Annotated in this window: 51 protein-coding genes (2 of these 51 only partly in view); 23 read left to right on the top strand and 28 right to left on the bottom strand. The window is 52.2% G+C overall.

Annotated features, from left to right (window positions below; translation table 11 throughout):
- From zwf to EHT87_RS06820, 5 genes are all read left to right on the top strand, one after another.
- Positions 1 to 243: the end of a glucose-6-phosphate dehydrogenase gene (zwf, locus tag EHT87_RS06840; protein WP_124905122.1), read on the top strand. The gene continues 1,275 nt to the left of window position 1, outside the view; the window shows 243 of its 1,518 coding nt (coding positions 1,276–1,518); its start codon lies off the left edge, out of view; it ends in the stop codon at positions 241 to 243.
- Positions 240 to 974, top strand: coding sequence for a 6-phosphogluconolactonase (gene pgl / locus EHT87_RS06835; protein ID WP_124905120.1), 735 nt, complete (start codon positions 240 to 242; stop codon positions 972 to 974). The genes zwf and pgl overlap by 4 nt, the downstream gene beginning before the upstream one ends.
- A gap of 156 nt (positions 975 to 1,130) precedes the next feature.
- The gene (locus EHT87_RS06830; RefSeq protein ID WP_124905118.1) at positions 1,131 to 2,012 is read left to right on the top strand and encodes an oxidoreductase; all 882 of its coding nucleotides are present in this window, start codon (positions 1,131 to 1,133) and stop codon (positions 2,010 to 2,012) included.
- Positions 2,013 to 2,144: 132 nt separating this feature from the next.
- A complete protein-coding gene (locus EHT87_RS06825) occupies positions 2,145 to 2,957 on the top strand; it encodes an AraC family transcriptional regulator (RefSeq protein ID WP_124905116.1) in 813 nt (270 codons plus the stop codon).
- Positions 2,957 to 3,871, top strand: a complete 915-nt coding sequence (locus tag EHT87_RS06820; RefSeq protein ID WP_124905114.1) for an alpha/beta hydrolase — start codon at positions 2,957 to 2,959, stop codon at positions 3,869 to 3,871. The genes EHT87_RS06825 and EHT87_RS06820 overlap by 1 nt, the downstream gene beginning before the upstream one ends.
- Here the strand turns inward: EHT87_RS06820 and EHT87_RS06815 are convergent.
- The 7 genes from EHT87_RS06815 to EHT87_RS06780 all read right to left on the bottom strand — a co-directional run bounded on the left by EHT87_RS06815 (position 3,868) and on the right by EHT87_RS06780 (position 14,090).
- The gene (locus EHT87_RS06815; RefSeq protein ID WP_124905112.1) at positions 3,868 to 5,157 is read right to left on the bottom strand and encodes a polysaccharide pyruvyl transferase family protein; all 1,290 of its coding nucleotides are present in this window, start codon (positions 5,155 to 5,157) and stop codon (positions 3,868 to 3,870) included. The genes EHT87_RS06820 and EHT87_RS06815 overlap by 4 nt on opposite strands.
- Entirely contained in the window at positions 5,150 to 6,427 is a 1,278-nt protein-coding gene (locus EHT87_RS06810; protein ID WP_124905110.1) for a polysaccharide pyruvyl transferase family protein, read from the bottom strand. The genes EHT87_RS06815 and EHT87_RS06810 overlap by 8 nt, the downstream gene beginning before the upstream one ends.
- 72 nt (positions 6,428 to 6,499) lie before the next feature.
- Positions 6,500 to 7,942, bottom strand: coding sequence for a RagB/SusD family nutrient uptake outer membrane protein (locus EHT87_RS06805; protein WP_124905108.1), 1,443 nt, complete (start codon positions 7,940 to 7,942; stop codon positions 6,500 to 6,502).
- Between the two features lie 12 nt (positions 7,943 to 7,954).
- A complete protein-coding gene (locus tag EHT87_RS06800; protein ID WP_229320878.1) occupies positions 7,955 to 11,350 on the bottom strand; it encodes a SusC/RagA family TonB-linked outer membrane protein in 3,396 nt (1,131 codons plus the stop codon).
- Between the two features lie 108 nt (positions 11,351 to 11,458).
- On the bottom strand, positions 11,459 to 12,568 hold the full coding sequence (locus EHT87_RS06795; protein WP_124905106.1) for a FecR family protein: 1,110 nt from the start codon (positions 12,566 to 12,568) through the stop codon (positions 11,459 to 11,461).
- Between the two features lie 69 nt (positions 12,569 to 12,637).
- Entirely contained in the window at positions 12,638 to 13,249 is a 612-nt protein-coding gene (locus EHT87_RS06790) for an RNA polymerase sigma factor (protein WP_124905104.1), read from the bottom strand.
- 211 nt (positions 13,250 to 13,460) lie between these two features.
- On the bottom strand, positions 13,461 to 14,090 hold the full coding sequence (locus EHT87_RS06780; protein ID WP_124905102.1) for a pyridoxamine 5'-phosphate oxidase family protein: 630 nt from the start codon (positions 14,088 to 14,090) through the stop codon (positions 13,461 to 13,463).
- Positions 14,091 to 14,307: 217 nt separating this feature from the next.
- Between EHT87_RS06780 and EHT87_RS06775 the strand changes: the two genes are divergently transcribed.
- Entirely contained in the window at positions 14,308 to 15,780 is a 1,473-nt protein-coding gene (locus tag EHT87_RS06775; RefSeq protein ID WP_124905100.1) for an aminotransferase-like domain-containing protein, read from the top strand.
- 206 nt (positions 15,781 to 15,986) lie between these two features.
- Here EHT87_RS06775 and EHT87_RS06770 read toward each other — a convergent pair whose 3' ends face one another.
- Together EHT87_RS06770 and EHT87_RS06765 are read right to left on the bottom strand one after the other, a co-directional pair.
- Positions 15,987 to 16,508, bottom strand: coding sequence for a hypothetical protein (locus EHT87_RS06770; RefSeq protein WP_124905098.1), 522 nt, complete (start codon positions 16,506 to 16,508; stop codon positions 15,987 to 15,989).
- Between the two features lie 19 nt (positions 16,509 to 16,527).
- Complete coding sequence (locus EHT87_RS06765; protein ID WP_221621985.1) at positions 16,528 to 17,229, bottom strand: hypothetical protein; 702 nt, start codon at positions 17,227 to 17,229, stop codon at positions 16,528 to 16,530.
- A gap of 324 nt (positions 17,230 to 17,553) precedes the next feature.
- On the opposite strand from EHT87_RS06765, the gene EHT87_RS06760 reads away from it, so the two are divergent.
- On the top strand, positions 17,554 to 20,058 hold the full coding sequence (locus EHT87_RS06760; protein WP_124905094.1) for a cation-translocating P-type ATPase: 2,505 nt from the start codon (positions 17,554 to 17,556) through the stop codon (positions 20,056 to 20,058).
- Positions 20,059 to 20,134: 76 nt separating this feature from the next.
- Here the strand turns inward: EHT87_RS06760 and EHT87_RS06755 are convergent, their stop codons facing one another.
- Positions 20,135 to 20,896 carry a cupin domain-containing protein gene (locus tag EHT87_RS06755; protein ID WP_124905092.1) on the bottom strand — a complete coding sequence of 254 codons (762 nt, stop codon included), beginning with the start codon at positions 20,894 to 20,896 and terminating at the stop codon, positions 20,135 to 20,137.
- Between the two features lie 254 nt (positions 20,897 to 21,150).
- Between EHT87_RS06755 and EHT87_RS06750 the strand changes: the two genes are divergently transcribed.
- The gene (locus EHT87_RS06750) at positions 21,151 to 21,534 is read left to right on the top strand and encodes a DUF805 domain-containing protein (protein ID WP_124905090.1); all 384 of its coding nucleotides are present in this window, start codon (positions 21,151 to 21,153) and stop codon (positions 21,532 to 21,534) included.
- A 96-nt stretch (positions 21,535 to 21,630) separates the two neighbouring features.
- On the opposite strand, the gene EHT87_RS06745 is transcribed toward EHT87_RS06750, so the two are convergent.
- From EHT87_RS06745 to EHT87_RS31240, 4 genes are all read right to left on the bottom strand, one after another.
- Positions 21,631 to 22,890 (bottom strand): hypothetical protein, encoded by a 1,260-nt coding sequence (locus EHT87_RS06745; RefSeq protein WP_221621984.1) that lies wholly within the window; start codon positions 22,888 to 22,890, stop codon positions 21,631 to 21,633.
- 128 nt (positions 22,891 to 23,018) lie between these two features.
- Entirely contained in the window at positions 23,019 to 23,405 is a 387-nt protein-coding gene (locus tag EHT87_RS06740) for a hypothetical protein (protein WP_124905086.1), read from the bottom strand.
- Between the two features lie 107 nt (positions 23,406 to 23,512).
- Positions 23,513 to 24,013: a DUF6169 family protein gene (locus EHT87_RS06735; protein WP_124905084.1), complete on the bottom strand. Its 501-nt coding sequence runs from the start codon at positions 24,011 to 24,013 to the stop codon at positions 23,513 to 23,515.
- Positions 23,988 to 24,158, bottom strand: coding sequence for a hypothetical protein (locus EHT87_RS31240; protein WP_185716153.1), 171 nt, complete (start codon positions 24,156 to 24,158; stop codon positions 23,988 to 23,990). The genes EHT87_RS06735 and EHT87_RS31240 overlap by 26 nt, the downstream gene beginning before the upstream one ends.
- Positions 24,159 to 24,336: 178 nt before the next feature.
- On the opposite strand from EHT87_RS31240, the gene EHT87_RS06730 reads away from it, so the two are divergent.
- On the top strand, positions 24,337 to 25,053 hold the full coding sequence (locus tag EHT87_RS06730) for an SDR family oxidoreductase (protein ID WP_124905082.1): 717 nt from the start codon (positions 24,337 to 24,339) through the stop codon (positions 25,051 to 25,053).
- 65 nt (positions 25,054 to 25,118) lie between these two features.
- Here EHT87_RS06730 and EHT87_RS06725 read toward each other — a convergent pair whose 3' ends face one another.
- A complete protein-coding gene (locus EHT87_RS06725; RefSeq protein ID WP_124905080.1) occupies positions 25,119 to 25,514 on the bottom strand; it encodes a T9SS type A sorting domain-containing protein in 396 nt (131 codons plus the stop codon).
- Positions 25,515 to 25,721: 207 nt separating this feature from the next.
- Between EHT87_RS06725 and EHT87_RS06720 the strand changes: the two genes are divergently transcribed.
- Positions 25,722 to 27,290, top strand: coding sequence for a serine hydrolase (locus tag EHT87_RS06720; protein ID WP_124905078.1), 1,569 nt, complete (start codon positions 25,722 to 25,724; stop codon positions 27,288 to 27,290).
- A gap of 64 nt (positions 27,291 to 27,354) precedes the next feature.
- On the opposite strand, the gene EHT87_RS06715 is transcribed toward EHT87_RS06720, so the two are convergent.
- Complete coding sequence (locus tag EHT87_RS06715) at positions 27,355 to 28,677, bottom strand: DEAD/DEAH box helicase (RefSeq protein ID WP_124905076.1); 1,323 nt, start codon at positions 28,675 to 28,677, stop codon at positions 27,355 to 27,357.
- Between the two features lie 171 nt (positions 28,678 to 28,848).
- Between EHT87_RS06715 and EHT87_RS06710 the strand changes: the two genes are divergently transcribed.
- The 4 genes from EHT87_RS06710 to EHT87_RS06695 all read left to right on the top strand — a co-directional run bounded on the left by EHT87_RS06710 (position 28,849) and on the right by EHT87_RS06695 (position 35,691).
- Entirely contained in the window at positions 28,849 to 29,244 is a 396-nt protein-coding gene (locus tag EHT87_RS06710) for a Dabb family protein (protein ID WP_124905074.1), read from the top strand.
- 210 nt (positions 29,245 to 29,454) lie between these two features.
- A complete protein-coding gene (budA, locus tag EHT87_RS06705) occupies positions 29,455 to 30,231 on the top strand; it encodes an acetolactate decarboxylase (RefSeq protein WP_185716152.1) in 777 nt (258 codons plus the stop codon).
- A 159-nt stretch (positions 30,232 to 30,390) separates the two neighbouring features.
- On the top strand, positions 30,391 to 33,216 hold the full coding sequence (locus tag EHT87_RS06700) for a M14 family metallopeptidase (protein ID WP_124905070.1): 2,826 nt from the start codon (positions 30,391 to 30,393) through the stop codon (positions 33,214 to 33,216).
- Positions 33,217 to 33,684: 468 nt separating this feature from the next.
- The gene (locus EHT87_RS06695) at positions 33,685 to 35,691 is read left to right on the top strand and encodes a heavy metal translocating P-type ATPase (RefSeq protein WP_229320940.1); all 2,007 of its coding nucleotides are present in this window, start codon (positions 33,685 to 33,687) and stop codon (positions 35,689 to 35,691) included.
- 107 nt (positions 35,692 to 35,798) lie between these two features.
- Here the strand turns inward: EHT87_RS06695 and EHT87_RS06690 are convergent, their stop codons facing one another.
- The 4 genes from EHT87_RS06690 to EHT87_RS06670 all read right to left on the bottom strand — a co-directional run bounded on the left by EHT87_RS06690 (position 35,799) and on the right by EHT87_RS06670 (position 41,814).
- Positions 35,799 to 36,227, bottom strand: a complete 429-nt coding sequence (locus EHT87_RS06690; RefSeq protein ID WP_124905068.1) for a 5-fold beta-flower protein — start codon at positions 36,225 to 36,227, stop codon at positions 35,799 to 35,801.
- A gap of 292 nt (positions 36,228 to 36,519) precedes the next feature.
- Positions 36,520 to 38,886, bottom strand: a complete 2,367-nt coding sequence (locus EHT87_RS06680) for an ABC transporter permease (RefSeq protein WP_124905064.1) — start codon at positions 38,884 to 38,886, stop codon at positions 36,520 to 36,522.
- Between the two features lie 181 nt (positions 38,887 to 39,067).
- Positions 39,068 to 39,844 carry a M90 family metallopeptidase gene (locus EHT87_RS06675; protein WP_124905062.1) on the bottom strand — a complete coding sequence of 259 codons (777 nt, stop codon included), beginning with the start codon at positions 39,842 to 39,844 and terminating at the stop codon, positions 39,068 to 39,070.
- A 98-nt stretch (positions 39,845 to 39,942) separates the two neighbouring features.
- Entirely contained in the window at positions 39,943 to 41,814 is a 1,872-nt protein-coding gene (locus tag EHT87_RS06670) for a CocE/NonD family hydrolase (protein WP_124905060.1), read from the bottom strand.
- Between the two features lie 115 nt (positions 41,815 to 41,929).
- Here EHT87_RS06670 and EHT87_RS06665 point away from each other — a divergent pair, with 115 nt between their 5' ends.
- Complete coding sequence (locus tag EHT87_RS06665; RefSeq protein WP_124905058.1) at positions 41,930 to 42,799, top strand: alpha/beta hydrolase; 870 nt, start codon at positions 41,930 to 41,932, stop codon at positions 42,797 to 42,799.
- A 5-nt stretch (positions 42,800 to 42,804) separates the two neighbouring features.
- Here the strand turns inward: EHT87_RS06665 and EHT87_RS06660 are convergent, their stop codons facing one another.
- From EHT87_RS06660 to EHT87_RS06640, 5 genes are all read right to left on the bottom strand, one after another.
- Positions 42,805 to 44,190 carry a DUF4403 family protein gene (locus tag EHT87_RS06660; protein ID WP_124905056.1) on the bottom strand — a complete coding sequence of 462 codons (1,386 nt, stop codon included), beginning with the start codon at positions 44,188 to 44,190 and terminating at the stop codon, positions 42,805 to 42,807.
- A gap of 125 nt (positions 44,191 to 44,315) precedes the next feature.
- Positions 44,316 to 44,762: a hypothetical protein gene (locus tag EHT87_RS06655; protein ID WP_124905054.1), complete on the bottom strand. Its 447-nt coding sequence runs from the start codon at positions 44,760 to 44,762 to the stop codon at positions 44,316 to 44,318.
- 145 nt (positions 44,763 to 44,907) lie between these two features.
- On the bottom strand, positions 44,908 to 45,429 hold the full coding sequence (locus EHT87_RS06650) for a GreA/GreB family elongation factor (protein WP_124905052.1): 522 nt from the start codon (positions 45,427 to 45,429) through the stop codon (positions 44,908 to 44,910).
- A gap of 123 nt (positions 45,430 to 45,552) precedes the next feature.
- Positions 45,553 to 47,697, bottom strand: a complete 2,145-nt coding sequence (locus EHT87_RS06645) for a xanthine dehydrogenase family protein molybdopterin-binding subunit (protein WP_124905050.1) — start codon at positions 47,695 to 47,697, stop codon at positions 45,553 to 45,555.
- A gap of 123 nt (positions 47,698 to 47,820) precedes the next feature.
- A complete protein-coding gene (locus EHT87_RS06640; protein WP_124905048.1) occupies positions 47,821 to 48,279 on the bottom strand; it encodes a (2Fe-2S)-binding protein in 459 nt (152 codons plus the stop codon).
- A gap of 108 nt (positions 48,280 to 48,387) precedes the next feature.
- Here EHT87_RS06640 and EHT87_RS06635 point away from each other — a divergent pair, with 108 nt between their 5' ends.
- Positions 48,388 to 48,849, top strand: coding sequence for a GNAT family N-acetyltransferase (locus tag EHT87_RS06635; protein WP_229320876.1), 462 nt, complete (start codon positions 48,388 to 48,390; stop codon positions 48,847 to 48,849).
- 149 nt (positions 48,850 to 48,998) lie between these two features.
- On the opposite strand, the gene EHT87_RS06630 is transcribed toward EHT87_RS06635, so the two are convergent.
- From EHT87_RS06630 to EHT87_RS06620, 3 genes are read right to left on the bottom strand one after another with little or no spacing between them, the layout of a single operon-like run.
- Positions 48,999 to 50,240, bottom strand: coding sequence for an RNA polymerase sigma factor (locus EHT87_RS06630; protein WP_124905046.1), 1,242 nt, complete (start codon positions 50,238 to 50,240; stop codon positions 48,999 to 49,001).
- Between the two features lie 49 nt (positions 50,241 to 50,289).
- Positions 50,290 to 50,628 (bottom strand): YciI family protein, encoded by a 339-nt coding sequence (locus EHT87_RS06625; RefSeq protein WP_124905044.1) that lies wholly within the window; start codon positions 50,626 to 50,628, stop codon positions 50,290 to 50,292.
- Positions 50,629 to 50,684: 56 nt separating this feature from the next.
- A complete protein-coding gene (locus EHT87_RS06620; RefSeq protein WP_124905042.1) occupies positions 50,685 to 51,158 on the bottom strand; it encodes a carboxymuconolactone decarboxylase family protein in 474 nt (157 codons plus the stop codon).
- A 77-nt stretch (positions 51,159 to 51,235) separates the two neighbouring features.
- Between EHT87_RS06620 and EHT87_RS06615 the strand changes: the two genes are divergently transcribed.
- The 7 genes from EHT87_RS06615 to EHT87_RS06585 all read left to right on the top strand — a co-directional run.
- Entirely contained in the window at positions 51,236 to 52,234 is a 999-nt protein-coding gene (locus EHT87_RS06615; protein WP_310587516.1) for an oxygenase MpaB family protein, read from the top strand.
- 105 nt (positions 52,235 to 52,339) lie between these two features.
- Positions 52,340 to 53,266, top strand: a complete 927-nt coding sequence (locus tag EHT87_RS06610; protein ID WP_374756020.1) for a 3-keto-disaccharide hydrolase — start codon at positions 52,340 to 52,342, stop codon at positions 53,264 to 53,266.
- Between the two features lie 800 nt (positions 53,267 to 54,066).
- A complete protein-coding gene (locus EHT87_RS06605) occupies positions 54,067 to 54,843 on the top strand; it encodes an FHA domain-containing protein (RefSeq protein ID WP_124905038.1) in 777 nt (258 codons plus the stop codon).
- An 84-nt stretch (positions 54,844 to 54,927) separates the two neighbouring features.
- Positions 54,928 to 55,872 (top strand): hypothetical protein, encoded by a 945-nt coding sequence (locus EHT87_RS06600; protein ID WP_124905036.1) that lies wholly within the window; start codon positions 54,928 to 54,930, stop codon positions 55,870 to 55,872.
- 5 nt (positions 55,873 to 55,877) lie between these two features.
- Positions 55,878 to 56,480 (top strand): FHA domain-containing protein, encoded by a 603-nt coding sequence (locus EHT87_RS06595; RefSeq protein WP_124905034.1) that lies wholly within the window; start codon positions 55,878 to 55,880, stop codon positions 56,478 to 56,480.
- A 3-nt stretch (positions 56,481 to 56,483) separates the two neighbouring features.
- Positions 56,484 to 57,293: a PP2C family protein-serine/threonine phosphatase gene (locus tag EHT87_RS06590; RefSeq protein WP_124905032.1), complete on the top strand. Its 810-nt coding sequence runs from the start codon at positions 56,484 to 56,486 to the stop codon at positions 57,291 to 57,293.
- A gap of 5 nt (positions 57,294 to 57,298) precedes the next feature.
- Positions 57,299 to 57,671, top strand: the start of a protein-coding gene (locus EHT87_RS06585; protein ID WP_124905030.1) for a caspase family protein. 407 nt of this gene lie beyond the right edge of the window; the window shows 373 of its 780 coding nt (coding positions 1–373); its start codon is at positions 57,299 to 57,301; its stop codon lies off the right edge, out of view.

Genomic DNA, 57,671 nt, shown 5'->3' with positions numbered 1-57,671 from the left:
GAAGCCTACGAAACGCTGTTGCTCGACACAATGATGGGCGACCAGACGTTGTTCATGCGGAGCGATCAGGTCGAAGCCGCCTGGGAGCTGATTATGCCGATTTTACACGCCTGGGAAAGTAAAAAAAGTTTGAGTTTTCCGAATTATCCCGCCGGATCGTGGGGACCCGAAAATGCCGAAGCGCTCATTGCGCAGGACGGTTTTCACTGGTTCACCCTTCCGGTTAACGGCAAACACGGATGAGTCAGCCGATCTTGCATATCTCCGAAACCGCCGATGCGGTGGTTCTGGAACTGGCCGAATTTTTCATCCGGACGGCCAAAGAAACGATTGCCACTACCGGGCGGTTTTCGGTGGCGCTTTCGGGCGGTAGTTCGCCAAAAAAGCTGTATGAGTTGTTGGCAACCCCCGATTTCAGCAGCCAGCTGGACTGGGAAAAAGTCGATTTTTTCTTCGGCGACGAGCGCTATGTGCCCGCCGACGATCCGGACAGCAATGCGTTGATGGTCAAAAAAGCGTTGTTCGATCCGCTGCGAATTCCGGCTGCGAATATTTTTACGGTCGATACCAGCCTGCCACCGGACGAAGCGGCCCTGAAGTACACCCAGGCCATTCAGCACCGGTATCAGGCCGAACAGGTCCGGTTTGACCTGGTTTTGCTGGGCCTGGGCGATAATTCACACACGGCTTCGCTGTTTCCGCACACGCCGGTTTTGCACGACACGTCCGTTTCGGTCAAGGCGGTTTTTTTGCCCGATCAGAACGTATACCGCATTACGATGACCGCGCCCTTGATCAATCTGGCGCATCACCTGGCGTTTCTGGTGTATGGACAGGGCAAAGCCGAAGCGGTGAATTCGGTTCTGAATGGACCGGAAGATAGTGAAAACCACCCCGCCCAACTGATTCGGGCCGCCGAAGGAGACGTGCACTGGTTTCTGGACAAACCGGCAGCATCGAAGTTGATAAGTTAGTTTATAGTTTAGGGTTTAAAGTTCATAGTTAACATAAGTACTATAAACCCTAAACTATAAACTAATTTGACCTTTTCAACAAACCATCTTTGAGCGTTTCAACAAAGTTGTCCGCGGAAATTCGACCGACCTTTGTCAAAAATAAAAACAATGACAATGGCAAAAGTTTGGTTTATTACCGGAAGTTCCCGCGGACTGGGACGCAGCCTGACCGAAGCGGTTTTGGCAAAAGGGGATCGGGTGGCCGCAACGGCCCGGAATCCTGAAACGCTCAAGGACCTCCTTTCCCGGTACGAAGGTCAGATTTATCCCCTACAACTGGACGTGACGAAGCGCGACCAGATCGATCAGGCGGTAGCTGATGCGGTCGCGCATTTTGGCCGGATTGATGTATTGGTAAACAACGCCGGTTTCGGCATCATCGGCGCGGCTGAAGCTTTTACGGATGAACAGGTTAGGAGCCAGTTGGAAACCAACCTCTACGCACCCATCGAAATCACCCGCGCGGTGTTGCCCCACATGCGAAAACAACGCTCGGGCCGGATTCTGCAAATTAGTTCCGTTGGGGGGCGGGTTGGCAATGCCGGACTGACGATGTATCAGGCAGCCAAATTTGGAGTAGGTGGTTTCAGCGAAGCATTGGCAAAAGAAGTGGCTCCCCTTGGCATTCACGTTACCAGTGTGGAGCCCGGCGGTTTTCGAACCGACTGGGCCGGCGATTCCATGCGCTATGCTCCGCCGGTCGAAGGCTATGAAACGACGGTCGATCAGCGGGCCGAATACATCAAAAACGGCTCATTTGTTCCGATGGGTGACCCGGAAAAAGCCGCGAAGGTAATGGTCGATCTGGTGGAACATCCCGCACCGCCGGTACATTTGATTCTCGGAAGTGAAGCCGTTGCGCTTTTAAAACAGGCGGACGCAGCCCGCACTGCCGAACTTGAAAAATGGCTCCCGGTCAGCATTTCTACGGATCACGATAATGCCGAAGATTTTCTGCAAACGGACTATGGAAAATCATTTCGTACTGATAAGTGAATGGGATGGGAACACGGATTAAACGGATCAAAACGGATTTGCGCAGATTAACTAAAATCCCGTTTAATCCGTATTTCTATCCAGACGTTTCCCGACCGGATTAATCTGGAAAGGTGAAAAATTAGACGGTATATGGAAAGCCTGGAGCAAATTAAAAAACCGCAGATTGTTTATTCCTGCTACTTCACGAGAAGTCGGGAAGGGGAGCAATTTGTGCCCGAACATGTTTTAAGTTATCAGCTAGCGGGAACGCTCGTGATGAATACGGGCGACCAGGATTTTGTTTTTAAACCCGGCGATTTCAGATTTATCCGGCGCAACCAGCTGGTTAAATTCACCAAGTATCCACCGGAGCACGGTGAATTCAAGGCGGTATCGCTTTACCTTGATCAGGAAACCCTGCGCGCTTTTAGTTTTGAATATGGCTACAAAGCCAAAAAATGGCAGCATGATAAAACGGTTCTGACCCTCAATCCCAATCCGCTTTATAAAAGTTATATGGATTCGTTGGTGCCTTATTTGCAGGAGAATCAAACGATTAGTGCGAACCTGCAATCCATAAAGTTAAAAGAAGCCATTCTGATTTTATTGCAGGCTAACCCGGAATTAAAAGATATTCTGTTCGATTTTACGGAACCCGGTAAAATCGATCTGGAGGCTTTTATGAACAAGAATTTTCATTTTAATGTGGAATTAAAGCGGTTTGCCTACCTGACCGGCCGAAGTCTGGCAACATTTAAACGGGATTTTGAAAAGATATTTCACAACACGCCCAGCCGGTGGCTGCTGCAAAAAAGGCTCCAGGAAGCGCATTTCCTGATCAAAGAAAAAGGCAGAGCACCTTCGGATGTATACCTGGAATTGGGGTTCGAAGATCTGTCCCACTTTTCGTTTGCCTTCAAAAAAACGTACGGATTGGCCCCTTCAAAACTACTGCTCGCTTGATGGCCGGGTTCCGACTGCTCTGGCAAATCCCGGCGGCCCTGCTGGTCCTGATTTTCCTGCTGGTGTTTATCAATGAATTTGCCACCGCGCGGCCCAGCCAGCGGACCAAAGACATTCCGTACGTGACCGCCGATTCGCCGGATTTTGATGCGGACCGGCACGTGCTCGATGTGTATCAGCCCCGCCGGAAATCCGCTCAGCTTCGGCCTGTCGTGGTTTTTATCCACGGTGGAAACTGGGACAGCGGCAGCAAAAATCTCTATTCGTTCGTTGGTCGGCGACTGGCCAGACAGGAAGTCGTGGCGGTGATCATCAATTACCGGCTTTCGCCTGCGGTTCGGGTGCCCGGTATGGCCGACGACTGCGCCCGGGCCGTGCGCTGGACCTCGGAACATATTGCCGAATTCGGCGGTGATCCCAACCGGATTTTTGTCATGGGGCATTCGGCGGGTGGTGGACTGGCGGCTTTGCTGGCGGTTGATAATTCGGTTTTTGAGAAAAATGGCCTGGCCAGAAATCCCGTTAAAGGCGCTATTCTGGATGACCCGGCCGGACTGGATATGTTCGACTACCTGAAAAAAATGGCGTATCCCGGTGATAAGCAGTACCTTGTTCCCTTCGGGAAAGATACCGCCGTTTGGCGGGCGATGTCGGCATTGTATCAGGTCAACGCCCAAAGTCCGCCGATGTTGATTTACACCGGAAGCCGCACGTACCCAGGCATTGCCGGGAGTACGCAGAAATTCCATGAGCGGCTTCAGCAACTCGGTGTAAAACACGGCTACAAGGTTCTGGCAGGTAAAAAACACGTCGGAATGGTGACGCAATTGTACTGGAAAAACAATCTTATTTACCGGGAATTACGGGAATTTATCAAGGTAAAACCGGGCAGTGGTCCGGAAAAACGCGGCTAAACGCCAACATTTTTCCGGACTACCGCCATCGTTTCCCGCTGTCGTTTGGCCACAAATTGCTGCGCTTTTTTGACTTTCAAGTGCGCCGTTTGGGGATTTTTCGCCATTTCCAACACCGCCGGGACGATCCTGTCCACATCGTTGGGCGTATCCAGGTCAAACAGCCAGTCGCTCAGGCCAATATCCCGCCACATCGCACCTTTGCTGGTCTGCTCTTCAAACCGGCAAACCAGGGCCGGAATGCCCAGGGCAATGCACATGATGGGCGAGTGCATCTCGATCCCGAACAGGCCCGCCGACCGCGCATACGTGCTGACGGCTTCGTCGGTGAGCCAGTACCGATCGCGCCAAACGACCTTGGCTTTCACATCGTCCGGCAGCGGATCGTACAGCATTTCCTTCCCAATTCGAACCTGCGTTTCGTTTTCCGGAACGATCAGGATTTTCAGGGGCGTCTGGCGAACCACGGCCACGATGGCATCGCGAATCGGCTTATTGTCCTGTTCCTTCATCTGCTCGTTGCGGGCGTGTTTTTCGGGGTTAACCGACAGCTTTTTCTGCGGTAATTCCCACCAGGGCGAAAACCGTAACTGGGGTATGGCACACAGAAACCTGCCCGTTTCCAGGCCATGCTCTTTCAGAAAGGCGTCGGCGGCTTTGTCGTTGCGGATGTCTACGGCGAACGCTCCGTCGGGGCAAAACTCCATAATTGGACAGGCAACGCCCTTCGACTTCGCGAATTCCATCGAAACCGAATCCCGGAAATAGGCAAAACGGGCCTGGGTCAGCAACGCAACATCGGCCGGATTGAATTTCCAGCGGTCTTTTTCAAAACCATACACGCCGGGCCAGGTGATTCCATAGATACCGTACGGCTTTCCGGTTTCCCGCCATTGTTCAATTTCTTTCCGACCCACCAGCGAAGGCCCGGAGCCGTGCAGCAGGAACACGCAGTCGGCCAGGGCTGCGGTTTTTTCTTCCGCCGTTTTGAGAATGACCAGAGCCGGAAACCGCTTTTTCAGCAGTTCTTCCACACCGTTTCCGACGTTGGACGGCCACAGGCGAACCTCCACATCGGGCAAATAGTTCTCCAGCAACGTCAGCACGCCCGGCGTATGGGCAATATCGCCGATGTTTTCCGTTTGCCACGACGAGCGGAGGAGGATGGATTTTTTGGCGGAGAAACGGGTTCTGGCGAGGGCCGGAACAGACATCAGCAGGCCCAGGAGCGCTGGTGTTTGCTTCAGGAATTCCCGGCGGTTGGGCAGAGTGGATGGGTTAGGCATTCAGGTTTTTCTTTAAAATTTCCATGGTCTCGCGCTGACGCTCCCGGACGAACTGTTGTGCTTTTTTGATCTTCAGTTTGGCGGCTTTCGGGTCTTTGGCCATGGCCAGTACGGCGGGCACGATCCCGGCTACGTCTTTCTCATTATCCATATCGAAAAGCCAGTCGCCCAGGCCAATATCGCGCCACATGATGCCTTTGCTGGTTTGTTCGGAAAACCGGCAGACGATGGCCGGAACCCCGTTGCCAATGCACATGATGGGCGAGTGCATTTCAAGCCCGAACAAACCCGCCGACCGGACGTAGGTGCTGATGGCTTCGTCGGTGAGCCAGTAGCGATCCCGCAAGACCACTTTGGCTTTCACATCCTCCGGAAGCGGATCATACAGCATTGTTTTGCCGAGTTTTACCTGCGTTTCATCTTCCGGAACAATCAGGATCTTCATCGGCGTCTGCCGAACAACCGCCGTGATAGCTTCCCGAAGCGGGGCGATATCGTGTTCGCGCATTTCTTCGTTTCGCGCATTTCGTTGCGGGTCGAACGCCCGTTTTTTGGCGGGGATTTCCCAGTACGGCGTATACCGCTGGCGCGGAATCACGCACAGGAATTTGCCGTCTTCCAGGCTGTGTTCTTTCAGGAAATCCTTCGCTAGCGGATCATTATGGAGATCGACGGCAAAAGCACCATCGGGCCCGAATTCCATTACCGGGCACGTTACTCCATTCTGTTTGGCAACACCCAACGAAACCGTGTCGCGGAAAAATACAAACCGGGCGTTGCTTAAAATATCGATGTCGAGGGCCGACGCTTTGCTAAGGGCTTTCGAATCGTCGCCATCGCGCGTAACCGAAAACGTAATGCCGTAAATACCGTACGGTTTGCCCGTTTCTTTTCGCCACCGATCCACGTCTTTCCCCGCCACCAGCGAAGCGCCGGAACCGTGCAGCAAGAAGTCGCATTCGGCAAACGCCTGCTTCACTTCCTCGGGCGCTTTGGCGATGGTCAGTTTGGGAAACCGCTGCCGAATCAGCTCGTCGACACCGTCGCCCACGTCCGACGGCCACAGCCGGACGCTGGCAGTGGGGAGGTATTTTTCCAGCAGCGTCAGCACACCGGGCGTATGCCCAATGTCACCGATGTTGACGGTTTGCCAGGACGAGCGAAGAAGAATAACCGGCGCTTTTTTGGCCGAAAAGCCGTTCAGGGAGGCCAGGAGGGAAGCCGAAGCCAGCCCCGCACTTTTCAAAAAAGTCCTTCTGCTTGAGTTCATGGGATCAGGTATCATCCGTTTGCGGTATGGTTCTAAAATTGTTTCTGGTTCGAATGACTAGGGATAAGCCGCTTAGTAGCCGGGATTCTGGACCAAACCGGGGTTGGCATCCATGTCCGATTGCGGAATGGGCAGCAGGACGTGGAAAGGCTGAATGACCGGATTCCGGTTGAAGGTATTGTCCGCTTTTACGGCCTCCACTAATTTGCCCGTCCGGACGAGATCGAACCGGCGGCTGTTTTCAAACGCCAGTTCCAGCCGGCGTTCCAGCCAGACCGCTTCTTTAAACTGCTGGTAATTGAGGCCGGTCAAAGCCGTCAATCCGGCCCGGATGCGCACTTTGTTAATGGCGGTATAGGCGTCGGCAGTCGGACCGTTGTTGGCTTCATTGAGGGCTTCGGCCTGCATCAGCAGCACGTCGGCATACCGCAACACCGGGATGCTGGTGCCTTCACCACCGTTGGTTTTGGCCGATTTGTCCCATAACTTCTGGAATGAAACCGCTTTGGTTGGATCCGGATCGGTAATGGAAAGCGTCGTGGTGGCACCATTGTAGACGTAAGACGTGATGAACGTCACCGGTTTTCGTTTGTCAGCCGCCGTATAGGCGTTGAACAAACTGGCGCTCACCCGGGCAATCCCGGCTCCTCCGCTGGGATAGATCAGGGCCGCCCGCACGCCAAAACCCCGTCCAAGACTGTGTCCGCGCACATCGGTCAGGTACTGAACTTCAAAAATATTCTCTTTTCCACCCCGGGCCGTGAGGGCAAAGGCATCGGCAAAATTGTCGTACAGGTTGTAAACGGCCAGGTCGATCACCTCCTTCGCCTTGGCGGCAGCCTGCGCCCAGTAGGGTGATGCTGCCGTTGCACCGGCCCGGGTGAGATACACCTTGGCCAGTATTCCTTTGGCGGCCCCTTTGGTGGCCCGGCCGGATTCGCTGGCGGGATACGAAACGGGCAGGGTGCTTTCAGCTTCCTTTAAATCGGCTTCGATCAGGGCGTAGATATCCGCCACCGGCGACCGGGAAACTTCCAGCCCTTCGAGCGAGGTGGTTTCCTTCGTTACCAGCGGCACATCGCCGTAGAGCCGCACGAGGTTGAAGTAGTGCAAGGCACGAAGAAATTTCGCTTCGGCGATGTACCGCTTTTTCAGCGTTTCGTCCATGGCAATACCGGGCAAGCGATCGATGACAATATTGGAGCGGTTGATGCCACGGTAAGCCGGTGCATACAGACCAACGTAGGTGTTGGCCGGGGTAATGTCATAGCGCCACAGCAGTGGCCGGTTGGCATCACCGGTTAAAAACGGAATGGCGTCGTCGGTGGTGGTAATGTCCACATTCGGGTCCAGATTACCGATGGCGCTGTAACAGGCCCCCACAGCCGCCCGGGCATCATCGGCGGTTTTGTAGTAGGTGGCATTGGTTAAATTCGTAACGGGAGAGAGGTCGAGCTGGCTTTCGCAGGCGGTAGCCAACAGCAGAACGAGCCCCAGTAGTGGGTTGATTTTCATTAGCTTATCCGATTAAAATTTCAGGTTCAGTCCGAGTAAAACCGTTTTTGCCGCCGGGTAGCCGCCGTAGTCGATGCCCTGGCTCAGCGACGAACTGCCGTAGCGGTTTACCTCCGGGTCGTAGCCCGTATACGAGGTGAGGGTGACAAAATTCTGGGCCGTCACGTATACTTTCGCCGAACTGACCGACAGGCGGTTTACCAGGCTTTTCGGAAGATTATACCCCAGTGAAATGTTTTTAAACCGCAGATACGAACCATCTTCGACGTGCAGGGTAGACAGCAAACGGGAGCCGCCCCCGGCGTTGGCGCGCGGAATGGTGTTGCCCGGGTTCGCGGGCGTCCAGCGATCCAGCGCCCGGGCCGACTGGTTGTTGCCCCCTGTCAGGTTCAGCTGGTCGAAGGTGGCAAAATTCAGGATGTCATTTCCGGAGGAGCCCTGCACAAAAATATTTACATCGAAGCCCTTGAAAGAGAATGTGTTGTTCAATCCGCCGAAGAAATCCGGGTTGCCATTGCCAATGATATCCCGATCCGAATCATTGATGACACCATCGCCGTTTTTGTCGATGTACCGAAGATCACCGGGCTTGGCCGTTTTCTGGGCGGATCCATCAACTTCCGCCTGTGTTTGGAAAATACCATCGGTAACCAGCCCGAAGAAATTGCCGAGGGGGCTGCCTACCCGCAACAGAATGGGGTTTTGCGAGGTGTTGGAAACCGTAGCGTCGGAACCGGTTCGGAACTCCTTGCGGCCATCCAGAAACAGGATCTTGTTGCGGTTGAAGGAGATGTTGAATTCCGACGTCCAGCGAAAACCGCCGTGGTCGACATTGATGGTATTTACCGAAAATTCAAATCCTTTGTTGCGAACGCTCCCCAGATTTTTCAGCGTGGTGGAAAAACCGGACGATGTCGGCACGCCCACACTGAAAAGCAGATCGGATGTCTTCTTGATGTAGTAATCCGCCGAGACCTGAATGCGGTTGTTGAACATTCCCAGATCGAAACCGACGTCGAACTGGGCGTTTTTCTCCCAGCGCAAATCCGGATTGCCAATGCCCGCCGTGGCCGATCCGACGTTGAGCGCACCGCCAATGACGTAAGGGGCGGAACTGATGTTGGCCAGATACTGGTAATTGCCGATTTCCTGATTGCCCGAAAGACCGTAGCTGACCCGCACCTTGGCATCGGAAATAAAGGTCAGGTTTTTCATCCAGGCTTCATTGGCCAGCTTCCAGGCGAGGGCTCCCGAAGGGAAAAAACCGAATTTATTGTTGGGGCCAAACCGCGAAGACCCATCCCGCCGACCGGTAAGTGTCAGCAAAAACCGGTCGTTGTAGCCGTAATTAACCCGGGCGAGGTACGAAATGAGCCGCCACTCGCTGCTGCCCGAACTCGGGGCCACCAGCGAAGAACCCGCTCCCAGGTTATTATACAAGGCAAAATCGTCGGAAAACGTATTGGCATTGGCCCCGACGCTTTCCGTGGCTAGGCCCTGAATCGTGTACCCCAACACCGCATTCAGACTATGGCGGGCGCTGAGTTGCCGGGTATAATTGAGGATATTTTCGTTCAGCCAGTTGATACTTTGGGAGGCCGTAACGGAAGCGCTTCCGCCGACGCTAGCACCCAGCACCGCCAGACGGGTAATGTACGAGTTGTTTTTCGAGCTTTGCAAATCCGTGCCGAAACTGGTTCGAAAGCTCAGCCCATCCAGAATTTTGTAATCGAGATACGCATTGGCCAGCAGCCGGATCAGGGCGGTTTTGTCCGTAAATTCATTGGCCATCGCCAGCGGATTATCGGCACCGAGTCCGTTCAACGCACCCTGATTCTTGTAATAGCTACCATCCGCATTCGTGACGGGGAAGGTCGGTGAATAATTCAGGGCCGAGCTGATGATCCCATCCACGGCCCGGTTTCCGGCAATTTCCGTGCGGGGATTGTTGGTAATCGTATAGGCACCCTGCATGGTTAACCCAACTTTCAGGCGGGAATTCAGGTCGTTGTCGAGGTTAGCCCGGAGCGTATAGCGTTTGAAACCGGATTTGAGAATGATGCCTTCCTGGTCGTAATAGCCGAACGAAATTGCGTAGCGGGATTTTTCGGCCCCGCCCGAAACCGAAAGCTGGTGATTTTGAATGGGGGCATCCCGCAAAATGACATCCTGCCAGTCCGTGCCTTCGCCCAGGGTAGCGGGCAGCGGTCGATCGGCCGTGCTGCCGTCAAAATACGCCTTGCCGCCGTTGTTGATCTGGGCGTCGTTGACCAGTTCGGCAAACTGGCGGGCGTTCAGCATCGGGAGTTTGCGCCGGACGGATTGACTGCCGTAATACCCGTCGTAGCTGATGACGGTTTTGCCCGCTTTGCCGCGCTTGGTCGTAACCAGCACCACGCCGTTGGAACCCCGTGAGCCGTAAATGGCGGTGGCCGACGCATCTTTCAGGATTTCAATCGATTCAATATCGTCGGTGTTGATGGAATTGAGGTTTCCGGTCGGAAAACCGTCGATCACATACAGCGGATCATTGCCCGCATTGACGGAGCCCGAACCCCGGATCCGGATGGTGGAATTGCCCCCCGGCCGAGCCGAATTCGCCACCACCTGCACCCCGGCGGCCCGGCCCTGCATGGCGCGGTCGAGGGAGGCAATGGGCGTTGCCTTGATGCTGGATTCACCCACTTTAGCGACCGAACCGGTCAGATCCGATTTTTTCACCGTGCCGTAGCCCACCACGACGACCTCCTCCAGGCTCTTGTTGTCGGTTTTTAGCGAGACATTCAGGCTGGTGCGTTTATTGACGGCAATTTCCTCCGAAACAAACCCGACGAAGCTGAAAACCAGCACCGTAGCTTCATTGGGAACCGCAATCTGGTACTTCCCGTCTCCGTTGGTCGTCGTCCCGCGCGTGGTGCCCTTCACCAGCACACTGACACCCGGTAAGCCTTCGCCTTTTTCGTCGGTTACGGTTCCCGATACCGTCAGGTCGGCCAGTGCGTCGGTGGGATTTCCCGCATTCGGCATCGGCAGTTGCCCCGAGTTATCGGCTCTGAAAAGCGCAATTTGTTTGCCGGTCACTTCGTAGCGAAGGTGCAGGGGCGTCAGCAACTCCAAAAGTGCTTCTTTCAGCGTCACAAACCGGGCGTCGAGCGTCACCTTCCGGCTGGCCTGAATTTCTCGGGGGTTATAGACAAACAAAACATGGGCCGTGCGCTCGAGGGTGGAAAGAGCGGCTTTGAGCGTGGTGGTTTCCGTTTTTATCGTTATTCGCTGATCCAGCACTTCCTGTCCATGGGCATGGTGGGCATACGTCGCGCCCATAAACAGGAGGGTCATCAGAAGCTGAATAACCGAAAGTTTCATGAGGGTCGGAAAGGAGAAGTACTTTTGATAGAGTTGATCCATGAGCTTAGGCGTTTTGCTCATGGATAGCGACGAAACCGGTTAGATACTGCTTTCCGGTAATTTTTTTAGAAAAAATAGACCAGAAACTGCTAACCGGTTCAAATTTACCTACTTATTTTCACACCCCTTGCTGTGAATTACGATCTGGCCATCCACCATTTCGTACGAAGACCGGGTGATTTTGCAGATTAGATTCAGTTTTTCAAACAGCGATTCGCCGGCCAGATTGGCCGTCAGGTAGCATTCTTTCAAGTTCGAGGCATCATAAATGAAGGTGAGCCCGTAGGTTTTTTCCAGCAGCGAGAATACGTCCGTAACCGGTGTTTCCTCAAAAACGTAAGCATCCTGCCGAACTGGGTGAAGCGTGATGGGCTGTTCGACGACGGATTTCACCAGGCGCTTTTCGGTGGTCGAGAAAACCACCTGCTGATTGGGCGTGAGCACCATTCCCACCAGTTCGTTGTTGCGGGTGGTTTCTTCTTTCACCACATCTTTCCGCATATACACCGACACCCGTCCCGACCGAACCTCAACTTTGGCGTCGGTTTCTCCCGTTGTAATCAGAAAACTGGTGCCCAGAACCTGCGTCGAAATCTGATCGGTATAGACCCAGAACGGCATTTTTGGGTTTTTTTTGACGGAGAAAAACGCCCGCCCGCTCAAATAAACCTCCCGTTTGGTGGCCGCGAAATGATTCGGATACCGCAACCTCCCATTCGGATAAAGAACCACGGTGCTGCTGTCGTGGAGCAAAAACGTGCGCGGTTCGGCGCTTTCGTTGACGGTTTCGGTGTAGTCGCTGGTGAGGGCGGGGCTGAGGTCATCCAGCGACGCCATTCGGGAACCGACCGGTTGGCCCGCCCTGGATTTTGTCAGAAATGAATACGAGACGTAGCCCAATCCGATGAAAAGCAGGAGGGCAGCGGCTATCCGGAAAACCGTAGTTCGCCAGAAGGGAATTTCCTGGCGCTGACTGGAGTGGAGAATGTCGTTGAAAATCTGATCCAGTTCGGCCGGTTGCAGGGCGGTATTTTTCTCTTCGAGGGCTTGAAGAAACGCCCGGGCAACCTGCACTTTGTCGGTACAATCCGGATTTTCGGCCAGCCATTCCGACCAGAATGCGCCACTCTGCGAATCACGATCGATGACCCACTGGCGGAAATATTCGTCCCGTGTCAAGTCGTCGACGCTATAGTTTCGGTAATCGGGATGCCTCATTTTGGGTAGAATTCATGCTATGGACAGATGGCGGATTCGGTTTCGAAATACCCGCTCTGGTCCGTTTATTTAAAAAGAACCGGTTTTGATCAGCTCGACCAGGAGGAAAAAGCCCACCCAGTTGTCGCGGAACGTTTTGAAGGCCGCTTGCAGCAGATTCGATACCGATTGCGGATTGACGCCCATAATTTCGGCAATTTCGTCGCGTTCGAGGTTCTGGTAATACCGGAGATAAATCACCTCGCGCTGTCGCTTGGGCAACAGATTCAGCGAATCGGCAATGCGTCGGGTGGTTTCGGCCAGACTTTCCTGTTCGATAACCGACCATTCCGGTGAAAACTCCACAAAGTTCAGATCATTTTCTAGATCGGCGGGTTCGTCGTCCCGGTTGATTCGCTGGCGGTATCCTTCGCGCAAAACCCGTTTCCGAACCGAACTGAGCAGGTAGGCACGGACGCTTTCGGGAACCGCAACGCGTTCGCGCCGGTTCCAGATTTCAATAAACACCTCCTGAACACAGTCCTTGACGAAGTCTTCGTCCCGCAGAAATTTATAGCCGTAGTTCTGTAAGGCGTTGAAATACTTCTCGATCAGTTTTCGCAAACCGGCTTCATTTCCATTCTTTAGCTGTTGCCAGAACAGCAAATCCATACTGGCCGCAGCGTTTCCACTGGTTTTCATACAACAGAAGTCCGAACGAAAGCATCCGGACTTCTGGTAAACGTGAATGTTTCAAATTCCTACTCGTAAATCCGGTCAAAGTTCACGGATTAGGACGTCTCTTTGGTCCTAAAATCCCTTACCGAAGGGCCGGAATGCGGTTCGTCTGGCCGCTAAAAAGACCCTCCAAGGGTTTTTAATGAAAGTCCTGAAATGTTGGTAGTGTTGTTGTTTAGTCTGTCCGGAGGTAATGGGGCAGGGGTAATGCGGTGCTCGATGCATCGGGAATGGCCGCCAGCCGAACCGTTTCGAGGGGAATGACGCCCGACCAGATCGGCAGATTGGCATCTTCCGGTTCATCCTTGGGATCGCCCGTCCGGATTTTGGCGGAAGCTTCTTCCAGTGAAAAGGCTAAAACCGTTGTTTTACGAATCTCGCTTTCGGTTTCCTTCCGCAAATCCGGCCAGCGGTTGGGTATCAGTTTGTTGGTGATCAGCACTAAAGCGTTCACTTTCTCGTCATAGGCTTCCACTTTTTCGGCGGTTGCAAAAACAACGACGGACCGGTAATTGACCGAATGACTGAAACCGGATTTCGCCAGCACCAAACCGTCGAGCAGCGTAACGGAAATGCAAACCGGAATGCCTTTCTCCACTTCCCGGATAAAATGACTGCCGACCGAACCATGAATCAACAGCCGGTCATCTTCCCGCGCGAAGGCGGTTGGCAACGACCAGGGCTGCCCGTCGACGGCGTAACTGATGGTACAATAGAGCGCTTCATCCAGAATCGAATAAATCGTCTCGGCCTCATAATGAGCGCGTTTGGCCGAGCGGCTGGGTGTGGTACGTTGGGTTTGCATGGGTTAGACTGGTTTACGGTATTCAGTTTACGGTATTCGGTATTCAGTTTTCGGTGGCTGACGCATGCTTGCTTACGCGTCCTTATTGAATGCGTCAGCCGCCGTAAACTGTATACCGAATACCGTAAACCGGTTAATTGTTGCGAGTTGTCGTGCAAAACTGCATCTTTACCGGACTAGTTGAATCATCCAGTTTTTCAAAAACAGGTAGTCCGGTATGATCCCGTTTAAATCGCTGATTGAAATTGACAAAACCGCCGAAGTCTCGGTTTTCCTGCAACTGGCCGAACAGCTTCGGCGGCTGATCCGTGAGGGCGTTTTGAAAACCGGCCAAAAATTACCGGGAACGCGTCAGCTGGCCGATCTTCTTCAACTCCACCGCAAAACGGTCATTGCCGCCTACGACGAATTGCTGGCGGAAGGCTGGCTCGAATCGAAACCGGGCAGTGGAACGTTTGTGTCGGTTCAACTGCCGCTTGTTCTGCCGCAACCAATTGAAAGTCAAGGTATTAATCAGACAATCAATCAGGAGCCCGGATTCCGGTTGGTGTCCCGGCCCCACCTGATTCGCCCCCTGCTGCTGATGGGCGACGGCCTGCGTCTGGACGATGGTTTTCCGGATATCCGGCTGGCACCGATGGAGGAGCTGGCCCGCGCTTACCGGAGTTATTTTCGCTGGGGAAATCCGCAACACCATTTTGGGTATGGCGACCCGAAGGGCAATCGGTTGCTGCGCGAAGAATTGTCCGTTTTTCTGAACGAAACCCGGGCCTTGCGAACTACCGCAGACAACATTCTGATTTCGCGCGGCAGCATGATGGGCATCCATCTGGCCAGCACGGTTTTGCTGGAACCGGGTCAGACGGTGGTGGTTGGCGAAACCAACTGGTCGGGTGCCAACATGAATTTCCAGCAGGCCGGGGCGGAGGTGTTGACGGTTCCCGTCGATCAGCACGGCATTGATGTGGAGGCTCTGGCCGTTATCTGCGAGCGTTGCCCGGTCCGGCTGGTGTACGTGACTCCGCACCATCATTATCCGACTACGGTTACGTTGCCACCCGACCGGCGGCTCCGGTTGGTGCAGCTGAGTCGGCAACACGGGTTTGTGATTCTGGAAGATGATTACGATTACGAGTTTCATTACCTCCGCCGACCGGTTTTGCCGCTCGCGAGTGTCGATCAAAACGGCCTGGTGATTTACATCGGCTCGTTGTCGAAATCGGTGGCCCCGGCTTTTCGGATTGGCTACGTGGTGGCGTCGGAAACCGTGATCGATGAAATGGCCCGTTTGCGACGAATCATCGACCGGCAGGGCGATTCGATGCTGGAATTTGCGGTCGGGCAACTGTTCCGAAATGGCGACATGCGACGGCATTTGAAAAAAGCACACCGCACGTATGCCGCCCGTTGTGGATACTTTTGTTCGCTGTTAACCAGTGAGTTATCCGGTAGCATTGCGTTTGCTAAACCGGAAGGCGGTTTGGCGGTTTGGGCAACGTTTGATCCCCGGATCAATCTGCCGCAAGTCGCCCAGGCCGCCAAAACCGCAGGCCTGATTTTTTCTGACGGACTGGCCCATAATCCACCCGGGCAAGTGCTCAACAGTACCCGCCTGGGATTTGCTTCGAGTACTGAAACGGAACTGGAACAAAGTGTGGCGATTTTGCGAAATGTGCTAAAGGCAGGGTGACACGAACGAGGGAGTTTTGTTTTCAAAGCCATGCGTAAATTAACCAGTCCGTCTTCAAAACCCAACCGATCGTCAGTAGGCGATGCTATCGGTGCCACGACTCGAACTGAAAGGCAAAATGGGTAAACGATTTCTTACCGGCATTCAAAATACCGTAGGTAGGTGGGATGCTAGGAAGATGATGTCGCCCACTTTCGCCGACGGCATCAGGCCGTCGGTGCGATGGCTGGTTTTTTTCTACTTTTGGCCAGATGCTTTCTTGTTGGTTCCCAGAGATAGGTATTGTCATGAAACTTCTGCAAACGGTAAAAGGCGATAGCCATCAAAACCGTGGCCGGAAATGCGGCATACCAGCCCAGGGGAGCGATGGCTAAGCCGAAAATCAGACCATCCCAACAACCCAGTCGAAACAAATCGCCTTTGAGTACCATGGTTAATGCAATCAAAACCTGACAAGCGGAAATGACCAGAATCATGGGTTTGATGATGGTGACAAACGGGCCTAAAATGAACCATTTATACAACGGAGCAGCCGTGTCGGCGTAATCCTGATAAACCCAGGGAGCCTCCAAAACCGTTGACGCATTGAACCATGCCGCCCAGCTAAATAAGAGCAGGAAAAACAGGCGGGTCAGGCGGGGCCATTGTTTACTGCTCCAGATCGAGAAGAGAAAGAGCAGATTCACCACCGTGTAGGTGGTCCAGAAAAGCGTTAGCGAAAAAAACATGACGTGAAGCGTTTTAGGGTTATTGGCGCGATGAAGGAGAATATTGAAATCCACCCCCACCGATCGTTAGTGTAAAGTATAAGCCATTGAGAGCATATTCCGGTTTAAACTGGGTCGGTTGACCTTCCGGAATCTGCTGCCAGTGGGCGGATTTGGCACTGACTACATACCCTATACGCAAGCCCAGCCAAAGCCCCCGTACGGCGGTTGGTTCGGCAGACCGTTCCGACACCAATAACCGGTTCATGTGCAGTGACAGATCGGTCGAATGTGTGGGTAACATCCAGATAACCGGCTCCGAACCGTTCTGGTGGACCGTGATCAGGGAGGATGAAATTCCCCGGCCAACGGCTGAGTACAGCAGCCATCGGCGGTTATCAAAAAGTACATAGCTGATTTTCAACTGCCCCATCCCCGTTACGCGTTCCACGCGGGTTTGCTGGACAGAAACGCTGCGGGCGGTGAGAGCCGATGCGCTGAGCCCGGCCATAAACCGATTCCGGCGTAACCAGCCTTCGGCTCCGCTGTAGATAAAATGGTCGTTGAGATGAGGAAACCAGTCGGGCGCAAAGGTCTGGGCGACGGCCCCCGATTGTGGAGCGTTGAAATAACCCAATTGAAAGAAACCGAAGCTTCCCCGCACCGACTGAGCCCGGGCGGGGGAACTTCCTGACAGGGTGAACACTCCAATAACCAAGAGTAAAAGTGTTGATTTCATCATTATTTCCTGTTAATTGTCAGTCGTTTGGTAGGATCGCTACGCGATGATAAAACTGCCATTTAATCGGATCATGGGGTATGACAAATGCGCTTCAATCCGCTGATTGTCGTCAGATCGTGTTTACAATTCCGTGTTGATTTATCGAGTACAACGGCAGCCACGATGAACCCCGGCACCGAATTGTTTCATAAAGCCAATGTGAAACGATCAATCAAGTTTTCAACAAATAACTTGATTATAATCAGGCATTACCCTTACCGGAGTCAGTGCCATTCGCGACCCGGAGCGGTATTTTTGGGGTAATTTACCTTACCTCTGACCCGTATGACTGTTAGTCGGCTGAAAGCCAAATCAACTCCCCTCGTGGGCCTGACTTCCCATGAGGTTGACGAAGCCCGACGACGGTTTGGCCGGAATGAAGCCGCATCGGCTGCTACTACGTCCCTGGTAAAACTGGTGGCCGAGGTGGTTTCGGAACCCATGTTCATCCTGTTGGCGGTGGCGAGTCTGCTTTATGTTCTGCTGGGGCAATGGCAGGAAGGTCTGGTATTAGGGCTGGCGATGCTATTGGTTGCCGGAATCTCGCTGCTCCAGACCGTTCGAAGCAACCGGGCTTTGCAGGCGCTTCGGGCGTTGTCCCAACCGCAGGTTTCGGTACTCCGCAACGGGACACTTCTGCCGGTTGCCACGGAGGACGTGGTGGTTGGCGACCTGATCTGGTTATCAGAAGGTCAAACGGTTCCTGCCGACGGCATTCTGGTCAACGCCAACGATTGCTCCGTGGATGAGGCCATTCTGACGGGAGAATCGGTGCCGGTGGCCAAAACCGTTCCTGAGAGTGACCGGTTTCTGGCGGGTACGATGCTCACCTCCGGTAGTGCCTATGTGCGGGTGACGTCGGTGGGTGAGCAAACCGAGTTGGGTAAGTTAGGCCGTTCGCTGCAGTCTATCGAAGTGGAGAAAACACCTTTGCAACGTCAGATTAACCGGTTCGTGCAACGAATGGCCTGGGCCGGATTTGGCGCATTTGCTCTGGTATGGGGTATTAATTTTGCACATTCCGGTAACTGGACTACGTCACTCCTGTTGGGATTAACCATTGCCATGTCAGTATTGCCCGAAGAAATTCCCGTGGCCTTTAGCAGCTTCATGGCGCTGGGAGCCGCCCGAATGATTCGTCTGGGCGTGTTGACCCGGCAACCACAAACCGTAGAAAGCTTAGGGTCGGCTACGGTCATCTGCACCGATAAAACCGGCACCATCACCCAGGAAGGCATGACGGTGATTGCCCTTTACGATGGAATAGCCCACGAATTAGTGCCCCTGAATGGAAATCTGTCGGATTCGGCGAAGGATCTTCTGGTTTTTGCGCGCTGGGCCAGCGAACCAACCCCCTTCGACCCCATGGAGCGGGCCATCGAGTCGGCCTATAACACTCATTTTACCGCGGAAATTGCTCCGATCCAGTACGAATATCCACTGGAGGGAACGCCCCCCATGATGACCCACGTCTATGCTTCCGGCGTTGGCCTGGTTCGTGTAGCGGGGAAAGGAGCAATCGAACGGATTGTCAGGGTATGTCATTTGTCGGAGGCTGATGCGGCCGAGGTGCTTGAGCAGGCTACTAGCCTGGCCAGACAAGGGTACCGCGTGTTAGGCGTATCGGGCAGCGCCTGGCCAAACCCGGACTTTCCGGCCGATCAGGATGGTTTTTCGTGGGTGTTCAAAGGAATGATCGCCCTGGAAAATCCGCCCAAAAACAATGCCCGGGCGGTTCTCGACCAATTTCGTCAGGCCGGAATTGCCGTTAAAATGATCACCGGTGATTCCCCGGAAACGGCCCGGGCCATCGCCCGGCAGGTGGCATTGCCCAATGCCGGGCATTTCCTGACGGGTGAGCAGGTTATGGCATTGCCGGAGGCAGACCTGCAAGCGGAAGTGAAGCGGGTCACCATCTTTGCCCGCATGTTTCCCGAAGCCAAACTGAAGGTTATCCGGGCGCTAAAAGCCGACGGTGAGGTCGTGGCCATGACGGGTGACGGAGTCAACGATGCGCTTGCTCTTAAAGCCGCCCACATTGGCGTGGCAATGGGCCAGCGCGGAACCGAAGTGGCCAAGCAGGCTGCGGCACTGATTTTAGTGGATGACGATCTGGGCGGAATGGTCAGTGCCATCGCGCAGGGCCGGCGCATATACCAGAACCTGAAGCGCGCTGTTGGCTACATCGTCTCAATCCATATTCCCATTATCTTAACCGTCACGGTACCCTTGCTTTTTGGCTGGCGCTATATTAATCTCTTCAGCCCGATTCACGTTATTTTTCTGGAATTAGTCATGGGGCCAACCTGCTCCATTGCCTTCGAAAATGAACCGGCCGAATCCGGCCTGATGCAGCGGCCCCCCCGCCGGTTTACAGATACCTTTTTCACCGCCAGCGAGTTAGGTTTGAACGTTTTGCAGGGAATCGTAATCGCAGGGGTTGTTCTGGATGTCTACCATCAGACCATGCTAGCCGGTGAGGCCATCGATAAGGTACGAACTATGGCTTTCGTTACGCTGGTTCTGAGCAATACCTGGTTGACGCTCGTAAGCCGGTCGAATCGGGAATCGGTGGTGTCTACATTCCGCCGACCTAATTCGATGTTCTGGCTTATGCTCATACTGACTCTGGTCATGCTGATCAGTACACTCGTCGTTCCATCCGTGCGCAGCGTCGTTCAATTTACAGAACTGACTGAGAGTGAGATGCTCCGTTGCTTTTACGGGTCCTTCTTCGGTGTACTTTGGATTGAAGGGTATAAGTACTGGAAGCGTAAATCAACCCTCTGAGACTCGAACCGCAGATCAGTGGTTTCCGGCCTTGCCATTAACGGCTGAATTTTTCACTTAAGCGTTCATTCGAACCCTACTCGAACTGAAACGCAAAGTAGGTACACGATCCCTGACCGGTATTCAAAATACCGTGGGGCACGTTGGATTCCAGGAAGATGATGTCGCCCACTTTCGCCGACTGCATCCGGCCGTCGATACTTTCCTGGGCGGTATTTTCGGTCAGCATCAGGATTTCGGCGGCCCGGTGGGTGTGCGGTGGGTGGCTCCACAAACCCTCATTCAAGGTCGTGACGTGCATCTCGAAGCGTTTGCACATGACCGTCGCCCGGTCGAACATCGTTCGCCGACCGCCTTTGGCATTGGGCTGATAGGGGACATCTTTCCAGTCGATCCAGAACGACTGACCTTTCATCCGGTCCAGATCCAGATCCGGCACTTCTTTCGACGTATACCGCATGAGGTGAAAGGTTACGGGAGCCGCCCCTTTGTTTTCGAGCCGGTGCGCATCGCCCGGCATAATCAGAACGACGCTGCCGGGCCCCAGGGTTTTCAGGCGGCTTCCGAGTGAAACGGTCAGTTCACCGGTTTTGATGATGATCAGGGCTTCGTCTTCCAGCGTCTGGGCGGGTAGGGGCGTGTGGTTGGGCGGGAGAGTGATGCCGTGGACGGAGAAATTGTTAAAATCCCGCGTGGTGCCTTCCAGAAGGGTTCGATCCTCTACGCCGTCCTTCTTCACCACCGGTGCCTGGTCCCAGGAATAGACTTTAGAGGGAATGGTTTGGGCAATGACCGGAGAAACAACGCAAATCAACAGGATTAATACGACCAATTTCATGAGAAGGGCGACGGTTTAGGAAGCAGTCACGCCCAAAAATAACTAAAAATGGGAAACTAATTATTTCTGCCAGACCACCAGTTACCAGCTTTTCGCTACCAGTTACCATTCGGTGATTGTGGATTTTTGACCGGGCCGGTACTTTTGAATCATTAACTGGCTAACAGGGTATTCAAAACCAGCCTGTTAAGGTTCCTAAAAACGGGCAATCGCCCAATCAAACTACAAACAAATACTACTAAACACACACAACAATGAACACTTCCATTCCATCTTCCACCGGTTATTCGATTCTGGACAACTACGTAGCGGTCCTCAAAAAGTACAATGATTTCAACGGACGGTCCCGGCGCAGCGAGTACTGGTATTTTGTCCTGATTAACGTTTTGGTTTCTCAAGTTTTTAATTTTACGAATATATTGCTCTTCGACGGCCTGGTGCTGATTGGCTGGATCAACCTGCTGTTCAATCTGGTGATTCTGGTTCCATCGATTGCTGTCGCCGTTCGTCGGATGCACGATGTTGGCAAAAGCGGCTGGTACGCCCTGATTCCGGTCTACAACCTGATTCTGGCCTGCACCGAAGGCGTAACCGGACCCAATGAATATGGCAATAACCCCAAAACGAAGGCGGCTTGATCGTCCGGTTTTGCGAATACCCAAAATAAGCGTATAAAAAAGAGCCCAACCTAGATCGGTTGGGCTCTTTTTTGGTATGAATAGAACCGGTATACCTTACCGGTGCCGACCGCCAAAGCTACCACCCCGGAAACCGCCACCACCGTGGAAACCGCCACTGTAACCCCGACTTCCGCCGAAAGAACCCATACGACCGCCTGGGCTGTAGGACCGATTCAGGCCACCGACCGATGGAGAACGCATGCCCCCAAAGTTGCCCCGGCTACCCAGGTAAGGAGGTCTGGCCGTGCGGCCGTAGTTTCCATAGGTCCGGTAGGTCGGTACAAAACCATACCGCGGACCCACCGTTCGGTAATAGCCACCGAAGCGGTTGTACAAATGCGGGTAGGCATAATAGCCCCGGTTGATAAACCAGGAATTGAAGCCAAAAGCCGGAAAACCGTATAATCCAAAACCGCCCAGCCCGTAGGTCAGACTAAAACCTCCCCAGAACGCGCCCGGATACCAGAGGGGAGAGCCGTACCAGTACGGATAGCCAAACCAGTAGGAGTACGGATTGGCAAACATCATGCCGCCACCGTATCCCATCGTGGGCAGGATGTAGCCGTTGCTTTGGGCAAACGAACGGGCCGCCTGATTCAATTCCTGACCCGCCTGGGGATCGGCGTCGATTCGCTTTTTGTAGTCGGCTACTTCCCGGTCGTGCTGAACCGCCAGGTTGTCGTGCAAGGTTGCCAGCTGCTGATTCAAATCCGTGCCATTCGCGGCCACCTGCTGGCCTAATTCCGCCGTCAGTTCGATGTTATTGGTCAGCAGCACCAGTGCGTCCGGATAATTCAGCAATTGCCGGAAAGACGCCTGCGTCGACCCATCGAAGGGTCGAATCAACTGGTCGAATGAGCGACTGGCCTGTTGATTCAGGTTATCGGCCTGTACCAGATCGCTGGTGTGGTTGCGGTACAAATGCCAGGCCGCATCGTGAAGATTTTCGTCGGAATTGGGAACCAGCCGGTCGATGGCGTCGCGGTTCAGCCCGTTTGGTGACTGCGCCAGTGTATGCAACAGGTCCGGATACCGGGTTAATTCGTAAAACCACCCCTGTTTTTTTCGGTCGAAACCGTTGATGAGGTTTTCGAACGAGGAACGCGTATCGTCGCGAACCTGCTGTAACTGCGTCAGCACCTGCGGATATTGACTGGCCGTCAGAATCGACTGCCGAATGTCGGCATCGTACGGGGCAATGGCATTCAGTAACCCTTGCTGGGTTTCGAGTCGGCTGGACTGGCCAAAAACCGTAACACTCAACAGGAAAAATAAGATTGTCAACAGGTTGCTGCGGAATTCCCAACCTCCCATTGGGGTTTTCCGGGGAGCAATCCCATGAGCATGAAAATGCATTTTCATGGCTATGATTTTGAATAAATGAATACGAAGATGGTGATGCAATGAAGCGTAACGTTTCCTGCTTTCGCTACCGGCAGGGCTCAGTTTCGGGGTATTATTTTCCAGGTGTGGAACAGCACAAACAGAGGGATGGATTGCCGCGGTCTGGTTAATAATGACCTGGAAGTCAGACCAGAAGGTGTGACAAACCGGAAGCCTTCGCTAAAATTGAAAAGCGATTGGGAAGCAACACCGCAGTCATTGAGGTGGTCGTTTCCGAGCGAATTGTCGTCATTCGGCAGGATCCATTCCGCATTGGAATGGTAATCGGCAGGCTGGGTACACGCAACCGCAACGGGATTGGACAGGGCGGCAAATGAAGGGTGTGAGGGGCCTTTTTGGGGAATGGCAAGAGCCCGTGCCGATGGCATCAACGACCCCGCTCCCAAAAAAAGGAACCACCCAAGGATGACAACTAGCCTGTTCATATCCGCACCGATTAAAAATCGCCTACCGGTATTTTCTAAACGTACAGGGGGGCAAATTTGTTCTTCAGGCTAGCTTTATAAGCTTATTTTAAGTTCAGTCCGTTTGGCTATTTTTCTTCTTCACCTAACTCGAAAAAAGCGGCTGCAACCTGATTTCGGTAAGGATGCTGATCGTGTAGAATTATGGAGATAAAAGTGAATTTATCACCGTCAGGTATGATCTTGTTCAACTTAGCGAGGTGGACATGACTATAAGCATAAAACCAGGCATCGAATTTACGGGCTCGGGCCGATTGTCTTTTATCCGATGTGTCACACACATAAACGACAACTTGTTCATGAGTCTGAAAAAAGTCAAAGAAAATAGCTGCGATAGTAGATGGAATGAGTGAGTCCGCCGGAACCCGGCCTCCTGCCGGGTTTTCAGCCACGGAAATGCTTATTTCAAAAGCTTGTATCTGAAATGTGGGTTGAGAAGCAAAAAGGTAGTCTGATGGTACAAACTTGATCTGGTATGCCACTTCCCTGTCAGTTACAAAGAAATAAGCATTCTGGTCACCGCCTGCGTATAAGAACTCGTAGTTATTTTGTGGCGCGTCGCTGGGCATTTTTCTTTTTCAATTCTTCAAAGATAGCCCGGACTTTCGGATCATTGTGGTACGCTTCCTGAAAGGACTTTTGTTCCTGCTCTTTCAGGTCCACTAATTTACGAACCACCTCAATACCCTTCAGTGGTTTTTCTACAGTTGCCATTTTTGGTTGGTTTTAAGGTAAATATACGATATAACGTCATGAAACCGAAAATGGGTCATGGGTAATTAGGCCGCTCCACGGATGTTACATGACGGTAAGCCGTAAACTTTCCGCCGACACTCCGGGTTATCCCATCAGCTTTGCGAAGCTTCCATTACTCATTTCCATTATCAGAATTATGGCAGAAACTATCAAAACCGCCCTCATCACCGGCGGATCGAAAGGCATTGGTTACGGCATCGCCGAAGTGTTGATCAACGAAGGAATCCGGGTGGCCGTCACCAGCCGCTCGCAGGAAAATGCCGAAGAAGCTGCGGCTTCCCTCAATACATTGAAAGCCGGTTTTGCGCTCGGAATTGCCGCCGACGTGCGTGATCTGGTGTCGCAGCAACGGGCCGTCGATGCCATCATCCAGCAATGGGGACGGCTGGATTACGTGATTGCCAACGCCGGCGTGGGTCATTTTGCCCCGATTCAGGAGCTGACGTCCGAGCAATGGCAGGAAACGATCGACATCAACCTGACCGGCGTTTTCAACTCCATCAAGGCCACGCTGGATGCGTTGAAGGAAACGCAGGGCTATTTCATCACCATATCGAGTCTGGCCGGAACCAACTTCTTCGAGAACGGCACGGCCTACAACGCCAGCAAATTCGGACTGGTCGGTTTTTCGCAGGCACTCATGCTCGACTTGCGCAGCGAAGGCATTAAAGTTTCGACCATCATGCCGGGTTCCGTCGCGTCGTATTTCAACAACCACGAACCAAGCGAAAAAGACGCCTGGAAAATCCAGCCCGAGGACATTGGCCAGATCGTTGCCGACCTGATCCGGATGCCCGCCCGGACGCTCCCCAGCAAAATTGAGGTGCGGCCTTCCCGGCCCGGCGGAAAATAACGCATTCATTTTTAGTCAAAAAAAAGCCGGCTTTTCAGTCGGCTTTTTTTTGTATGGAAGAATGCTTAGTTCATGGCAATCTGGCGTTCGGTGGCAACCGTTGGCGCGCTGGTCTGTAGTTTCACTTCTTTCACCTGTTGCGTGGTGCCGTCAGAAATCACAACCTGGTAAATACCGTCTTCCAGTTGATTCATATCAAACCGGATTGCGGATGATTCGTGTCCTTTTCCCAGTTGTTCGACCGCCAGCGTTTCTCCGGCTTCGTTTTTCAGACTGATCTTGATTCGGGCACTTTTGTCTTTGATAACGTTGACCCTGACTTTCGTGGAATTGATCACCGGGTAAACCACCGAGCGGTATGTTGTTTTGGCTTCGGCGACCTCTTTGTTATCCGTGGCAAAGCTGGCGGATAAACTCCCTAAAGTTAAAGCGATTAAAGCGGATGCGAATAGCGTTTTCATGGTATTTGTTGTTTTAGAGTTGTTCTTAGTATCTGTTGTTTTCAGCGTGTTTGCGGCTGTTCGATGGGTCAAAACAACAGCGAAACGGGGTACCTTGCTATGCATAGTTCTCCGGCGGTTAAACCGAACGATGAATGGTTCATTGGCAGGATGGATAAAAAATAGCCGCGAACTGTGTATCTTTAAAAACCCATCAAAATCCTCCTTATGAGATCACCAATACACTTCGTCGCCCTCTTCCTGATTAGTTTCCTGAGTTTCAGACCGGCCTCGGGGCAGGTAATGACCTCACCCCAGATCGATCAACTGGTCGAAAAAACGCTGAAAACTTTTGAAGTGCCGGGCATTGCGGTTGCCATTGTCAAGGATGGAAAAGTGATTCACGCCAAAGGCTACGGTGTTCGGTCGCTGAATTCGCCCCAGAAAGTAGACGGCAACACCCTGTTCGGAATTGCTTCGAATAGCAAGGCATTTACCGCAGCCGCCCTGGGCATTCTGGTTGACGAAGGCAAACTGACCTGGGATGATAAAGTGATCGATTTCATTCCGGAGTTCCGGCTATACCATGCGTATGTGACCGAGGAATTTACCATCCGCGATTTGCTGACCCACCGCAGCGGTTTGGGCCTTGGTGCCGGTGACCTGATGTTTTTTCCGGATTCCAGCGATTTTACACTGAAAGACGTGATCCATAACCTGCGGTATTTGAAACAGACGTCTGGTTTTCGAACCAAATACGACTACGACAATTTGCTGTACATGGTGGCGGGTGAGGTGGTGACGCGCGTGTCGGGCAAAAGCTGGGAGGAGTTTGTGGAAACACGGATCATGCAACCGTTGCAGATGGAAAACAGCCGGGCGTCCTTTTCGCGCTTGCCGAATAAAGCGAACATCATCGACGCCCACGCAGTTCTGGAGGGCAAATTACAGGTTATAAAACGAGGCACGCTCGACGTTGGCAATTCGGCTGGCGGTATTTACAGCAGCATCAACGATCTGAGTAAATGGGTCATTATGCAGCTTAATGGCGGAAAATACGGCGATGGTCTGGCGAAAACCCTCTTCAGTTCCAAGGTTCAGGACGAAATGTGGACCCCGCAAACCATCATTCCCGTGCGAAATCCGGGTGCTTATAACACCCACTTCAATTCGTACGGTTTGGGCTGGCGATTGAACGATGCGAAAGGGTACAAACAGGTCTCGCACACGGGTGGATTACCCGGTATGGTTACGCAGGTGATGTTGTTGCCGGAACTGAAACTTGGCATCATTGCCTTGACGAACCAGCAATCCGGGGCGGCTTTTACGGCCATTACCAACCAGATTCTGGATAGTTATTTCGGCATGACCGGCACCGATCGGGTGAAAGAATACAGCGACCGGGTGCGCGAAAATACCGCCAATGCCGATAAGGTAACCGATGCCGTCTGGAAAACCGTTGCGGCCGAAAAACAGAGTACCGCAACCAAGCCACCCATCCAGTTTTACGCCGGAACCTACCACGATAACTGGCTGGGCGACGTGTCGATTCGGGTTGACGAAAACAAGCTGCTGTTCGTTTCCCGGCGCTCTCCGCGTTTGACCGGCGAACTGTTCTATTACAAAGGCAATACGTTTGTCGTTAAGTGGAACGACCGCAGTCTGGAAGCCGACGCGTTTGTGATGTTTGGACTGGATTACGAAGGCAAACCGGTTTCGATGAAAATGAAGGCCATTTCGCCCTTAACCGATTTTAGCTACGACTTCCACGATCTGGATTTTACGAAGGTGAAGTAACGACAAGAGAGGAAAAACTGCAAGTTTTTCTTCTCTTGGCTCACCTCCCTTGTCACATTTAAACTTACCGCGCCACTTCAATTTTATACTTTTTCCCTTTCATTTTCTCGTCCTTGATTTTTGCCAGCAGGTCCTTGACTTTCGAGGTTCGGACGGCCGCAAAGGAGATGAAATCTTTCACTTCGATGAGGCCCAGATCGCCTTTTTCAAGACCGCCTTTTTGGGAGAAAAAGCCGACGATGTCAACTTTGTTGAGTTTGTTCTTCTTGCCGCCACTGACGTAAATCGTCTGAAACCGGGGCGGATTGGGCAGCGGCTGGTTGGTCGGAATGATGAATTCTTCGAGCGAATCCGGCAAATACCGGGGACGTTCTTCGTTGCGATGCAGCAGAATGTAGGCGGTTCCCGAAGCGTGCATCCGAGCCGTCCGGCCGTTGCGGTGCAGAAACTCGTGTTCGTGCATCGGTAAATGGTAATGAATCACGTATTTCATCTCGGGAATGTCCAGCCCGCGGGCTGCCAGATCGGTCGTAATCAGGTAACTAACGCTGCCGTTTCGGAACTGGATCAGGGCGCGTTCGCGGTCGTCCTGCTCCATGCCGCCGTGGTAAAACGTCGAATAAACGCCCATTTCATTTAGAATCGCACTGGTTCGTTCGGCAGCATCGCGATGGTTGCAGAAAATCAAAGCCGCTTCCGAATCCAGCGAACAGAGCAACCGGAACAAGGTATCGACTTTGTCCTTTTCTTCCGAAATAACGATTTTGGTGGTCAGGCTTTTGTCGCGGTCATCGTCCGGAATAAAGTCAAGTCTGGCGGGCGAACGTACGCCGGTAAAATCCGGGATGGAAACACCGGCAGTTGCCGAAACCAAAACCCGTTTTTTGAGATTCCGTAACCCACCGATGATGAACGACATTTGGTCGTGAAAGCCGAGTTCCAGCGATTTATCGAATTCATCCAGAATCAGCGTGTGAATTCCGTCCGGATCGAAGGTCTTCCGGTCGATGTGATCGGCAATTCGCCCCGGTGTGCCGATCAAAACGGCGGGCGGATTGCTCAGGTTCTGAATTTCTGTCGCCATCGGATGGCCGCCGTAGCAGACGTTGACTTTAAAACCGGTCCCCATTTTTTTCCAGACCTGCTCAATCTGCAACGCCAGTTCGCGCGAAGGAGCCAGGATCAGACATTGGACGGTTTTTTGCTCGGGTTGGAGCAGTTGCAGGAGCGGTAACAAAAAGGCTATGGTTTTTCCCGAACCCGTTGGAGCGAGTAATAAAACCGCTTTTTCGGCTAAAATGGCCTCCCGAGCCTCCTTTTGCATGGGATTGAAAGCGGTAATTCCCAAATTCGAAAGAACAGGGGCAACGTCTTGATTGGTCTCCATACCGCAAAAGTAACGGATTTTAACCGACCCCGGCGGCTGATCGGGAATAACCCGTGGTTTTGGTCAGTTTGGGTTAGAAAAAGAATTTTTTAGAAAACCGGACGGCCCTGCTTCTATTCGGAGAATGTTGTCCATTTTTGTCTTTTTACCTCAGCTACAAATCGAATTTTTATGAAAGAACAATCACGCAGAACCTTTGTGAAAAAAAGTGTCGGGGCCGGACTGGGTCTCGGATTATCAGTCGGTGCACCGAAAGAATTGTTTGTCCATCATGTTTATTTTTATCTGAAAAATCCGGACAGCAGGGCCGACCATGCGAAATTGCTGGAAGGCTTGAATAAGCTGGCTAAAGTACCGACTATCAGGATGGTGCATATTGGAACACCCGCGCCGACAACCCGTTCCGTCATCGAACGCTCCTATGCTTTTTCATGGTTGTGCTTTTTTGATAATTTGATCGAGGAAGAGATTTACCAGACGCACCCCATTCACCTCAAATTCGTGGAAGAGTACTCGGCTCTGTGGGAAAAGGTAATTGTTTACGATTCCGTAGGGCCGAAGCGTTAATGCTGACAGCGGTTATTTTTGGCCGTCTGTTTTCCTCCGTAAATGACACAGTAGCATATACTCGTTTTTGAAAGGCTATTCGCCGAAATTAACACCTGGCCGTGCCGGACCGACAGTCCGGCACGGCCAGGTGTTACATACACCTAAACGTAATTCCTTGATCACCAGATGAACTACCGCTCAATGGCTCCCATGAACAAACCCGTTCTTATGCTTCTCGCAGGCAGCTTCCTTTTTCTCCAGGCCTGTTCGCAAAAGCAACCGGCCGAAGCCGCCAGCACCGCGCCGGCCCCCGATTTCATGTACCAGTATTCCATCATCGATGCGTTGTTAGCCGGGGTTTTTGATGGAAATCTGACGCTGGGGGAGCTAAAAACCAAAGGTGATTTTGGCATTGGAACCTTCAACCGGGTCGATGGCGAATTGATTGTCGATCAGGGCAAAGTCTATCAAATCAGCCACGACGGAAGCATTCACGAAATGGCCGATCAGGACAGCACGTCGATCGCTTTTGTGAAGTTTTTCAAAGCCGACACCAGTTTTATGGTCAAAAACACCGAACTCGGCCAGCTTGAAAAGGACCTGATGGCGGCTTTACCCGCGAATGAAATGTACGCCATCCGGATGAAGGGTCATTTTTCGAAGCTAACTTCCCGCGCACCCGGTCCCGCCAAAAAACCGTATCCAACGCTAAAAGATCATCTGGCCAAAGCGCAGTATCTCTTCAATCTGACCAACACGCGTGGTGTGGTCGTTGGATTTCTCTTGCCGGGCTATCTGGCGAAGGTCAACGTGCCCGGTTTCCACTTCCATTACCTGGCCGACGACCACAAATCCGGCGGTCATATTTTCGATTTTACGGCGACTGAACTAACGGTTGAAATCGATAAAATCAAGGGGTACAGCGTGGAACTCAATACAAATGCCGATTTTGATAAAATCAGCCTGGACAAAGACCGGCAGGAAGAACTAAAAAAGATCGAATAGGTGATTTTCTGATTGACGGCATACAATCCCTTTAGTTTCTGTTAATTTCAATAAAATATAAGGCAATTGTTATAAATGATAAAATTATATTTTGTAACTGATTAACAGTATTGAGAAAAATAGTTTATTTCGTCTTACCAACGAACTAATCCCGTTCCTATGAGAAGACATTTTTTACGAGGCTTATTCTGCTTTTTGGTCTTGAGCCAGACGACCGTTCACGCGCAGTCGGGCGCGACCCCGGCCATTCCTTCGCCCAAAGAGCATTTCGGTTTTAACATCGGCGACGATTACCAGCTGGCTACGTATACCCAAACAGAAGCGTATTTTAAGAAACTCGCGGCATCGGACCGGACGAAACTGGTGGATATTGGCCTGACCGAAGAGGGCCGACATCAGTACATGATCATCGTATCGTCGCCCGAAAATCTCAAAAAGCTCGACCGCTACAAGGAAATTTCTACCAAACTGGCCCGCGCTGAAGGCCTTAGTGACGAGCAGGCCCGGGCGATGGCCGCCGAAGGAAAAGCCGTGGTCTGGATCGACGGCGGCCTCCACGCCACCGAAACCGTGGGCACCATGCAACTGATCGAAACCGCCTGGCAACTCGTCAGTCGCAAAGATCCCGAAACGCTGCGGATTCTGGACAAGGTGGTGATCCTGCTCACCCACGCCAACCCCGACGGGCAGGAACTGGTCAGTAGCTGGTACATGCGCGAGCCCAAACCGGAAAAGCGATTGTTGGAAAATGTGCCGCGACTCTATCAGAAATATGCGGGTCACGACAACAACCGCGACTTTTTTATTATGAACATGAAAGAGTCGCAAAATATTGGCCGTCAGTTGTTTGTGGAATGGTTGCCGCAGATTATGTACAACCATCACCAGCGCGGTCCGGCGGGTTCGGTGCTGGCAGGACCGCCCTACCGCGACCCGTTCAACTACGTATTTGAACCGTTGATGATTACCGGAATCGATGCGCTCGGAGCGGCTATGATCAACCGGCTGAATTCCGAAAACAAACCCGGTTTTACGCGATTGGGCGGTTCGGTTTTCTCAACCTGGTACAACGGCGGATTGCGCACCACGACGCACTTCCACAATATGATCGGTCTGCTGACGGAAATTATTGGAAATCCGACGCCGGAGGATGTGCCGCTGGTGCCGAACCGGCTGATTCCCAACGGCAACACGCCCTTTCCGGTAACGCCCCAAAAGTGGCACTTCAAGCAATCGATCGATTATTCGATTTCGCTCAATTACGCGACGCTCGATTACGCGGCCCGGCACGGCGATCAGTTGCTGTATAACATTTACAAGATGGGCAAAAACGCCATCGAGCACGGCAGTACGGATTACTGGACGCTTTCGCCAAAACGAATCGACGCCATTACTCAATTGCACCAGGCCGATCTGAAAAAAGCCGCCCCCGGAACCGCCGGTGCGACCGCACCCGATCAATACGGTTTGCTGCCGCGCGGAGGAGGAATTCCGGTCAAGTATTTCGAAGCGGTTTTGAAAGATCCGGCGCTGCGTGATCCGCGCGGGTTCATCATTCCGTCCAACCAGCCGGACTTTCCAACGGCGGTCAAGTTTGTGAACGCGCTGATCAAAACCGGTATTCAGATTCAGGAAGCCACGGCCGATTTTACGGTTGCGGGCAAGAAATACCCGGCGGGGTCCTACATCGTAAAAACCGATCAGGCATTCCGTCCGCACGTTTTGGACATGTTCGAGCCGCAGGATCACCCGAACGATTTCCAATATCCGGGTGGGCCGCCGGTTCGTCCATACGATGCTGCGGGCTGGACCCTGGCGTTTCAGATGGGTGTTAAAGTAGACCGGATTTTAGACGGTTTCGAGGGACCGTTCAAAAAACTGCCATACGGAGAGTTGCAGGTGCCGAAAGGGAAAATGGATGCCACTGCGGCAGCGGGTTATACGCTGAGCGCCCAGGCGAACAATTCCTTCATTGCGGTCAACGATTTGCTCAAGTCGGGGGTCGACGTATACCGGTTGCCGACCGGTCCGGGTGGCAAATCCTCGCTGGGTGCGGGAACGTTCTTTGTTCCGGCATCCGCCAAAGCGAAGGCCGTATTGGATAAATCCGCGAAAGAGCTGGGATTGGACATTGCGGGTGTCGCTAAACGTCCGACGGGTGCGCTGGTGAAAGTGGCCCCGATGCGGATTGCGTTGTGGGATGCCTACGGCGGCTCGATGCCGTCGGGCTGGGTGCGCTGGCTGATGGAGCAATACCATTTTCCGATGCAGGTCATTTATTCGCCGGACATCGACGCCGGTGATCTGCGCAAGAAATACGATGTAATTGTGTTCGTAACCCGGGCCATTCCGGCGGTGGGTGCCACGGGCACGGGTGGCGGTGGGGGCGAAGGCGGTTTTGCCAGCCGGGAGCCAAAAGCGGAAGAGTTGCCTGCCGAATACCGTCCGTGGCTTGGCAAGATTACTGCCGACAAGTCGATTCCGCAGCTGAAGGCCTTTCTGGAAGCGGGCGGCAACGTGGTCACCATCGGCAGCAGCACAAATCTGGCGTATCATCTGGGCTTGCCGGTGAAAAATGCGTTGGTTGAAATGACCAACAGTGGTCAGGAACGGCCCTTGTCGAACGAAAAATACTACATTCCGGGCAGCATTTTGCGGATCGATCTGGATTCGACGCAGCAGGCTACCTGGGGCCTGTCGAACCAGACGGACGTCTATTTCGATGCCAGCCCGGTTTTTAAAATCGCTCCCGACGCCGTGGCCAAAGGCACCGTGAAACCGCTTGCGTGGTTCTCCACCAACAAACCGTTGCGCAGTGGCTGGGCCTGGGGACAGGCGTATTTGCAGGACGGCGTCGCGGCTTTCATGGCCCCCGTCGGTGCCGGAAAACTCTACGCCTTCGGCCCGGAAATCACCTTCCGCGCGCAGGCGCAGGGAACCTTTAAGTTGCTGTTCAACCAGTTGTATGCGACGTCGATGCCGTAAGGTCAACGGAGTTGAGCAGGTTCTACGGGCCGGGAATGGACGCTATCGGGGTTCATTTCCGGCCCGTGTTTTTTGGTGAATCAACAGAATGGTGGAAAACACATAAACATGCACAATCCGGTCGTAATCCTGTATCGCGTCGGGGTATCGGCTGCTTTACCTTCGTACTTAAAATAAATAACGGTCACGATGAGACATCAGCATCACTATGTTCTACACGGAATTACCCAGTCTCAGGACGTGGCAAAGGTTCTGGATGTCCTTCGAAATCATCCCGGTATTTTGGCTGTCACGGGTTCCTTGCATCCGCCCGAAGTCTCCATCACGGTAGATAAACATCCTGATTTAGCCGAACTTCAACAACGGGTTTCGCAGGTTGGTGCTTTTCACCTGATGGAAGTTAAAACGGAGAATGAAGCTGTCGAGTACGAAGGGCAGTATGCTCATCACGGAACCCGTGGCAGCGAAATGCCGGTTTCCTCTGAAGCCAATGCACATCAGCACCATACGGGCCACAGCAGCCATGCGGGGCACGATCACGGCGCTATGATCGCCGATTTTCTGCGCCGGTTTTGGATTTGTCTGGTCCTTTCTCTACCGGTTGTTGCTTTTTCCACGATGTTCCAGGAAATTGCGGGTTATCACCTCGATTTTCCATACCGCGACTGGATCGTCCTGGGCCTGTCATCGTTCATTTATTTTTACGGCGGCTGGCCGTTTTTAACGGGTTTTGTCGGGGAAGTTCGCAGTCGGCAACCCGGCATGATGACGCTGGTGGCCGTTGCAGTAACGGTCGCGTATGTCTACAGTATAGTCACGGCGCTCGGGATACTGGCCGGTATGGATTTTTTCTGGGAACTGGCCACGCTGATTGATATCATGTTGCTGGGTCATTATCTGGAGATGAAGTCGGTGGCCGGAGCATCGCGTGCGCTGGAACTGATTGTCAAAATGCTGCCCTCGGAGGCCCACCTGGTGCACGGTAGTATGATTCATGACGTGAAGGTGGATCAACTGGCGGTCGACAATATCGTGCTGGTTCGGCCCGGGGAACGGATTCCAACGGATGGTGAGGTAATCGAGGGGAGCAGTTCGGTGAATGAAAGCATGCTAACCGGTGAGAGCGTACCGGTGCAGAAAGAACCCCACGATACCGTCATTGCCGGGGCCATCAATGGAGAAGGGGCCTTGACCGTGAAGGTGACCCATCAGGGCGCCGACAGTTACCTGAACAAGGTGGTAAAGCTGGTGCAGGAAGCGCAGACCGTCAAATCGAAAACCCAGACACTAGCCGATCGGGCGGCTGGCTGGTTGACCATCATTTCCTTATCCGTAGGACTGGTTACCCTGCTCGTCTGGCTGGTGAGTGGCAGGGATACGGCTTTTGCCGTTGAACGCATGGTGACGGTTATGGTGACAGCCTGTCCGCACGCCCTCGGTGTGGCCATTCCGTTGGTGGTATCGATTTCGACGGCCATTTCGGCCCAGAAAGGCTTGCTGATCCGAAACCGGACGGCTTTTGAGGAAGCCAGAAAGATAACGGCGATGGTTTTCGACAAAACCGGTACGCTGACGGAAGGTGCGTTTGGCGTCACGCGCATTGTTCCCCTCCAGGACAAGATTTCCGAAACTGATCTGATTCGCCTGGGCGCAGCACTGGAACAATCCTCGCAGCACCCGATTGCGCAGGGGATTGTTCGGGAAGCTCAAAAACGGAAGCTGGCGCTGGTTTCCATTGCGGATTTTCAGTCCATTACCGGTAAAGGCATTTCGGCTACCGTAGAAGGAAAACAAATGGCAGTTGTGAGTCCGGGGTATTTGAAAGAAAAACGCATTGAATTGCCCACAGATGCTTACCGCAACGAAGCCGAGACGGTGGTTTTTATTCTCCGGGATCAACAGCTCATCGGATACATTGCGCTGGCGGATCAGATTCGGTCCGATTCTGGAGAAGCGGTTCGGCGTTTACAGGCAAGCGGTATCAGGGTGTATATGGCCACGGGTGATAACCGCAAAGTGGCCGATGCGGTGGCGAAGGAATTGGGTCTGGATGGGGTATATGCCGAAGTGTTGCCGGATCAAAAAGTGCGTATTGTCAGAGACTTACAGGAAGAAGGTCAGTTCGTAGCCATGACTGGCGACGGCGTGAACGATGCCCCGGCTCTGGCACAGGCTAACATCGGGATTGCCGTTGGCTCGGGAACCGACATTGCCGCCGAAACCGCCGACATTATTCTGGTGAACAGCAAGCCCACGGACATCTCCAACCTGGTCGATTTCGGAAAAGCTACCTATCGCAAGATGATCCAGAATCTGATCTGGGCAACGGGCTACAACGTGGTCGCCATTCCGCTGGCGGCCGGGGTGTTGTATCCGAATTTTGTGTTGAGTCCGGCGCTGGGTGCCGTGCTGATGAGCGCCAGCACGGTGATCGTGGCCCTGAACGCGCAGTTGTTGAAGCGAGAAATCAGGTAAACTTTCCGACGCCCGGATGGACCACCGACGTGTACGCTCTTCATACAATGGGGCTTAACCAGGTCCTGAACAGTTTCCTGATCGGATCGTATTCAGGACCTGAAAAGTCAGGAATGTTTCCGGTGTTTTTCCTGAAAACAGGCCAGCGCGCAGGCTGAGGCTTTTAAACTGCTGTGAACGTCGCCTATTTTTTTACCTGCGGCATTAAAAATCTCACACGTATTTCCATTATCTTTCATTTTGAACTCCAGTTCCCCTTCCGCGTTGTAATAGTTTTTTCCGTCCTTGCCCATGCGTCCCATCTTTTTATTCGTCTTCGCATCAATCAGATTACCCTGGTTATCAATAAAGGCGATTTTCTGGCCATTAAAGTCTTTAATGATCTGATCTTTCGAAACGGTGCCAATGGTAAGTCCCTTCTCGTCTTTTATTTCGCCACTTTGAGCGATATGTTTGTAATTCCGGCTCTGGGCCATCGTAGAAAGGGATACCGAAAGTAAACCCAGAAGGAGGAAAATGTGACTAAACGATTTCATAATGATTCAGTGGTAAATGATTTACAGATTGGACTTGGACAAAGGTGCGTAATCAGGTAGCCGGAAAAACTGAGCCTTGTCATACAAACCCCTGATTTTTAATGTTCCCTGGTCTTATTTCGGCGTCTTCCGGAAATGGATTTCAACAAGCGGGAACCTGGACGTGGGTAATTTGCGGAAGAAATTGGATGGTATTGTATTTGTAACCCGGGAGCGTACGGTGATCGTGGCCCTGAATGTGCAGTTGTTGCGAAATAGTATGAAATGAATGGGTAACGTGTAGGAAACGCATTTATTCCGTCCGCAATCTATGAACCGGATTGGCAATGGCGACTTTGATAGCCTGGGTGCTGACCGTTAATAAGGCGACAAGAATCGCGGCTGAGCCCGCAAGGACAAAAACCAGCCAGCCGATAGCAATCCGATACTCGTATTTTTCCAGCCAATGGGTCATGGACCACCACGCCAATGGCGATGCAATAAGGCAGGCGATGACTACCAACCCGATAAATTCCCCGGAAAGGAGTACCCATAAATTGGTCACCGAAGCGCCCAGTACCTTGCGGATGCTGATTTCTTTGGATCGGCGCTCGGCCATGAACATCGTTAATCCGAACAAACCCAGGCAGGAGATGAGAATGGCGAGTCCGGCAAAAATACCGGCTAATTTGGCAACCTGGTTTTCGGTAGTAAATTTCTTTTCAAATTCATCATCCACAAAACGATAGTCAAAAGGGGATGCGGGATCGTACTTCTCAACGATCGGTTGTATAGCGGCCAGCGATTGCGTTAAATTTGCACCCGTCTTCAGCCGCACCAAAATCACACTGAAGTAGTCTGCCGTAAATAGGATAACGCCTGGTGGAACAGGCTTGAATGGGTCGCGCATCACGACATTTTCGATAATACCGACAATCGTTAATACCCGATCGCCGTCTTTGATGGTCTTTCCAATCGGATCTTTGTAACCGATTAAACGCAACGCGGACTCGTTCAGAATGACCGCATTCGAATCGGTTTTATAGGCCTTAGAGAACGGTCTGCCGGCTATAAATTTTAATCCGGCGGCTTTTTCATAATCCCATTCGGTTAGGATTAAATCGAGCATCGGATTTTCGTTCGGTTTTTTTCCTTCCCAGCTGAAGCCGTTCCAGTCGTTATTTACGGTCGTCATCGGACTCGATACTTTAGCTACGGCTTCAATCTGACCGGTATTCAACAAATCACGTTTTAAGGCATTATAATTTTTTGAAAGCTCCCCACTGGCCGCCAGGGTGATCAGATTGTCAGCCTTGTACCCCAACGAGCGGTTTTTGGCATGATTGATCTGTTGAAATACGATAATGGAGCTGATGATCAGGACGATGGAAATGGTAAACTGAAAAACCACCAGAACCTTGCGGAAATTCACCGCGTTCGAGCCTTGCCGACGGATGCCTTTTAACACTTTGGCGGGTAAAAAGGAAGACAGGTACAGGGCCGGATAACTTCCGGAAATAAGGCCGGTAATGACGCAAACGGCAAATACAGAAGCCAATAAGGCGGTATTGCTGAGATCGAACCGGATATTCTCAAAACCAAGATCTTTGATGTAGGGCAGCAGTACCTGGATTACAAAAAGAGAAAGGAAAAAAGCGAGGAAGGCCGTGAACAGGGATTCGGTTAAGAATTGCCCGACGAGCTGGTTGCGTTGCGAACCAATTGCCTTGCGGATACCAACTTCTTTTGCCCGTTTTTCAGATCGTGCCGTACTCAGGTTCATGAAATTAATACAGGCGATGAGCAGGATAAAACCACCAATGATGCCAAATAACCGGATGTATTCGATGCGACCACCGGTATTGGTCCAGTTTTTAAAATCATCGAACAAACGCCACTTGGCCAGCGGATGAAGAAAGAGGACCTGCGGTTTTATTTTTGTTTCTTTTTTTGACAACAGGGGACCGATCTCTTTCGAAAAAGCGTCCATGGAAACGCCCGCTTGTAGCTCAACCATCGTCTGAAGAAAGCTATTGCCCCAATTGGTTCGATTATCTTTTACATAGCTGTTGTTTTGCACCAGAAATTCAAAAGGAGCCAGGTAATCGAACGAAAAAGAGGAGTTTTTGGGAATATCCTGCATCACCGCACTCACCTTTACAGTATACTGCTGATCGAGTTTTACGATCTTCCCAATGGGGTCGTGGGTGCCAAACAGGGCTTTGGCGAGCGACGCGGTTAGTACGACGGAATTCGGATCGTTTAAAGCGGTTTCCGGATCGCCTTTTACCAGTGGAAACGTGAGCATTCTTAAAAAATCAGGATCTACATATTCACCTTTTTTAGTAAACTTATTGTTGCCGGTTACCAGGTTCGATTCCAGCCCGATAAGGCGGGAAGCCCGTTTGATCTGTGGATACTTCAGTCTTAATTCGTCATACAGCGGAAGCATGACGCCGTTGGCGGTCACCTTTTGGTTGTTGATCACCTGGTGCCGTTGTACCATCGCAATACGATCCCGGTTTGTATGAAATGTATCGTAACTTCGTTCGTACTGGATCCACAGACCGATCAGAATGGCAAAGGCCATTCCCAGGGAGAGCCCTAAAATATTGACAAACGACAACGTCTTGTTTTGAAAGAGATTGCGCCAGGCGATTTTTAAGTAATTTAGGAGCATACAGGTAGAGAGCGGTTAGTGGCTTCCTGGTGTCCGCTCAAGGATTATACCAGAACGGAAAAACCGTGCTACGGTGCTGTCAGGCCCATAATTAGCGCGGCCAGTTGTCCATTTTTGGACAGTATTGTCCGGTTGCAGATAGGCGAAGGAGGATTCAACCAGATCTTCCCAACCCGCCAACTTACTCCCCCGGCCGCTGTTGAAAAATCTCCTCCAACCTTGCAAACAGCTCCGGGTGCTTCTCCTTCAGCAAATCCGGGCGTTTGAAGAAATACTCCGAAACCACGGCGAAAAATTCGGCTTCGTTGGTCATTCCGTACGGGTCGATGTCGGAGCGGTTGGCCTGGATGTCGGCGATGCTGGCGTGGATCAGTTGCAGCCAGGGCTTGATGTGGCTACGGTCCAGCAGGTATTCGGGTGCGCCGTCGGTGGAACCGTCGGCTTTATCGAGGAGGTGGACAAACTCGTGAATCCCGGTATTTTCGGTGCTGGTTTCATTCGCAAAGCCCTCGTGCAGCGCCGGTTTCGATAACACCATCGTGCTTTGCAATGCCCCGCCTTCGCCCACCATGCCCAGGATATTCCGTTCGTTTCCCTCGGTTTCAAAAGCCGCGTTGAAGCGGTCTTCGTACAGCAAAACCGTCGTAAGCCGGTAAAAGGACCAGTCTTTGAAGCCGAAAATCGTAATGACCGCGCTGCTGGCCACCAGCACTTTATCCAGATCATCGACGGTCGTGCCGACGCCTTCGATGCGCGTGTGGCTTAAAAACTGGTTGACGCGTTCCTCAAATACCCGTTTCTGGTCGTCACTCAGAGCGCGGTAATAGGCAACGTGTTCCTGCAATAAATCACGGTACGGCGTCGCTGCGGGCGGGCTAACCGGTGCGTTCCGTCGCCGGTAGTTCCAGATTAGTCCGCCCAGCAGCAGAATGGTCAGTCCCAAAATGAGGTACGACATTTTAATCCGTGTGCGTTTTAACGTTCGTAGTTAAGGTTAACCATGTGATGCAGAAATAGTTGTTTTTTAACTACAACCCTCGACCGATTCCCGTTTAATCACTTTAAAACCGGCAGCAGGATTCGGCTGGCGGCTTTTGCGCTGTGGTGGATTTTGATCGTTGCTTTCTGGAAATCAGCGTCTTTGGCGTGATAAATGTCCACAAATTTCTGCGGATTCCGGTCCACCAGCGGGAACCAGCTACTTTGAATCTGCACCATCAGCCGGTGACCTTTTTTGAACGTATGGGCAATGTCCGGCAAGGCATACCTGACGGTTGTGACCTGATCCGGCACAAAGGCCACCGGCTGTTCGAAGCTGTTGCGGAAGCGGCCCCGCATCACTTCGCCCCGAACCAGCATCTGGTAGCCGTTCATGATGTATTTATCGCCTTTTCCGTAGTCGAAATCATCCGGAAAAATGTCGATCAGCTTCACCACAAAATCGGCATCCGTTCCGCTGATGCTCACCTGCAAATCGGCGGTGAGTGGCCCGGCCAGTGTCAAATCTTCCTTCAATACCTCGGTTTGAAAAACCAGCACGTCCGGGCGAGTGGCCGCAAACCGCTGGTCATCCGTCATGTATTCGCGCGTGCGGAGCGACTTGATGCCTTCGGCGTAGGGCACGGGTTTGGCCGGATCGCTGACGTAGGCCGTAAACGGATCAGCGGGTGAGGCTGGTTTTGTAAAGGACAGTGATCCAGAAGGTTGCAGGTAGAGGGCGGTTTCGGTGGTATTGGCCGGGGGCCACTTCTCCAATTGGTGCCACTGGTTTTCACCGGTGAAAAATACCGTCGCTTCCTTGATCGGGTCCGCGCTGCCTTTGCCTTTCAGGTAATAATTGAAAAACGGAATTTCAACGTTGGTGGCATACCAAGTACTGGTCGGACTCCCAAACTGCACATTTCCGAGGGACGAACCATCGCTGCCGCGCCCGGCCCACTGCCCGTGAAACCACGGCCCCATGATGATTTTGTTGGTATTCCGGGCTTTCCCTTCGATGGCTTTGTAGGTGTTCCAGGCACCGTAACAATCCTCCGCATCGAACAAACCGCCCACAATCAGCGTGGCCGTTTCGGGCGCAATGTTGCTGACATAATTGCGAACGTTGCGGGATTTCCAGAACGTGTCGTAGTTGGGATGGGCCATCAGGTCCTTCCAGAAACGAACGCTGTCGCCGGCGAATTGGGTCAATTTCGGGAGGGTCCCGTTGCGCAGGAAAAATTCGTAACTGTCCATCGTGCTGACGGCCATCGGTTTCGGTCCGAGGGTCGTTGGTTTGGGGCGGGGCATTCCAAAACCGCGCCGGATGTAGAAGTTAAACGCATCCATCAGCATCAGCGCCCCGTTGTGGTGGAAATCGTCGCCCAGAAACCATTCCGTTACCGGTGCCTGGGGGCTGACGGCTTTCAGAGCCGGGTGGTTGCTCAGAGCCGCCATCGTTGCATAGAATCCCGGATACGAAATCCCGAACACGCCCACTTTTTCGTTGTTGTTGGGCAGGTTTTTGATAAGCCAGTCGATGGTGTCGTAGGTGTCGGTGGCTTCGTCTATATCGGTTTTTGATTTTTTGGCGGGATTAAACGGGCGCACATCCTCAAACGTACCTTCGCTCATCCAGCGTCCCCGTACATCCTGCACCACCAGAATATACCCTTCCTTCAGGTACTCCTTGTAGTGGTTGCTCCAGAAATTCCGGTACGCAGTTTCGCCGTAAGGTGCGCAGGAATAGGGCGTTCGGGACATCAGAATCGGGTGTTTTTCCGAAGCAGATTTGGGGGCATAAATGGACGTGAAGAGCCGGGTTCCGTCCCGCATCGGAATATACAATTCCTGTTTGGTGTACTGATTTCGAAACCAGGTCGAATCGGGGGCTTGGGCATGCGAAAATACCGGCAGCAAGGCCAGGAGAATCCCGTAAAGTTGTTTCATGGTTGTATTTAATTTCAAGAGCGATGAACGGGAAGTAAGATAAGGAAGAAACACAGAAAACCGCTAACTTGCCCCAACGAATTGACCGGTTTCACTCCTAACTTTTTTGATTTTCATGCGGTTTCTGTGGTTGATTGGTCTGTTTTTTTCCCTCTCCGGGTTGGCTCAGGAGAGCAAAGTGTTCGATGATTTGACGATCAGAAGCACCCTTCTGAAGAAAGACAAGAAGTTTGCGCTCTATTTGCCGCCCGGCTACGAGACGTCCCAGCGATCGTACCCGGTTTTGTATCTGCTCCACGGTGGCGGTGACGATCAGACGGCCTGGCTCCAGTCGGGAAACATGCAGGCAATTGTCGACAAGGAAATTAAGGAAGGCCGAATACCGCCGATGATCGTGGTGATGCCGGATGCGGAAATGACGTTTTACATGAACAACGTCGCCGGGAAATACCCGTACGAAGACTTTTTTATGAAAGAACTGATTCCGTTTATTGAGAAAACCTACCGGTGCCGGGCCGAAAAACGGTTCCGGGCCGTGGCGGGTTTGTCGATGGGCGGTTTTGGTTCGCTGCTCTACGCCATGCACCATCCGGATTTGTTCGGCTCCTGCGTGGCCCTGAGCGCGGGCGTTCGTACCGATCAGCAGATTCGGGAAATGCCCCATTCGGAGTATCTGCGCCGGTATCGATCCACGATGGGCGAATTGAAGGAAGGCGATAACCGCATCACCGACTACTGGAATCAGAATAGCATTCTGTATCTGGTTCAGAAAATGCCGGAAGCGCAAAAGAAAGCCGTCCGGTTCTACCTCGATTGTGGCGATGATGATTTATTACTTTACAAAGGCAATTCCGAATTGCACACCCTGATGCGGGATTTGGCCATTCCGCACGAATACCGGGTCCGAAATGGCGGCCATACCTGGGAATACTGGCGTACGGGCTTGCCCGATGCGCTGCACTTCATCAGCCAAAGTTTTCAGTAACCGAATTACAACTTTTTGACCTGAACCGCCACCTTCGATTGAACGTAGATGAGCGCCTGAATACCGTCGGGCCGAATCGCTATTTTCTGCGGTGTAAACTGAAACGACTGGATGGCGAGATTGGTTTTTTTACCAGCTTCACCTTTCTGGAACGACTCACTGATCGTCTGCGGTAATTTCTCAATATCTCCGCCCAGTGAGATCGTCAGAAACTGTTCCATCACCTTGATCATGCCGTTGTGAATCAGTGAGTTGGAAACCCGGGAGAGTTCGCTCACCGTTCCGGCATCGAAGTCCAGATCCTGAATATGCAGGGTATTGGTGAGCGTATCGAACGTTGGTCGTCCCCGCAAATACAGCGTTCCGTTCAGCAAACCACTGACGTCGGTTTTGACGATCAATGCCCGTTGGCCGCCGTAAACAGTAGCTTTTTGGATGGTCAACGCTCCCAGCAGCAGCTTCTTTTTTTCCCTGGCTAACGTACGGGCCAGCATCCGGTTAATATCGGCATACGGAATAAAACTCAGTAAACGCAGATCCGAGGTTTGGGAAAGCGTATCCCGCTTTTGTAAAACCGGCAGTTTGACTTCCGAATAAGCGGGTTTTTGGGGCTGCAACACGGTTTTTGTACTGAAAGCCACCCGAAGGTGGGTGGTAATTTTAACCGCGTTACCGTCAATCGGACTGGCCTCGACGGCGAGCGGCTTGGGCAGCAGCCAGAGGCCAAATTGCCGGTCGATGAGCAGCGGTTTTTGAATGCTCTGCCAGATTGGTTCCACCATCCGGTCGAGCCGCAGTTCTTTATAAATCGCCAGATCGATGGCCGATTCAATGATTGACTGGCTGTTGTCCAGAATTTTCTTCGCAAAATTGGTCAGTGAAATTTCCTTTCCCAAGAGCCGGATTTCGGGCTCTTCAATCCATTCATAGTTGGTAAACTGCACTTTACTGGCTAGCCGCCAGTTGGGCGTCACGGTCAGCGGACTTTGAAAATTGACGTGCAGTGAACAGAAGGGTTTTCGTTCGGAAACGGATGCGGAACTAAACGGCTTCTTGAGGTATAAGCCCAACGGTGCCGAGAACTTTAACTGGTTGCTGGCATACTGAATTCGCACCGGCCCCGACCGCACCACCTGAAACGGAAACACACCCGCCCGTTTCCCGTTTTCCGACCCTTTACCCACCAGTATCGTCCCCAGTTCCTGGTTGATTTTTTTCTGTAATTCGTTCAGCGTAAACGTAATAGGACCCGCCAGGTAGGAAGTGTCGGCAGGGATGGCTGCGTCGAAGCCTTCGGCTTTGGGCGGTCGGGGTTGGGCCTGCTGACAGTGCGTCATGGCGACCAGGATGGCCAAACCGACTAGTAAACGGGTAAAAGTAGCTGAGGTCATTCAGAAAGTAAGCCGTAGAACAGCGGCCCTACGTAGGATAACCCCGGTTTATTTCCGGTTGTTTATCCGAAACCCTAATTTGTGCCGGGTTAAATCCGCTTACCGGAATCAACCCGGCACGTTTTTTAGTCCTTCGATTGGGTAACGTAATAGGATTTGTAGTTTTTTTCGATGACGGCGTCCTTGAATAATTTCAAGTGCTCGGCCGCTTTTTGTTTTCCATACATTTTTGTCAGCAACGATTCGATGCCGTAATCAGCTCCTTTGATAACCGGATCCATGATGAACAGGTAGGCATACGACCCATCGGCTTCCGGTTTGGTGGGGTGCATGACGCGGGTCTGTTTAAATATTTTCTGCTCGGCCGCCGATAAATTCCGGGCTCCGGGCCAGAATATCTCGTGAATAAACCGCTCGTACTGGGCGCGTTTATTGGCTTTCACCGGATAAGCAATTACCCAGACGGTTTCGTTGGGTTTGGCTACAGAGCGCGTGGTCTGACTCAGGACGGGCGTTGTCAGGAGGGCGATCAGACCGCAAACCATTGACAGGCGGAGATGGTAGTAGGACATGGCGTTAGATTTTGAAAACCAGTTGATTAAGAAACGTACCTGGGCGAATGTTTCTCAATTTTGTTTGCTTTTCAAACAAATCCAAATCCGGCAAAAGGGAATTGCTGAATTTATTTTCTCCGCCTTTCAAGCTCTCCTTTTTTCGTTAAACCCCCTCGTACTGAACCGCTGTAATTTCCATCACATCCTCTCCCTGTACAGTTCGCAAGGTGACCGTATCGCCTATACGTTTTCCCTGCATGGCCCGGGCAATGGGGGCGGTAAAGGCAATCAATCCCTGCGTGGCATCGGCTTCATCGACACCGACAATCGTAAACCGCCGTTCGTTACCCGCCGATGGGCCGGTTTTCGTTTTCAGAACAACGGTTGCCCCAAAACGTACTTCATCCTGCGGATGAGAATCGACCACTTTCGCACTCGAAATCCGTTGGTTGAGGTTGGCAATCCGTCCGTTCAGCAGCGCCAGTTGGCGGCTTCGTTCATTTTCGTCCGTCGCTTCCGTTGCCTGCAGGTGAGCATGTTCAATTTCCAGTTCATTGAGTTCGGAACGCAGCAGGGCCAGACCGCGGGGTGTGACGTAGTTGGTGGTGCCGGGTGGCAAGGGGGCCCGGGCGGGGATAACCACCGGCGCATCGGCGGTTTCATTCTTCAAAAAAGCACTACTCATACCCTGATTCGTTTGAAATAATTCACGTTCCCAACTGGAAAAACCGCCGGGAACGTGAATTGTTTCGTGCTGATCAAGAACGGTCCGTTGGCGCGGTAGCAATCTTGATCAGCTTCATCAGCCTTACGAGACCCCTTTGAATACTTCGGTTTGGACGAACGGCTGGTTGTAAAGCCGTTTGCCGGTGGCTTTGAAAATGGCATTCGCCACAGCCGCGCCCGCCGGTGGGAGCGAGGGCTCGCCCAAACCGGTCGGATCGATCTCATTTTGAACAAAATGGACTTCAATCTCCGGTATTTCGTTCATGCGAATCAACTTGTAATCGTTGAAGTTTTTCTGATCGGGAATGCCGTCTTTGAACGTGATGTTGCCGTACATAGCGTGCCCAATACCGTCGACGACACAACCGCGAACCTGCTGTTGCGCCCCGCTCTGGTTGATCACCACGCCACAGTCGGCGGCTGAATACACCTTTTTCAAAACCGGTTTGCCTTTCTCCATCACCACTTCGCCGACCTGCGCCACATAGGAGCGGTGCGAGAAATACACGCTGATGCCCTGGGATACGTTTTTGTTTTTGCCCCAGCCGGATTTTTCCACCGCCAGCTGGATCACGCCCTTCATCCGGTCGATGTCGTACGTAATTTTTCCGGTCGGGTTTTTCTTCGCTTTGTCCAGTAATTCCAGCCGGAACTGCACCGGATCTTTCCCGGCGGCATGGGCCACTTCATCCAGAAACGCCTGCTCGGCAAACGCCAGGAAGTTGGTGATCGGCGCCCGCCAGGGACCCGTCGTGATGGGTGATTTGTGGTCGATGCTGTCGATCAGCAGGTTTTCCACCGCCCCCGACGGGAAGTTATCCTCCCGGGTGGCATTCCCGGCGTTGATGCTGGCTCCCCGCAGTTTATAGCCAATCAGGTTGTTTTGCGCATCCAGAGCCGCTTCGAAGCGGTAGCGAACCGCCGGGCGATAAATTCCGCCGGTCATGTCGTCTTCGCGCGTCCACATCACTTTCACCGGCGCATTCACGGCTTTGGAAACCTGAACCGCTTCGATGGCGTAGTCGGTATTGAGCCGCCGGCCAAAACCGCCCCCCATGCGGGTTAGCTGTACGGTTACTTTTTCGGGCGGCAATCCCAGCAGCTTGGCGGCCTGATTGCGAGCGGATTCCGGGGTCTGGCTGGGGCCAACCAACTCTGCACTGTCGGCTTTGACGTGGGCGAAGAAGTTCATCGGTTCCAGCGGATTGTGGGGCAGGAACGGACACTGGTATTCGGCCTTTATGACTTTGGCGGCATTCTTGAAAGCGGTTTCCACATCGCCGTCTTTCCGCCGAACGGTCGTATTCGGACTGTCCAGCATTTCTTTGAACAGGCGGTTGTGGTCGGACGTACTCTCCAGGTTGCCGTCTTTTTCCCACTCAATTTTGAGCGCATCCTTGGCTTTCTTCACCTGCCAGGTCGATTTGCCAACCACGGCCACGCTGTTGTTGATCGTCACGACGTTGACAATTCCGGGCATGGCTTTGGCCGCTGCCGAATCGACCGACTTGAGTTTATAACCAAATGCCGGGCGTTGCAACATCCCGATGAGCATCCCTTCGCGGTAAAAATCGAGACCAAAAAGCGGTTTTCCGGTTATGATGCCCGGATTATCCACGTTCCGGATCGTTTGGCCGATCAGCTTGAAGTCCTTGATTTCCTTCAGTTTAACGTCGCTCGGAATCGTCATTTTGCCGGCTTCCGTTGCCAGCTCGCCATAACTCAGTTTACGGTTGCTGCCCGCGTGAAGCACGAACCCCTTGCTGGTTGAACAGTCCGCTGCGGACACGTTCCAGCGTTTGGCCGCAGCGTCGATTAACATGTGCCGGGCCGTTGCGCCAGCCTCGCGCAGACGCTTCCAGGAATGCGGAATAGACCCGCTGCCTCCGGCGACCTGCCGTTCAAATTTTTTGGTATCGAGTGGGGCCTGCTCAACGACGACGTTTTTCCAGTCGGCGTCCAGTTCTTCCGCCACAATGATGGGAAAAGCGGTTTTGATGCCCTGCCCGACTTCCGGATTGGGCGACAGAATGGTAATGACGCCCTGTGGATTAATCGACAGGTAGCTATTGAAATCAACCCCGGGAACGGCCGAGATTCCTTTCGTCAGAACGGTCTGCGTGGCGGCTTCCGATTCGGTCCAGTTGAAGCCCAGAAAAAGGCCTCCTCCGGTTACGGCGGCAATTTTCAGGAAATTCCGGCGGTTATGACTGAGTTGTGAAGACATGTCGGTTTGAGGTTTAAGGTTTTCAGTTTACGGTTTTGGGTTTACGGTAGCTGACACGTGCTTGCTGGCGCGTTTTTATTTCGTGCGTCAGCTACCGTAAACCCAAAACCGTAAACCGTAAACTTATTTTGTTTTTGCGGCCACTTTAACGGCTTCTTTGATGCGGTGATAGGTTCCGCAACGGCACAGATTACCGGACATGGTGGCTTCGATTTCGGCATCGGTTGGCTTGGGTTTGCGTTTGAGCAGGGCAGCCGCGGTCATGATTTGGCCGGCCTGGCAATAGCCGCACTGGGCTACATCGACCTCATCCCAGGCTTTTTGCACCGGATGGTCGCCATTTTTGGACAACCCTTCGATCGTTGTAACTTTGGAGGTGCCGATGGCAGAAACCGGCAATGTGCAGGAACGGGTCGCTTCGCCATTCAGGTGGACGGTACAGGCCCCGCATTGGGCAATACCGCAGCCGTATTTGGTGCCCACCAGCCCCAGATTGTCGCGCAAAACCCAGAGCAGGGGCGTATCGGCTTCGGCTTCGGTCTGGTAGCTTTTGCCGTTGATTTGCAGTTTAAACAAAGCCATAGTGAAGAAGTGAGTTTGGAATGGCAGCTAAATTACAAAAAATATACACTTTCGTGCAGGTTAAATCCGATTAATGCGGGCTTGTGACTGCTAATTAGTGCACTGCTTATGGATCAGTTTCTGGTGAAACGCACGTCGGCTTCAGACCCGGATTTTCTTGATTTGATTCGGGAACTGGATGCCGACCTATGGAAGCGGTATCAGCCGTATCAGGCAAAGTACGATGCGTTTAATAAAGTCGATGACTCGGCGCGGGTCGTCATTGTTTTTCAGGCGGATCAGCCGGCTGGCTGTGGTTGTTACCGGCCCATATCCGAACCGGATTGCGTGGAAATCAAACGCATGTTTGTCAAACCGGCTGGTCGGGGCCGGGGATTGGCCACCCGGATTTTGCGGGAACTGGAAATCTGGGCGGCTGAAGAAGGGTACAAAACCGCCCGGCTGGAAACCGGTATCAAACAACCGGAAGCCCTGGCTTTGTACGAAAAAGCCGGTTACCATCACATTGAAAAGTACGGCCCCTATGTTGGTTTAAACACCAGTATTTGCCTGGAAAAAAGTCTGTCGTAACTGATATTGTAAGGGAATTATCCCAATTTTTATCCTGTAAAATTTCAGAATTTATAGCGGTAGTAATGATCGGGATTACCCGTTTTTCTGAACGAAGCTGTCGTTGAAAAATGAATTCAGTCTGAAAGTCATGGCGATACAATCGGCGGCTATCGGTAGAATAAGCGTTCGATTTTTTTCTGAATACTTTGTTTTTCTGATTCTGTTTTAGCCAGGTCGTACGCTTTTTGAAAATTCTGTTTAGCCTTCAATTGATCACAATTGCTGTAAAGTTCTCCCAGCAATACATAATAAAAATGATTGTTTTCCAGTTTGAGTTTCTCCGCTTCAACTAACGCGGTCTCGTATCCGTTCGCCTTGTATAAAGCAAATGTGCGGTTTAGTGCAACGCTCGGGGAATAATTGATCAGCAGCAGTTGGTTATATACCTGCAAGATGGCCTCCCATTTTTCGTTGGTATCCTCTTTAATACAATGCCAGGAAGCAATTCGGGCTTCCAGATGATACGAACTGATTTCGTCGCCCTGAGCCGATAAATCTAGAAAAAACCGACCCTGGCGGATTAAAGCGGTATCCCATAGCGCTTCGTTTTGTTGTTCGTAGAGGATCAAAGCGCCGTCGCTGGACTGCCGAGCATCAAACCGGGAGGCATGAAAACACATCAAGGCCAGCAACGCATTGGTTTTAGGCCGATTCGTGCGTTCATACTCCGTCAGCATAATGCCCAGTCTCAACGCTTCGATGCAAAGGTCTTTTCGTAAAATCTGATTTTGGGTTTTGGAATAATACCCTTCACTAAAAAGCAGATAGATGATGTGTAAAACGTTATCAAGCCGATTCACAATTTCGTTTTCGGTGGGCAATTCCATGCGGACTTTTTCCGCCCGCAATTTTTCTTTTGCCCGGAACAGACGTTTATTAATCGCTTCTTTATTGGATAAAAAAGCCTCCGCAATTTCATCGATGCCAAAACCGCAGAGAATGCGCAGGGCTAATCCAATTTGCGCTTCACTCGCAATGGCAGGATTACAAATGGCAAAAAGCATTTGCAGCTGGCTGTCTTTTATGTTTTCCTGCGAAAAGTTCACGTCCCCGGCTTCATAGATGGACTCCTGCCTGGATGTATATTCACGTCGGATCTTTTCATTAAATAATTTATTTCTCCTGAAATGATAGAGCGTTTTCTGCTTTGCTACGGCATATAACCAGGCCGCCGGATTGTCCGGTATTCCTTTACTTTCCCAAGATTCGGTAGCCAGTAAAAACGTTTCGCTCACAATGTCTTCTGCTATTTCGATATGCTGTAAGCCAAACAGTTTGCTGATTACCGCAACCATTTTTGCGAATTCCTGCTGGAAAAGTTGTTTTAAAAAGTCGTGCTCCTCTGTCATACACACCAGCGGAACTCACTTTCATCAGTGAGTTCCGCTTTAAGAAGGGTTATGGATACACCGGTCGTATTTCAACACTGCCATTGGCGTCGAGCGCCGGGCAGCCGTGCGCCAGGGTCGTGGCATCTTCCAAACTGTCGGCTTTGACCATAATAAAACTACCCAGCCTTTCCCGGATTTCAACAAAGGGGCCGTCGGTCACAACGCCCCCGGCTTTCAGAACCTTGCCCTCGGGCGCAAGCCGGGCACCGTTGCTGATGAATTTTCCCTGGGCTGCGATGCCGCCAACCCAGTCGGCCCATTTTTTACCAAGGGCCTTCATCTCTTCTTTTGACGCGTTGCTGTAGTCATAGCTCGGTTGCCGGAACAGTAACATGAAGTCTTTCATTCGTGATTTTTTGGTTCATAAGTGAATGAAGTTACCTGTTTTTCCTTTTACTACCGCTAATTGGCCTGAACCGCGTAGGCACCGGGCTGGTAGGCACCCGCCGTCGTACGGAAGGCGACATTGATGCGATTGTAACCGTTGATCGTGATGACGGCCATCGTTAGATCGATCACGTCTTCTTCGGAGAATTGCGTACGCGCCTGTTCGTAAATGTCATCCGGAACGTGGCCTTCCGTAAGGTTGGTGATGGCTTCGGCCCAGGCGAGAGCGGCCCGTTCGCGATCGGTGTAAAAAGGCGATTCCCGCCACGCATCCAGCAAATACAAACGCTGTTCGGTTTCGCCCGCAGCCCGCAGATCTTTTGAGTGCATATCCAGGCAACAGGCGCAGCCATTGATTTGCGAAACCCTAAAATAAAGTAAATTGAGCAGCGGTTTTTCGAGGGAGGATTTTGCCAGATACCCCCCCAAACCGTACATCGCCTTCAGAGCACTTTGCCCATTTTCGTGCACATTGATTCTCTGTTGCATGGTATTTTTGATGAAAATAAAAATGAATGATCGATTTACACCCCAATAATGGGTGAGATTCCGGAAATTGGACATCTTTGAAAAAAAATGTCAGCCATTTTTATTTCGGTTATAGAGTATACGAAAAGTCAACTGAAAACCGAACCATCGACCACACGACAATTGAAATGGAAGTACCGGTTTATTCAAAACGAGCGGGCCTTTTTCGCAATCCGGCGGTTCGGCGCGAACTCCGGCAGCTCGACCCGGAGCGGGATTACCAGCGGATGGTGCAACTGCTGGTAGGCTATGAATTTCCGTTCGACATCACGCGGGCGCTCGAACTGGCCTTGTTTCATACCTACGCCAGTCCGCGCACCTCGGCGCTTTTAATGCGCACGGGGGAGTTTGAGAAACACGGTCAGAAGCGGTACGACGATACCGGTATTCTGATTGCGTGGTTTATGCAGTACGGCCTCAATACCGAAACCGGGCTGCGGGCGATTACGCACATGAACCGCCTGCACGGTTTTTACAGCATTCCGAACGAGGACTTTCTGCTGGTGCTTTCGACCTTCATTTTTTACCCCATCAACTGGATCAACCGCTACGGCTGGCGGAAACTGACAACCGCCGAAGAACGGGCGTTCTTTCTGTTTTTCCGGGAAGTGGGGCAGCGGATGAACCTGACGGACATTCCCGAAACCATCGAAGACCTGAAGGCTTTTACGGATGCGTATGAAGCCGAGCATTTCCGGTATGCCGACAGCAACCGCCAGGTTGCCGATTCGACGGTGCGGATTGTGGAAGGCTGGTTTCCAAAACCGCTGCGGTTTGCCGTCAAGCCGGTTTTTTCGGCCCTCATCAACGACAAACTCCGCGAAGCGTTCGGCTACCGTCGGCCGGCGGCCTGGTTCTGTAATCTGCTCGAAGGGTCGTTCTGGCTCCGCAAGTGGCCGTTGCGCTGGATTACCTTCAAACCGTATCCGATGCTGGTGGAAAATACCGTCCATCGCTCGTATAAAAACGGACTGCCTGCCATTGAAGAATTGGGGCCAACGAAACTCCTTGCGAAAGAACAGCGACAGCGCAAGTAGACGGGCTCGGATTTATTCTTCCTACTGATGTCACCTTAACGTTTTGGACCGATGGCGTATTTAAATGAAAAATTGTTTCGCAGAGTTAAGCGGAGATTAAGGGAGTTGAGCGAATACTCTCTGAGTAACTCTGCTATTCTCCGCTTAGCTCTGCGATATAGCCTCTTCGCACTCCTCTTCCACCCGGCTTTTGCCCAGAAGAACGACCCGAAAAAAGAGGAATGGATCAAGCTTTTCAACGGCAAAGACCTGACGGGCTGGGATATTAAAATTGCCGGTGAAGACCTCAACGCCAACTATAAAAATACGTTTCGGGCCGAAAACGGCATGTTGCGGATCATGTACGACCAGTATAAGACCTTCGACAACAAATACGGCCACATTTACTACAAAGAGCCTTTTTCGTACTACATTCTCAAATTTGACTACCGGTTTCTGGGCGATCAGGTACCGGGGGGTGCCAACTGGAATGTGCGCAACAGCGGGGTCATGATTCATTCGCAGTCGGCCAGGAGCCTGACCAAAGACCAGGATTTCCCGATTTCGCTGGAGATTCAGACGCTGGGCGGTTTGGGCAAAGGGGTGCGGCATACGGCCAATCTGTGTACGCCCGGAACCATCGTTGAAATGGGAGGGAAGGTGATCCCGGATCACTGCATCGACTCGCAGTCGAAAACTTACGACGGCGATCAGTGGGTCCGTGTGACGGCCGTGGTGCTGGGTGGCGAAATCATTCACCACATCATCGAGGGCGACACGGTTTTGACGTACGAAAAGCCGAAGATTGGCGGTGGGTACATCAGCAAGCAGAACGATTTTGCCTCCGGTCACGTGGGGAACCCCGACTACTGGCTCAAAAAAGACAACACCCTCCTAACCGAAGGCTATATCGCCCTGCAAAGTGAAAGCCACGCCATCGACTTCCGGAACATTGAGGTCCTGAATCTGAAGGGTTGCATGAATCCCAAAGCGTCCAATTACAAGGCGTATTACCGGGTGGCGGATAATTCGAAGTGTACGTTTAAAAAGTAAGTTGTAGGGTGTAGCTGAGTGTCTGGCAGACATAGGCTTCCGGGAGACGAAGCAAGTCGAATTGCCGCGTTATTTTGCGGATTACTATAAGCGTATTCCAATTACGGATACAAGCGATTTAGTCGGAAGTCACACATTAAAACGTACGGTTCTTTTCCGCCCACAGCGGCTTTATAAATTACTACACCAGGTCGATTAGGATCAGGTACTAAGTAGCGGATTTTCCTCCTATTTCCTCCAATAAAAACGTCCATACACGGGCAGAGAGTGATGCGGTTTGTATCGATTCTACGCACGTTGGTAAGGCCGGAAGTGCTGTAAACTGCCTGTTTTTTGAAATTCTGCCGCGCCCTTTTTCGGGCGCGATCATTCATTTTTACGCTATTTTTATGCTTTTGATTACCTGAGCAATCGGTGTTTGGCTGAAAACTTTTGGCAGAGAAAACAGCTATATATTTTGTACTTTTCTGATGCATAATCCGAATTATGAAACCATTTTTTTACTTCCGGCCTGTACGGCCCGCGTCGGGATTGGTAGGGTGAATACCTGCAAAAAGCCATTTGAAGGCTTATAAGCAGCATTTGGCTGGGAAAAGAGTTACCTATAGAGCTGATCTAGAAATATATAAATAAGAAACGTATTAAATTCCAACGGCGCGGTATTCGCTGAAAATGAGGGGCGGTTTTAGTGAAATTAGTAAAGAATTATAAAGCAGATAACCGATTGAAAAATAAGAATGGATTCACAAGTTAAATAATCATATATTGCTGCGCTAACGCGTTTTTATACAGACTTTCCCATGTCGCTCTTGCCAGTGCCTCCCCAAAAAGGCCAGATTGAACAATTGATTGACGGTTTAAGTCATCTTCCAACCTATAGCATTGGCCGGAAGACGGATAATGACATGGTCATACCGAATGGAAAAGTGAGCGGTGAACATGCCCGTTTAATTCAGTGTACGGCGACCCATTTTGTGCTTGAAGACCTGGTTAGTAAAAATGGTACGTTCGTAAATGACATGCGGATTACGCGGAAGATTGTCGACAAGCAGGACAAAATACGACTAGCCGACACCGAATATACACTTGACGAACTGCTTGATCTCTTGCCTGGTAAGTCGGCCAAAGCGGTTGAAGCCAACCCGGTCGCTCCTGCGGTTGCCGCCCAAAAAGCGGAAAAACCTACCCTGGACTTTCGTGCTGAATTTGCCGAACTGAAGCCGGTTTATGAACAGTATCCGAAACTCCGGCGGGATTGCCGGAATCGCGAAAAAATGATCCGGACGGGCAGCATCATTCTGTCGTCTGTGGTGGGCATCAGTGCCGTATTGACAACGGGGGGCGGGGGCTTGCCGTTCCTCCAGATCATGTCGGGAGCCGGGTTGAGCATGTTGATCCCGACCTTGTGCTCGACGCTCCTGTCGACGGACGAAAAACTGGAACTCATCGATCAGGAATACCGGGAGCGGTATCGGTGCCCCAACCCGGCTTGCCGGGATCCGTTTGGTACGCGGGAGTGGGAGCTTCTGGCCCAGCAGAAAACTTGCCGACGTTGTCAGGCTGTCTGGGTCAGCTAAAAAAATTTCGTCTTTTTCACTCACCTTTTGCGGGTTACTCCGATAAACTGACAACATCGCTCACTTTTACGTATTTCAACCCCTATGGCACCCTTTTCTGACCAGACTGACCTTCATACGGACGCATTTCCGTTAGCCCAATCAACCACACCAGCCAAAGCGGGTTCGGATACCAATAAAAAGAAAATGGTGGGAATCACCGCAGCGGCCATGCTGTTAGGCGGGGCTGCCTGGGCGGTCAAACAAAAGATTGATGCACATGAAACCGGGCCGGGTTCTTCAAATGATGAGGCCGCTATTCCAACAAATTCACCGGTTACCGAATTGCCTGCCGACATCGACGTGGCGGGAAAAGTGACGGATCGCATGTCCTTCGATGAAGCTTTTGCTGCGGCCCGTCAGGAAGTCGGTATGGGTGGCGTTTTTGGCTGGCAGGGGCACTGGTACAATACTTTTGAGAAAGAAGAATGGAGCAGTCTGTCGCTGGAGCAACGGCAGGAATACACCGAACAGATTACCGGAGAGCAACTTCCGGTAAAACCTTATGGCCCGACTTCTGCGCCGGCACCCAACACCCAACCCGCCCCTGAGCCAACCCTGATTGAAGGTTCCCTGAACGGTCAGCGGGTGATGGGCCTCGATTTCGATCACGATGGCATCATCGACACGCTGGTGCTGGACGGTGCTGATGGCAAAACCTATCGCGTTGTGGATGCAACGGGTGATGCAGGTCTGGATACGGTTTATCAATATGATTCCCTGGATGGTGAACTAACGGGCCTGGTTCGTCTGGAACAGCCGATTATTCTTACCAACGACGACTTTAGCAACTACCTGGAGAGCACGATGTCCCAGGAAGTGGTCGATTCGATTCTTGAGCCGGATGCGGCAACCCCGGAACCCGTAACCGGCGATGGTGAGGGACCCGATGATACCGGGGATGACGACACCAGCTATATCGCCGATGCCTATCAACCGGATGACGATACGTATATCAACAACGGCGATGTGCGCGACCTGGATGAGTAATGGGTATGAATGGATTTAAAACAACGCTGATCGCCTGTCAGCACTGTGGTCGGCGAATTATGGTTCGGGCCGCCGATGCCGCACGCGGATCCATCACCTGCTCGCACGTTGGGTGTGGCGCGGTGAACAGTCTGCAGTCGGCTTTTCAGTACGATGAGGCTATCGTGCAGGGTCTCCCCGAATTTGGAAAATTGACGTATCTGAACAAACCGGAAATTACCTACCCGTTGCAATTTGGCCCGAATGTGATCGGCACCGGTGATTCGTGCACGGTACAGGTTGAACGGTTTGTCCACAACGGTCGCTGTTTCATCAGCCGCCGGCACGGCACACTGACCGTTACGTTCGACAAGTGGAGTGGGCGGTTGCGCTACCAGCTTCAGGACGGAGCGCTGGATGAGTCCCGCCAGCACCTGCAGCCGAGTCTCAACGGGACCTTACTGAACGGGATTCCCTTGCAGAAGATGGAGCTTATCGACGTTGAAAATGAAGGTGTTATAACCCTGGGTGGCGCGGATCGTTTCCGTCTGGCTCATTTTTCAATTCCTGCGGCCATGCTGACGACCTATAAAGTTGACCTGGCCTTTAACCCCGACCGAACCGAGTAACATATGCATATCCAGCCCAATTTGCCCTTTGCGTTTTCGCACATTGGCCAGCGAACAATCAATCAGGATACCGTATATCCCGATGAAAATAAGGCCGATGAACAAACGCAGTTATTCCTGGTTTGCGACGGAATGGGCGGAGCGGACAAAGGCGAAATAGCCAGTCAATTGCTGTGTCATGGCATTGCCGATTACGCGGCCTCGATGGGCTATCCGGTTTTTGATATCGTGCATTTGCAGGCGGCTCTCGATCAGGTTTATGAGGCTTATCAGGACTATCTAAACCAGCATCCGCTCGTGAATCGCATGGGATCGACGCTCACCCTGCTGCAATTTCACCACCACGGAGCGACCGTAGCGCACCTTGGCGATAGCCGGATTTACCAGCTTCGGGATGGAAAAATTATCTTCCGGACGAAAGACCACAAGCAGGTGAACGACATGGTGGACGCCGGTATCATTACCGCCGTGCAGGCGCTGACCCACCCCTGGCGAAACCGGCTCAGCCGGGCGGTAGTCATCAATGCCGGGGACAAGCTGGAGCAAGCGGCCCGTTCCGTACCGGATTGTATCGAACTGACGGATGTTCAGGCCGGTGATTACTTTTTTATGTGTACGGATGGTGTCCTGGAGCAGATCGATGCATATGCGCTGGAAACCATTCTGTCGGGCAACATGCCTGATGAGGCCAAAGTAGCCTCGCTGGTGGCGCTCTGCAGTGGACAGACAAAAGATAATTATTCCGGCTATTTGATTGGTATTAAACAGGTAACCCAAACGGCTGACCGACATTCGTCCATTGTTACTTCCTAAGTTTTATGACAACGTGTTGGCTGTTGTGTTTGAGCCTCTGGCTGAGTTACGGACCTGCTGCTGCGGGTCAAACCTACGCCGTTGTAGTCGGCATTTCCGATTATCAGGCCCTTTCTTACGCAACGGGCGATTTGCGGTTTGCGGATCGGGACGCCCGGCAGGTAGTTCAATTCCTGCAAAGCAAACCGGGTGGTCAGGTGGCGGCTTCCCGCATTCGGCTGTTGACCAACCGGCAGGCCACCTGGGCTAACATTCAGCGGGCTCTGACGCTGTTTCGGGAGGCTCACGCGGGTGACCGCGTAATTCTCTATTTTTCGGGCCACGGCTTGCCGGATAGCTTCGTGCCGTATGATGTGGTGCCCGGCAGTCAACAGAAAC

It is taken from the genome of Larkinella knui (genome assembly GCF_003858645.1).
GTDB lineage: Bacteria > Bacteroidota > Bacteroidia > Cytophagales > Spirosomataceae > Larkinella > Larkinella knui.
The sequence above is the reverse complement of the archived record's forward strand: the minus strand, read 5'-3'. Positions and strand labels throughout refer to the sequence as shown.

What these genes read in the sequence shown, in the direction of transcription:
- pgl (WP_124905120.1), top strand. Translation starts at nt 240, where the DNA reads ATGAGTCAGCCGATCTTGCATATCTCCGAAACCGCCGATGCGGTGGTT.
- EHT87_RS06830 (WP_124905118.1), top strand. Translation starts at nt 1,131, where the DNA reads ATGGCAAAAGTTTGGTTTATTACCGGAAGTTCCCGCGGACTGGGACGC.
- EHT87_RS06825 (WP_124905116.1), top strand. Translation starts at nt 2,145, where the DNA reads ATGGAAAGCCTGGAGCAAATTAAAAAACCGCAGATTGTTTATTCCTGC.
- EHT87_RS06820 (WP_124905114.1), top strand. Translation starts at nt 2,957, where the DNA reads ATGGCCGGGTTCCGACTGCTCTGGCAAATCCCGGCGGCCCTGCTGGTC.
- EHT87_RS06815 (WP_124905112.1), bottom strand. Translation starts at nt 5,157, where the DNA reads ATGCCTAACCCATCCACTCTGCCCAACCGCCGGGAATTCCTGAAGCAA.
- EHT87_RS06810 (WP_124905110.1), bottom strand. Translation starts at nt 6,427, where the DNA reads ATGAACTCAAGCAGAAGGACTTTTTTGAAAAGTGCGGGGCTGGCTTCG.
- EHT87_RS06805 (WP_124905108.1), bottom strand. Translation starts at nt 7,942, where the DNA reads ATGAAAATCAACCCACTACTGGGGCTCGTTCTGCTGTTGGCTACCGCC.
- EHT87_RS06800 (WP_229320878.1), bottom strand. Translation starts at nt 11,350, where the DNA reads ATGGATCAACTCTATCAAAAGTACTTCTCCTTTCCGACCCTCATGAAA.
- EHT87_RS06795 (WP_124905106.1), bottom strand. Translation starts at nt 12,568, where the DNA reads ATGAGGCATCCCGATTACCGAAACTATAGCGTCGACGACTTGACACGG.
- EHT87_RS06790 (WP_124905104.1), bottom strand. Translation starts at nt 13,249, where the DNA reads ATGAAAACCAGTGGAAACGCTGCGGCCAGTATGGATTTGCTGTTCTGG.
- EHT87_RS06780 (WP_124905102.1), bottom strand. Translation starts at nt 14,090, where the DNA reads ATGCAAACCCAACGTACCACACCCAGCCGCTCGGCCAAACGCGCTCAT.
- EHT87_RS06775 (WP_124905100.1), top strand. Translation starts at nt 14,308, where the DNA reads ATGATCCCGTTTAAATCGCTGATTGAAATTGACAAAACCGCCGAAGTC.
- EHT87_RS06770 (WP_124905098.1), bottom strand. Translation starts at nt 16,508, where the DNA reads ATGTTTTTTTCGCTAACGCTTTTCTGGACCACCTACACGGTGGTGAAT.
- EHT87_RS06765 (WP_221621985.1), bottom strand. Translation starts at nt 17,229, where the DNA reads ATGATGAAATCAACACTTTTACTCTTGGTTATTGGAGTGTTCACCCTG.
- EHT87_RS06760 (WP_124905094.1), top strand. Translation starts at nt 17,554, where the DNA reads ATGACTGTTAGTCGGCTGAAAGCCAAATCAACTCCCCTCGTGGGCCTG.
- EHT87_RS06755 (WP_124905092.1), bottom strand. Translation starts at nt 20,896, where the DNA reads ATGAAATTGGTCGTATTAATCCTGTTGATTTGCGTTGTTTCTCCGGTC.
- EHT87_RS06750 (WP_124905090.1), top strand. Translation starts at nt 21,151, where the DNA reads ATGAACACTTCCATTCCATCTTCCACCGGTTATTCGATTCTGGACAAC.
- EHT87_RS06745 (WP_221621984.1), bottom strand. Translation starts at nt 22,890, where the DNA reads ATGGGAGGTTGGGAATTCCGCAGCAACCTGTTGACAATCTTATTTTTC.
- EHT87_RS06740 (WP_124905086.1), bottom strand. Translation starts at nt 23,405, where the DNA reads ATGAACAGGCTAGTTGTCATCCTTGGGTGGTTCCTTTTTTTGGGAGCG.
- EHT87_RS06735 (WP_124905084.1), bottom strand. Translation starts at nt 24,013, where the DNA reads ATGCCCAGCGACGCGCCACAAAATAACTACGAGTTCTTATACGCAGGC.
- EHT87_RS31240 (WP_185716153.1), bottom strand. Translation starts at nt 24,158, where the DNA reads ATGGCAACTGTAGAAAAACCACTGAAGGGTATTGAGGTGGTTCGTAAA.
- EHT87_RS06730 (WP_124905082.1), top strand. Translation starts at nt 24,337, where the DNA reads ATGGCAGAAACTATCAAAACCGCCCTCATCACCGGCGGATCGAAAGGC.
- EHT87_RS06725 (WP_124905080.1), bottom strand. Translation starts at nt 25,514, where the DNA reads ATGAAAACGCTATTCGCATCCGCTTTAATCGCTTTAACTTTAGGGAGT.
- EHT87_RS06720 (WP_124905078.1), top strand. Translation starts at nt 25,722, where the DNA reads ATGAGATCACCAATACACTTCGTCGCCCTCTTCCTGATTAGTTTCCTG.
- EHT87_RS06715 (WP_124905076.1), bottom strand. Translation starts at nt 28,677, where the DNA reads ATGGAGACCAATCAAGACGTTGCCCCTGTTCTTTCGAATTTGGGAATT.
- EHT87_RS06710 (WP_124905074.1), top strand. Translation starts at nt 28,849, where the DNA reads ATGAAAGAACAATCACGCAGAACCTTTGTGAAAAAAAGTGTCGGGGCC.
- budA (WP_185716152.1), top strand. Translation starts at nt 29,455, where the DNA reads ATGCTTCTCGCAGGCAGCTTCCTTTTTCTCCAGGCCTGTTCGCAAAAG.
- EHT87_RS06700 (WP_124905070.1), top strand. Translation starts at nt 30,391, where the DNA reads ATGAGAAGACATTTTTTACGAGGCTTATTCTGCTTTTTGGTCTTGAGC.
- EHT87_RS06695 (WP_229320940.1), top strand. Translation starts at nt 33,685, where the DNA reads ATGCCGGTTTCCTCTGAAGCCAATGCACATCAGCACCATACGGGCCAC.
- EHT87_RS06690 (WP_124905068.1), bottom strand. Translation starts at nt 36,227, where the DNA reads ATGAAATCGTTTAGTCACATTTTCCTCCTTCTGGGTTTACTTTCGGTA.
- EHT87_RS06680 (WP_124905064.1), bottom strand. Translation starts at nt 38,886, where the DNA reads ATGCTCCTAAATTACTTAAAAATCGCCTGGCGCAATCTCTTTCAAAAC.
- EHT87_RS06675 (WP_124905062.1), bottom strand. Translation starts at nt 39,844, where the DNA reads ATGTCGTACCTCATTTTGGGACTGACCATTCTGCTGCTGGGCGGACTA.
- EHT87_RS06670 (WP_124905060.1), bottom strand. Translation starts at nt 41,814, where the DNA reads ATGAAACAACTTTACGGGATTCTCCTGGCCTTGCTGCCGGTATTTTCG.
- EHT87_RS06665 (WP_124905058.1), top strand. Translation starts at nt 41,930, where the DNA reads ATGCGGTTTCTGTGGTTGATTGGTCTGTTTTTTTCCCTCTCCGGGTTG.
- EHT87_RS06660 (WP_124905056.1), bottom strand. Translation starts at nt 44,190, where the DNA reads ATGACCTCAGCTACTTTTACCCGTTTACTAGTCGGTTTGGCCATCCTG.
- EHT87_RS06655 (WP_124905054.1), bottom strand. Translation starts at nt 44,762, where the DNA reads ATGTCCTACTACCATCTCCGCCTGTCAATGGTTTGCGGTCTGATCGCC.
- EHT87_RS06650 (WP_124905052.1), bottom strand. Translation starts at nt 45,429, where the DNA reads ATGAGTAGTGCTTTTTTGAAGAATGAAACCGCCGATGCGCCGGTGGTT.
- EHT87_RS06645 (WP_124905050.1), bottom strand. Translation starts at nt 47,697, where the DNA reads ATGTCTTCACAACTCAGTCATAACCGCCGGAATTTCCTGAAAATTGCC.
- EHT87_RS06640 (WP_124905048.1), bottom strand. Translation starts at nt 48,279, where the DNA reads ATGGCTTTGTTTAAACTGCAAATCAACGGCAAAAGCTACCAGACCGAA.
- EHT87_RS06635 (WP_229320876.1), top strand. Translation starts at nt 48,388, where the DNA reads ATGGATCAGTTTCTGGTGAAACGCACGTCGGCTTCAGACCCGGATTTT.
- EHT87_RS06630 (WP_124905046.1), bottom strand. Translation starts at nt 50,240, where the DNA reads ATGACAGAGGAGCACGACTTTTTAAAACAACTTTTCCAGCAGGAATTC.
- EHT87_RS06625 (WP_124905044.1), bottom strand. Translation starts at nt 50,628, where the DNA reads ATGAAAGACTTCATGTTACTGTTCCGGCAACCGAGCTATGACTACAGC.
- EHT87_RS06620 (WP_124905042.1), bottom strand. Translation starts at nt 51,158, where the DNA reads ATGCAACAGAGAATCAATGTGCACGAAAATGGGCAAAGTGCTCTGAAG.
- EHT87_RS06605 (WP_124905038.1), top strand. Translation starts at nt 54,067, where the DNA reads ATGTCGCTCTTGCCAGTGCCTCCCCAAAAAGGCCAGATTGAACAATTG.
- EHT87_RS06600 (WP_124905036.1), top strand. Translation starts at nt 54,928, where the DNA reads ATGGCACCCTTTTCTGACCAGACTGACCTTCATACGGACGCATTTCCG.
- EHT87_RS06595 (WP_124905034.1), top strand. Translation starts at nt 55,878, where the DNA reads ATGAATGGATTTAAAACAACGCTGATCGCCTGTCAGCACTGTGGTCGG.
- EHT87_RS06590 (WP_124905032.1), top strand. Translation starts at nt 56,484, where the DNA reads ATGCATATCCAGCCCAATTTGCCCTTTGCGTTTTCGCACATTGGCCAG.